Annotated in this window: 51 protein-coding genes and 3 pseudogenes (1 of these 54 running past the window's edge); 35 read left to right on the plus strand and 19 right to left on the minus strand. The window is 53.5% G+C overall.

Features of this window, described 5'->3' with window-relative positions; all coding sequences use genetic code 11:
• Nucleotides 1-330: 330 nt before the first annotated feature.
• Nucleotides 331-768, minus strand: a complete 438-nt coding sequence (locus J4685_RS03430) for an acetyltransferase (protein ID WP_000973248.1) — start codon at nucleotides 766-768, stop codon at nucleotides 331-333.
• A gap of 156 nt (nucleotides 769-924) precedes the next feature.
• Between J4685_RS03430 and metA the strand changes: the two genes are divergently transcribed.
• The 4 genes and pseudogenes from metA (at nucleotide 925) to aceK (ending at nucleotide 6913) form a co-directional block, all read left to right on the plus strand.
• A complete protein-coding gene (metA, locus tag J4685_RS03435; protein WP_001122767.1) occupies nucleotides 925-1854 on the plus strand; it encodes a homoserine O-succinyltransferase in 930 nt (309 codons plus the stop codon).
• A gap of 268 nt (nucleotides 1855-2122) precedes the next feature.
• Nucleotides 2123-3724, plus strand: coding sequence for a malate synthase A (gene aceB / locus J4685_RS03440; protein WP_001069379.1), 1602 nt, complete (start codon nucleotides 2123-2125; stop codon nucleotides 3722-3724).
• 31 nt (nucleotides 3725-3755) lie between these two features.
• Nucleotides 3756-5060, plus strand: a complete 1305-nt coding sequence (gene aceA / locus J4685_RS03445; RefSeq protein WP_000857882.1) for an isocitrate lyase — start codon at nucleotides 3756-3758, stop codon at nucleotides 5058-5060.
• A gap of 101 nt (nucleotides 5061-5161) precedes the next feature.
• A pseudogene (gene aceK / locus J4685_RS03450) lies at nucleotides 5162-6913 on the plus strand (bifunctional isocitrate dehydrogenase kinase/phosphatase).
• Here the strand turns inward: aceK and J4685_RS03455 are convergent.
• Nucleotides 6877-7284, minus strand: coding sequence for an ASCH domain-containing protein (locus tag J4685_RS03455; protein ID WP_010989091.1), 408 nt, complete (start codon nucleotides 7282-7284; stop codon nucleotides 6877-6879). The pseudogene aceK and the gene J4685_RS03455 sit on opposite strands and share 37 nt — an antisense overlap.
• Nucleotides 7285-7294: 10 nt before the next feature.
• Nucleotides 7295-8119, minus strand: a complete 825-nt coding sequence (gene iclR / locus J4685_RS03460) for a glyoxylate bypass operon transcriptional repressor IclR (RefSeq protein ID WP_000226436.1) — start codon at nucleotides 8117-8119, stop codon at nucleotides 7295-7297.
• 304 nt (nucleotides 8120-8423) lie between these two features.
• Between iclR and metH the strand changes: the two genes are divergently transcribed.
• Complete coding sequence (gene metH, locus J4685_RS03465; protein ID WP_000095971.1) at nucleotides 8424-12107, plus strand: methionine synthase; 3684 nt, start codon at nucleotides 8424-8426, stop codon at nucleotides 12105-12107.
• A gap of 266 nt (nucleotides 12108-12373) precedes the next feature.
• Nucleotides 12374-14005 (plus strand): Na/Pi cotransporter family protein, encoded by a 1632-nt coding sequence (locus tag J4685_RS03470; protein WP_000956811.1) that lies wholly within the window; start codon nucleotides 12374-12376, stop codon nucleotides 14003-14005.
• Between the two features lie 75 nt (nucleotides 14006-14080).
• Here the strand turns inward: J4685_RS03470 and pepE are convergent, their stop codons facing one another.
• On the minus strand, nucleotides 14081-14770 hold the full coding sequence (gene pepE / locus J4685_RS03475; protein ID WP_000421773.1) for a dipeptidase PepE: 690 nt from the start codon (nucleotides 14768-14770) through the stop codon (nucleotides 14081-14083).
• Nucleotides 14771-14841: 71 nt separating this feature from the next.
• Between pepE and J4685_RS03480 the strand changes: the two genes are divergently transcribed.
• Genes J4685_RS03480 through rluF form a run of 3 tightly spaced genes read left to right on the plus strand, consistent with a single transcriptional unit; the run spans nucleotide 14842 to nucleotide 16433 of the window.
• Nucleotides 14842-14943 carry a hypothetical protein gene (locus tag J4685_RS03480; RefSeq protein ID WP_001584020.1) on the plus strand — a complete coding sequence of 34 codons (102 nt, stop codon included), beginning with the start codon at nucleotides 14842-14844 and terminating at the stop codon, nucleotides 14941-14943.
• Between the two features lie 34 nt (nucleotides 14944-14977).
• Nucleotides 14978-15517 carry a DUF2058 domain-containing protein gene (locus J4685_RS03485; RefSeq protein ID WP_001096720.1) on the plus strand — a complete coding sequence of 180 codons (540 nt, stop codon included), beginning with the start codon at nucleotides 14978-14980 and terminating at the stop codon, nucleotides 15515-15517.
• A gap of 46 nt (nucleotides 15518-15563) precedes the next feature.
• Nucleotides 15564-16433, plus strand: coding sequence for a 23S rRNA pseudouridine(2604) synthase RluF (gene rluF / locus J4685_RS03490; RefSeq protein ID WP_000954610.1), 870 nt, complete (start codon nucleotides 15564-15566; stop codon nucleotides 16431-16433).
• Here the strand turns inward: rluF and J4685_RS03495 are convergent.
• The 6 genes from J4685_RS03495 to lysC form a co-directional block, all read right to left on the minus strand.
• Nucleotides 16430-16702: a DUF3811 domain-containing protein gene (locus J4685_RS03495; protein WP_001207628.1), complete on the minus strand. Its 273-nt coding sequence runs from the start codon at nucleotides 16700-16702 to the stop codon at nucleotides 16430-16432. The genes rluF and J4685_RS03495 overlap by 4 nt on opposite strands.
• 62 nt (nucleotides 16703-16764) lie before the next feature.
• Complete coding sequence (locus J4685_RS03500) at nucleotides 16765-17523, minus strand: DeoR/GlpR family DNA-binding transcription regulator (protein WP_001068173.1); 759 nt, start codon at nucleotides 17521-17523, stop codon at nucleotides 16765-16767.
• Entirely contained in the window at nucleotides 17510-18373 is an 864-nt protein-coding gene (locus tag J4685_RS03505; RefSeq protein WP_000924657.1) for a Cof-type HAD-IIB family hydrolase, read from the minus strand. Before J4685_RS03505 ends, J4685_RS03500 begins: the two co-directional genes overlap by 14 nt.
• 16 nt (nucleotides 18374-18389) lie before the next feature.
• A complete protein-coding gene (locus J4685_RS03510) occupies nucleotides 18390-19229 on the minus strand; it encodes a hypothetical protein (protein ID WP_000472330.1) in 840 nt (279 codons plus the stop codon).
• Between the two features lie 23 nt (nucleotides 19230-19252).
• Nucleotides 19253-20842: a hypothetical protein gene (locus J4685_RS03515; protein ID WP_000716845.1), complete on the minus strand. Its 1590-nt coding sequence runs from the start codon at nucleotides 20840-20842 to the stop codon at nucleotides 19253-19255.
• A gap of 398 nt (nucleotides 20843-21240) precedes the next feature.
• The gene (gene lysC / locus J4685_RS03520; protein WP_000136396.1) at nucleotides 21241-22590 is read right to left on the minus strand and encodes a lysine-sensitive aspartokinase 3; all 1350 of its coding nucleotides are present in this window, start codon (nucleotides 22588-22590) and stop codon (nucleotides 21241-21243) included.
• A 344-nt stretch (nucleotides 22591-22934) separates the two neighbouring features.
• Here lysC and pgi point away from each other — a divergent pair, with 344 nt between their 5' ends.
• The 6 genes from pgi to psiE all read left to right on the plus strand — a co-directional run bounded on the left by pgi (nucleotide 22935) and on the right by psiE (nucleotide 29355).
• A complete protein-coding gene (gene pgi / locus J4685_RS03525; RefSeq protein WP_000790041.1) occupies nucleotides 22935-24584 on the plus strand; it encodes a glucose-6-phosphate isomerase in 1650 nt (549 codons plus the stop codon).
• 443 nt (nucleotides 24585-25027) lie between these two features.
• Nucleotides 25028-25270, plus strand: coding sequence for an exopolysaccharide production protein YjbE (gene yjbE / locus J4685_RS03530; RefSeq protein WP_001541297.1), 243 nt, complete (start codon nucleotides 25028-25030; stop codon nucleotides 25268-25270).
• A 63-nt stretch (nucleotides 25271-25333) separates the two neighbouring features.
• Nucleotides 25334-25972 (plus strand): YjbF family lipoprotein, encoded by a 639-nt coding sequence (locus J4685_RS03535; RefSeq protein WP_000824807.1) that lies wholly within the window; start codon nucleotides 25334-25336, stop codon nucleotides 25970-25972.
• Nucleotides 25969-26706, plus strand: coding sequence for a capsule biosynthesis GfcC family protein (locus J4685_RS03540; RefSeq protein WP_000977958.1), 738 nt, complete (start codon nucleotides 25969-25971; stop codon nucleotides 26704-26706). The genes J4685_RS03535 and J4685_RS03540 overlap by 4 nt, the downstream gene beginning before the upstream one ends.
• The gene (locus tag J4685_RS03545) at nucleotides 26706-28802 is read left to right on the plus strand and encodes a YjbH domain-containing protein (protein ID WP_000750801.1); all 2097 of its coding nucleotides are present in this window, start codon (nucleotides 26706-26708) and stop codon (nucleotides 28800-28802) included. The genes J4685_RS03540 and J4685_RS03545 overlap by 1 nt, the downstream gene beginning before the upstream one ends.
• Before the next feature lie 142 nt (nucleotides 28803-28944).
• Nucleotides 28945-29355, plus strand: coding sequence for a phosphate-starvation-inducible protein PsiE (psiE, locus tag J4685_RS03550; RefSeq protein ID WP_000982748.1), 411 nt, complete (start codon nucleotides 28945-28947; stop codon nucleotides 29353-29355).
• Nucleotides 29356-29520: 165 nt separating this feature from the next.
• On the opposite strand, the gene malG is transcribed toward psiE, so the two are convergent.
• Both malG and malF read right to left on the minus strand, forming a co-directional pair.
• Complete coding sequence (gene malG, locus J4685_RS03555) at nucleotides 29521-30411, minus strand: maltose ABC transporter permease MalG (protein WP_001252081.1); 891 nt, start codon at nucleotides 30409-30411, stop codon at nucleotides 29521-29523.
• A gap of 14 nt (nucleotides 30412-30425) precedes the next feature.
• Nucleotides 30426-31970, minus strand: a complete 1545-nt coding sequence (gene malF, locus J4685_RS03560) for a maltose ABC transporter permease MalF (RefSeq protein ID WP_000382566.1) — start codon at nucleotides 31968-31970, stop codon at nucleotides 30426-30428.
• Between the two features lie 42 nt (nucleotides 31971-32012).
• Between malF and J4685_RS22735 the strand changes: the two are divergent.
• Nucleotides 32013-32153 (plus strand): annotated as a pseudogene (locus tag J4685_RS22735) (hypothetical protein); the annotation flags it as partial.
• Here J4685_RS22735 and malE read toward each other — a convergent pair.
• Entirely contained in the window at nucleotides 32102-33292 is a 1191-nt protein-coding gene (gene malE / locus J4685_RS03565) for a maltose/maltodextrin ABC transporter substrate-binding protein MalE (RefSeq protein WP_000695415.1), read from the minus strand. The pseudogene J4685_RS22735 and the gene malE sit on opposite strands and share 52 nt — an antisense overlap.
• 361 nt (nucleotides 33293-33653) lie before the next feature.
• On the opposite strand from malE, the gene malK reads away from it, so the two are divergent.
• From malK to ubiA, 5 genes are all read left to right on the plus strand, one after another.
• Complete coding sequence (gene malK / locus J4685_RS03570; protein ID WP_000179180.1) at nucleotides 33654-34763, plus strand: maltose/maltodextrin ABC transporter ATP-binding protein MalK; 1110 nt, start codon at nucleotides 33654-33656, stop codon at nucleotides 34761-34763.
• Between the two features lie 88 nt (nucleotides 34764-34851).
• Nucleotides 34852-36210 carry a maltoporin gene (locus tag J4685_RS03575; RefSeq protein ID WP_000973684.1) on the plus strand — a complete coding sequence of 453 codons (1359 nt, stop codon included), beginning with the start codon at nucleotides 34852-34854 and terminating at the stop codon, nucleotides 36208-36210.
• Nucleotides 36211-36373: 163 nt separating this feature from the next.
• Nucleotides 36374-37291, plus strand: coding sequence for a maltose operon protein MalM (gene malM / locus J4685_RS03580; protein WP_000782497.1), 918 nt, complete (start codon nucleotides 36374-36376; stop codon nucleotides 37289-37291).
• A 180-nt stretch (nucleotides 37292-37471) separates the two neighbouring features.
• Nucleotides 37472-37969, plus strand: coding sequence for a chorismate lyase (gene ubiC / locus J4685_RS03585; protein WP_000019219.1), 498 nt, complete (start codon nucleotides 37472-37474; stop codon nucleotides 37967-37969).
• A gap of 13 nt (nucleotides 37970-37982) precedes the next feature.
• Nucleotides 37983-38855: a 4-hydroxybenzoate octaprenyltransferase gene (gene ubiA, locus J4685_RS03590; RefSeq protein ID WP_000455249.1), complete on the plus strand. Its 873-nt coding sequence runs from the start codon at nucleotides 37983-37985 to the stop codon at nucleotides 38853-38855.
• 98 nt (nucleotides 38856-38953) lie between these two features.
• Here ubiA and plsB read toward each other — a convergent pair whose 3' ends face one another.
• On the minus strand, nucleotides 38954-41374 hold the full coding sequence (gene plsB / locus J4685_RS03595) for a glycerol-3-phosphate 1-O-acyltransferase PlsB (RefSeq protein ID WP_000017366.1): 2421 nt from the start codon (nucleotides 41372-41374) through the stop codon (nucleotides 38954-38956).
• A 170-nt stretch (nucleotides 41375-41544) separates the two neighbouring features.
• Here plsB and J4685_RS03600 point away from each other — a divergent pair, with 170 nt between their 5' ends.
• From J4685_RS03600 to J4685_RS03620, 5 genes are all read left to right on the plus strand, one after another.
• On the plus strand, nucleotides 41545-41913 hold the full coding sequence (locus J4685_RS03600; RefSeq protein ID WP_000002904.1) for a diacylglycerol kinase: 369 nt from the start codon (nucleotides 41545-41547) through the stop codon (nucleotides 41911-41913).
• 108 nt (nucleotides 41914-42021) lie between these two features.
• The gene (gene lexA / locus J4685_RS03605) at nucleotides 42022-42630 is read left to right on the plus strand and encodes a transcriptional repressor LexA (protein WP_000646079.1); all 609 of its coding nucleotides are present in this window, start codon (nucleotides 42022-42024) and stop codon (nucleotides 42628-42630) included.
• Nucleotides 42631-42808: 178 nt separating this feature from the next.
• The gene (gene dinF / locus J4685_RS03610) at nucleotides 42809-44134 is read left to right on the plus strand and encodes an MATE family efflux transporter DinF (protein ID WP_001128116.1); all 1326 of its coding nucleotides are present in this window, start codon (nucleotides 42809-42811) and stop codon (nucleotides 44132-44134) included.
• Entirely contained in the window at nucleotides 44131-44244 is a 114-nt protein-coding gene (locus J4685_RS03615; protein ID WP_077905026.1) for a hypothetical protein, read from the plus strand. Before dinF ends, J4685_RS03615 begins: the two co-directional genes overlap by 4 nt.
• A gap of 21 nt (nucleotides 44245-44265) precedes the next feature.
• The gene (locus tag J4685_RS03620) at nucleotides 44266-44475 is read left to right on the plus strand and encodes a CsbD family protein (protein ID WP_001030592.1); all 210 of its coding nucleotides are present in this window, start codon (nucleotides 44266-44268) and stop codon (nucleotides 44473-44475) included.
• 99 nt (nucleotides 44476-44574) lie between these two features.
• Here J4685_RS03620 and zur read toward each other — a convergent pair whose 3' ends face one another.
• Nucleotides 44575-45090 carry a zinc uptake transcriptional repressor Zur gene (gene zur / locus J4685_RS03625; RefSeq protein WP_000416271.1) on the minus strand — a complete coding sequence of 172 codons (516 nt, stop codon included), beginning with the start codon at nucleotides 45088-45090 and terminating at the stop codon, nucleotides 44575-44577.
• A gap of 246 nt (nucleotides 45091-45336) precedes the next feature.
• Between zur and J4685_RS03630 the strand changes: the two are divergent.
• The 3 genes and pseudogenes from J4685_RS03630 to pspG all read left to right on the plus strand — a co-directional run bounded on the left by J4685_RS03630 (nucleotide 45337) and on the right by pspG (nucleotide 48142).
• Nucleotides 45337-46646, plus strand: a pseudogene (locus J4685_RS03630) (conjugal transfer protein TraF).
• Between the two features lie 87 nt (nucleotides 46647-46733).
• Nucleotides 46734-47732, plus strand: a complete 999-nt coding sequence (gene dusA, locus J4685_RS03635) for a tRNA dihydrouridine(20/20a) synthase DusA (protein ID WP_001182233.1) — start codon at nucleotides 46734-46736, stop codon at nucleotides 47730-47732.
• Nucleotides 47733-47899: 167 nt separating this feature from the next.
• Nucleotides 47900-48142, plus strand: coding sequence for an envelope stress response protein PspG (gene pspG / locus J4685_RS03640; RefSeq protein ID WP_000891414.1), 243 nt, complete (start codon nucleotides 47900-47902; stop codon nucleotides 48140-48142).
• Between the two features lie 174 nt (nucleotides 48143-48316).
• On the opposite strand, the gene J4685_RS03645 is transcribed toward pspG, so the two are convergent.
• Complete coding sequence (locus tag J4685_RS03645; protein WP_000235555.1) at nucleotides 48317-49300, minus strand: quinone oxidoreductase; 984 nt, start codon at nucleotides 49298-49300, stop codon at nucleotides 48317-48319.
• A gap of 64 nt (nucleotides 49301-49364) precedes the next feature.
• On the opposite strand from J4685_RS03645, the gene dnaB reads away from it, so the two are divergent.
• The 6 genes from dnaB to J4685_RS03675 all read left to right on the plus strand — a co-directional run bounded on the left by dnaB (nucleotide 49365) and on the right by J4685_RS03675 (nucleotide 55074).
• Complete coding sequence (gene dnaB / locus J4685_RS03650) at nucleotides 49365-50780, plus strand: replicative DNA helicase (protein ID WP_000918353.1); 1416 nt, start codon at nucleotides 49365-49367, stop codon at nucleotides 50778-50780.
• A 31-nt stretch (nucleotides 50781-50811) separates the two neighbouring features.
• The gene (gene alr, locus J4685_RS03655) at nucleotides 50812-51891 is read left to right on the plus strand and encodes an alanine racemase (RefSeq protein ID WP_001147297.1); all 1080 of its coding nucleotides are present in this window, start codon (nucleotides 50812-50814) and stop codon (nucleotides 51889-51891) included.
• A 185-nt stretch (nucleotides 51892-52076) separates the two neighbouring features.
• A complete protein-coding gene (gene tyrB / locus J4685_RS03660; protein ID WP_000486916.1) occupies nucleotides 52077-53270 on the plus strand; it encodes an aromatic amino acid transaminase in 1194 nt (397 codons plus the stop codon).
• 186 nt (nucleotides 53271-53456) lie between these two features.
• Nucleotides 53457-54170 carry an acid phosphatase AphA gene (gene aphA, locus J4685_RS03665; protein WP_000724436.1) on the plus strand — a complete coding sequence of 238 codons (714 nt, stop codon included), beginning with the start codon at nucleotides 53457-53459 and terminating at the stop codon, nucleotides 54168-54170.
• A gap of 128 nt (nucleotides 54171-54298) precedes the next feature.
• Nucleotides 54299-54715 carry a secondary thiamine-phosphate synthase enzyme YjbQ gene (locus J4685_RS03670; protein WP_000270394.1) on the plus strand — a complete coding sequence of 139 codons (417 nt, stop codon included), beginning with the start codon at nucleotides 54299-54301 and terminating at the stop codon, nucleotides 54713-54715.
• 2 nt (nucleotides 54716-54717) lie between these two features.
• Nucleotides 54718-55074 carry an MmcQ/YjbR family DNA-binding protein gene (locus J4685_RS03675; protein ID WP_000155669.1) on the plus strand — a complete coding sequence of 119 codons (357 nt, stop codon included), beginning with the start codon at nucleotides 54718-54720 and terminating at the stop codon, nucleotides 55072-55074.
• On the opposite strand, the gene J4685_RS03680 is transcribed toward J4685_RS03675, so the two are convergent.
• The 3 genes from J4685_RS03680 to uvrA form a co-directional block, all read right to left on the minus strand.
• Complete coding sequence (locus tag J4685_RS03680) at nucleotides 55075-55413, minus strand: hypothetical protein (RefSeq protein ID WP_000146583.1); 339 nt, start codon at nucleotides 55411-55413, stop codon at nucleotides 55075-55077.
• Nucleotides 55400-55855: a hypothetical protein gene (locus tag J4685_RS03685; protein ID WP_000432202.1), complete on the minus strand. Its 456-nt coding sequence runs from the start codon at nucleotides 55853-55855 to the stop codon at nucleotides 55400-55402. Before J4685_RS03685 ends, J4685_RS03680 begins: the two co-directional genes overlap by 14 nt.
• Nucleotides 55856-55986: 131 nt before the next feature.
• Nucleotides 55987-57671, minus strand: the 3' portion of a protein-coding gene (gene uvrA / locus J4685_RS03690; RefSeq protein ID WP_000357754.1) for an excinuclease ABC subunit UvrA. Its footprint extends 1141 nt past the window's final position; the window shows 1685 of its 2826 coding nt (coding positions 1142-2826); its start codon lies beyond the right edge, outside the window; the stop codon is at nucleotides 55987-55989.

Consider the following 57671-nt stretch of genomic DNA (forward strand, 5'->3'; position numbering starts at 1 on the left):
CAAATAAAACGAAGGGCCCTGTCGGAAGACAGGGCCTTTTGTTTTATCTGTGGTCTGTCGGTGAGCACTCTCCTGAGGAGGAGAAATCCGCCGGGAGCGGATTTGAACGTTGCGCAGCAACGGCCCGTAGGGTGGCGGGCAGGACGCCCGCCATAAACTGCCAGGCATCAGACAAGTGAAGAAGCCCGTTCTGACGGACGGGCTTCTTTGCGTGTGTGGTAACTGTAAAAATGTAGGCCTGATAAGCGCAGCGCCATCAGGCAACCTGCACCGCCGGATGGCAGCTTCGCCTTATCCGGCCTGCATGCACTTATCAGGCAGCACCGCTACTCACGGATAAATTAAATTCAACAATGGATACGGTTTCCCAAGATCGTCAACCTCCGAACGTCCTGTCACCTTAAATCCCATTTTCTTATAAAATCCAACAGCTTGTGTATTTTGCTCGTTAACATTGGTTGTCAACCCCGGCGCCAGTGTTAACGCATGTTCAACTAATCTCTTACCGATACCCTGACCACGCACGTCCGGATCGACAAACAGCGCATCCATATGTTCGCCGGTAAGCAGCATAAATCCTACCGGCTCATCCTGATCGGTCACGGCAACCCATAGTGGCGCTTCTGGCAGAAAATCGCTCACCAGCTCTTCCAGTTCGGCCCGATAAGCGTTTGACAGAAAATCGTGCGTGGCATCGACTGAGCGACGCCAGATCGCAATCAGTTTTTCCCCTTCCTCATGCCTTGAACGGCGAATGTTAATCATCATCTTCACTCCTTTTTTGCTTACTTCTATTCTAATGCAAATGCTGTCGTGAAACTTTCTCACCTTGAACTTGCAGACTCGACATTCGCCTGATTTCTGAGTATCTTCAGCTATCTGGATGTCTAAACGTTTAAACGTATGTCGTGAGGTTATCAGGTTATGCCGATTCGCGTGCTGGACGAGCTACCCGCCGTCAATTTTTTACGTGAGGAGAATGTCTTCGTCATGACGACTTCTCGCGCATCAGGTCAGGAAATTCGCCCGCTAAAGGTACTTATCCTTAACCTGATGCCGAAGAAGATTGAAACGGAAAATCAGTTTCTGCGTTTGCTATCGAACTCGCCATTGCAGGTCGATATTCAACTACTGCGGATAGATGCCCGCGAGTCGAGGAACACGCCAGCCGAGCATCTGAACAACTTTTACTGTAACTTCGACGATATCTGCGATCAGAACTTTGATGGGCTTATCGTGACCGGAGCGCCGCTGGGTCTGGTGGAATTTAATGACGTGGCTTACTGGCCGCAGATTAGGCAGGTGCTGGAATGGGCGAAAGATCACGTTACTTCGACGCTATTTGTCTGTTGGGCCGTTCAGGCCGCACTCAATATTCTGTATGGTATCCCTAAGCAGACCCGTACAGATAAACTTTCCGGCGTCTATGAACATCACATCCTTCATCCACATGCTCTGTTAACGCGTGGTTTTGATGATTCGTTTCTGGCGCCACACTCACGCTATGCCGATTTCCCGGCGGCGCTGATACGGGATTATACGGATCTTGAAATTCTGGCCGAAACAGAAGAAGGGGATGCGTACCTGTTTGCCAGCAAAGATAAACGTATTGCGTTTGTCACCGGTCATCCTGAATATGACGCTCATACGTTAGCGGGTGAATATTTTCGTGACGTTGAGGCCGGGTTAAATCCGGAGGTTCCGTACAACTATTTCCCAAAAAACGATCCGCAAAACATACCGCGCGCAACCTGGCGCAGCCACGGTAATTTACTGTTTACTAACTGGCTCAACTATTATGTCTACCAGATTACGCCATATGATCTGCGTCACATGAATCCAACCCTGGATTAATCTTCTGCTTCTGACGATCCTAAAGCGTTTCAGCATGTTGAATCAGGCACCTTCGGGTGTCTTTTTTATTTCCGAAACGCACCTCATCATGTAATTAAATTTAATTTACATTGTTATCAATAGGTTAATACATAATTAAATTAAAAATGGAAATTGTTTTTGATTTTGAAATTTAATTGAGTAGTCTTAGTTGTGTTGAACGAAAAGCGCACAGTGATCCTTCGTTCGCATTGGGGATGTATCTGGATCAACAACGAGGAGCTGCATGATGAATCCACAGGCAACCACAACTGATGAATTAACCTTTACCAGGCCGCAAGGCGAGCTGGAAAAGCAAGTCCTGACCGCTGAAGCAGTCGAGTTTTTGACGGAGTTAGTCACCCGTTTTACGCCAAAACGCAATAAACTCCTGGCTGCACGTATCCAGCAACAGCAGGATATTGATAACGGTAAGTTGCCTGATTTTATTTCGGAAACCACTTCCATTAGAGAAAGTAATTGGCAGATTCGTGGTATTCCGGCGGATTTACAGGATCGCCGAGTAGAAATTACCGGGCCAGTTGAACGTAAAATGGTGATTAATGCCCTGAACGCAAACGTGAAAGTGTTTATGGCGGATTTTGAAGACTCGCTGGCGCCGGACTGGAATAAAGTTATGGATGGTCAAATCAACCTGCGTGATGCGGTGAACGGCACCATTAGCTATACCAACGAAGCCGGAAAAATCTATCAGCTCAAGCCCGATCCGGCCGTATTGATTTGTCGTGTACGTGGTCTACATCTGCCAGAAAAACATGTTACCTGGCGGGGGGAAGCCATTCCCGGCAGCCTGTTTGATTTTGCTCTGTACTTTTTCCACAACTATAAAGCGCTGCTCGCTAAAGGTAGCGGCCCGTATTTTTACCTGCCGAAAACGCAAGCCTGGCAGGAAGCAGCCTGGTGGAGTGAAGTTTTCAGCTACGCCGAAGACCGCTTTAACCTGCCGCGCGGTACGATCAAAGCGACCCTGTTGATTGAAACGCTGCCGGCTGTTTTCCAGATGGATGAGATTCTTCATGCGCTGCGTGATCATATCGTCAGTCTCAACTGTGGTCGCTGGGATTATATTTTCAGCTATATCAAAACGTTGAAAAATCACCCGGATCGCGTCTTGCCGGACAGGCAGGTGGTAACGATGGACAAACCGTTTCTGAGCGCCTACTCGCGCCTGCTGATCAAAGCCTGTCACAAGCGCGGCGCGTTCGCGATGGGCGGTATGGCGGCGTTTATCCCGAGCAAAGACGTTGAACGCAACAATCAGGTCCTTGCCAAAGTGAAAGCGGATAAAGCGCTGGAAGCTAACAACGGCCATGACGGCACGTGGATTGCGCATCCCGGGTTGGCGGATACCGCAATGGCCGTCTTTAACGAGGTGCTGGGCGAGCACAAAAATCAGTTGTTCATTACCCGTGATGAAGATGCGCCAATTACCGCTGAGCAGTTACTGGAGCCATGTGAAGGCGAACGTACAGAAGCGGGAATGCGCGCCAATATTCGCGTGGCAGTGCAGTACATTGAAGCGTGGATCTCCGGCAATGGCTGTGTACCGATTTACGGTCTGATGGAGGATGCCGCGACGGCGGAAATCTCACGAACCTCTATCTGGCAGTGGATTCACCATGAGAAAACACTGAGCAATGGAAAACCCGTAACGAAAGCGCTTTTCCGCGAAATGTTGGCGGAAGAGATGCGGGTAATCCAGGACGAACTGGGCGAGCACCGCTACAGCAGCGGGCGCTTCGACGATGCCGCACGTCTGATGGAGCAAATCACCACCTCAGATGACTTAATCGACTTCCTCACCCTGCCGGGCTATCGCTTACTGGCTTAATTCACCACATAACAATATGGAGCATCTGCACATGAAAACCCGTACTCAACAAATCGAAGAATTACAGAAAGAGTGGACACAACCGCGCTGGGAAGGCATCACCCGCCCGTACAGCGCGGAGGAGGTGGTGAAATTACGCGGCTCGGTTAACCCGGAATGCACGCTGGCGCAGCTCGGCGCCGCGAAAATGTGGCGGCTGTTGCACGGTGAAGCGAAAAAAGGCTATATCAACAGCCTGGGCGCGCTGACTGGCGGTCAGGCGCTGCAGCAGGCGAAAGCCGGTATTGAGGCGATTTATCTTTCAGGCTGGCAGGTGGCGGCAGATGCCAACCTGGCATCCAGCATGTATCCGGATCAATCGTTGTACCCGGCAAACTCTGTTCCGGCGGTAGTGGATCGGATCAACAACACTTTCCGTCGTGCAGATCAGATCCAGTGGGCATCCGGTATTGAACCCAACGATCCGCGCTATGTGGATTACTTCCTGCCGATCGTTGCTGATGCGGAAGCCGGTTTTGGCGGCGTTCTGAATGCCTTCGAACTGATGAAATCGATGATTGAAGCCGGTGCAGCGGCCGTTCACTTCGAAGATCAGCTGGCGTCGGTGAAGAAATGCGGCCATATGGGCGGCAAGGTGCTGGTCCCCACGCAGGAGGCGATTCAGAAACTGGTTGCTGCGCGTCTGGCCGCTGATGTGATGGGCGTCCCGACGCTGGTGATTGCGCGTACTGATGCGGATGCGGCAGATCTGATCACCTCCGACTGCGATCCCTATGACAGCGGTTTCATTACCGGCGAACGCACCAGCGAAGGTTTCTACCGCACCCATGCGGGCATTGAGCAGGCGATCAGCCGCGGTCTGGCGTATGCCCCGTATGCCGATCTGGTGTGGTGCGAAACCTCTACGCCGGATCTCGAACTGGCGCGTCGTTTTGCCGATGCTATCCACGCGAAGTATCCGGGCAAACTGCTGGCCTATAACTGTTCGCCATCCTTCAACTGGCAGAAGAATCTGGACGACAAGACCATTGCCAGCTTCCAGCAGCAGTTGTCGGACATGGGTTACAAATACCAGTTTATTACCCTTGCGGGCATCCACAGCATGTGGTTCAACATGTTCGACCTGGCGCATGCATACGCTCAGGGCGAGGGCATGAAACACTATGTTGAGAAGGTTCAACAACCCGAGTTCGCCGCGGCGAAAGACGGCTATACCTTTGTTTCCCACCAGCAGGAAGTGGGTACTGGTTACTTCGACAAAGTCACCACCATTATTCAGGGCGGCGCGTCATCCGTTACCGCGTTAACGGGTTCCACCGAAGAATCGCAGTTTTGATTGATGCCCGGTGGCGCTGCGCTTACCGGGCCTACAGATAGCGTAGGCCGGATAAGCGAACGCGCCATCCGGCATGATGTGGTGCCGGATGAGGGAAAAAAATGCCGCGTGGCCTGGAATTACTGATTGCTCAAACCATCCTGCAAGGCTTTGACGCGCAGTATGGTCGATTTCTGGAAGTGACTTCCGGCGCGTAGCAGCGTTTTGAACAGGCCGACTGGCACGCCGTCCAGCAGGCGATGAAAAGCCGTATCCACCTCTATGATCATCATGTGGGTCTGGTGGTGGAACAACTGCGCTGTATTACCGATGGCAAAAGTACCGACGCGGATTTCCTTTTACGCGTTAAAGAGCATTACACCCGGCTGTTGCCGGATTACCCGCGCTTCGAGATTGCGGAGAGCTTTTTCAACTCCGTTTATTGCCGGTTATTTGACCACCGCTCGTTAACACCCGAGCGGTTGTTTATTTTCAGTTCGCAACCGGAGCGTCGCTTTCGTACTATCCCGCGCCCGCTGGCCAAAGATTTCTTTCCCGATCACGGTTGGGAGCCGCTGTTGATGCGCATACTCAGTGATTTACCGCTGCGTCTGCCCTGGCAGAATAAAAGCCGGGATATCCGCTATATTATCGCGCACCTGACTGAAACACTGGGCGAGGACGCGCTACCTCGCTGCCATGTCCAGGTGGCGAACGAGTTGTTTTACCGTAATAAAGCGGCCTGGCTGGTAGGTAAATTAACCACACCTGACGGTACGCTGCCGTTTTTATTGCCGATTCATCGCACTGATGAGGGGGAACTGTTTGTCGATACCTGCCTGACCACCACGGCAGAAGCGAGCATTGTGTTTGGTTTTGCCCGCTCTTATTTTATGGTGTATGCGCCGCTGCCTGCCGCGCTGGTTGAGTGGTTGCGTGAAATCCTGCCGGGTAAAACCACTGCCGAACTGTATATGGCGATTGGCTGCCAGAAACATGCGAAAACCGAAAGCTACCGCGAATATTTATGTTATCTGGCTGAAAGCGATGAGAAATTCATTGAGGCGCCTGGCATCCGCGGCATGGTGATGCTGGTGTTTACCCTGCCAGGTTTCGACCGGGTATTTAAAATCATTAAAGACAAATTCGCCCCGCAGAAAGAGATGTCTGCCGCCCATGTGCGTGCCTGTTATCAACTGGTAAAAGAGCATGATCGCGTCGGTCGTATGGCGGATACCCAGGAGTTTGAGAATTTCGTACTGGATAAACGGCAAATCGATCCGGCGCTGATGGCGCTGTTACGACAAGAAGCGCCAGAGAAGATTACCGATCTTGGGGAACATATCGTCATTCGCCATCTCTATATTGAACGTCGCATGGTGCCGCTCAATATCTGGCTGGAACAGGTAGAAGGCCAGCAGTTGCGCGATGCGATAGAAGAATATGGTAATGCGATTCGCCAGCTTGCCGCCGCTAATATTTTCCCCGGCGATATGTTGTTTAAAAACTTTGGCGTTACCCGTCATGGTCGCGTGGTGTTCTACGACTACGATGAAATTTGCTACATGACGGAAGTGAATTTCCGCGATATTCCGCCAGCGCGTTATCCGGAAGACGAACTGGCCAGCGAACCCTGGTATAGCGTCTCGCCGGGTGATGTTTTCCCGGAGGAGTTTCGCCACTGGCTGTGTGCCGATCCGCGTATCGGGCCATTGTTTGAAGAGATGCATGCCGACCTGTTTCGCGCCGATTACTGGCGCGCGCTACAGACGCGTATTAAAGAAGGGCATGTAGAAGATGTGTATGCCTATCGTCGCCGCCAGCGCTTTAGCGTGCGTTACGGCGCGATCTCAAGTACGGCGAACTCTTCGTAAACCAGTTCCATCTCCGGCGACCAATTACCCTCGCGCTCAAAAAAGGCCCGGTGTGCCGCTTGCCAGTACGCCAGGCTAAGATCGCCTTCGCCTTCCAGTGCGGCGAGATCGGCGCTCATCTCGTTAAAACGGATCAGCCTGAGCGCCAGCGTGCGTATGACGCACACGGCGTCGCCTGTGCCGTTGAGCACAATGTGATATGACCCGGGCGTGACAGGGGGTTGCTCTTTCTGATAGCTAACCAGCGAGCTACAGGTGCCACGCTTTTTACCGGCGACCACTAGCGCCGCCAGCTCGTCGGCCAGCGCCGGCGAATCACCGAAAGACCAACAGAAGGCCTGTGGGTACTTCTCCTGCCAGTATAATTTCAGGCTGCTCATTTCAGCGAGTTCCACCATAGGCCAGCGTCACCTCTTTCGCCGCTTTAATCACCATGGCGCCAAGTTCGGTGACGCGATCGTCGGTAATGCGTGAGCAGGGGCCGGAAATAGAGAGGGCCGCAAACGGTTCGCGGTGTTCGTCATAAATACACGAGGCCACGCAGCGCAGACCGAGCGCATGTTCTTCGTCGTCAAAGGAATAGCCGCGCTTGCGTGTTTGGGCGAGGTCATCTTTCAGATGCAGCGGCGACACCAGCGTCGCATGGGTATAAGCGTGCAACCCCTTGCGGTGCAGCAGACTGGTAACCTGTTCCTCACTGAGCTGTGATAAAAACGCCTTGCCCGCGCCAGAGGCGTGCATGGGCAGCTTGCCGCCGATCGGCGCGGACATACGCATCAGCTGCGTACACTGCACCTGATCGATAATAATGGCCTGATGGTCGCTCTGGTCGAGTACGGCAAGGTTTACCGTTTCGCCGGAGTCCTCCATCAGCTTGCGCAAAATCGGATGGACAATCGCCAGCAGATTACGGCTCTGTAAGAAGCTGCTACCGACGATAAACGCGTGTGCGCCTACGGCCCAGTGGCCCAGCTCACCAACCTGGCGGACAAAACCCTGTTGCTGCATGGTGGTGAGTAGACGGTGAGTCGTGGAATTAGGCAAACCCGCCTGTTGCGCCAGTTCGGTCAGCGCGACGCTGCCGTTGGACTCGGCAATCCACTCCAGTAGCTTCAGACCGCGAGTTAAAGACTGAACCTGCCCGGTTACGGGTGCAGTGGTAGCGGCAGGTTTTCTCCCGCGTTTCGTGGGAACAGGGGCAACCATGGCAGACTCCTTTTTCTGTATCGTGGAAATCATTTTCGTTTTATTCAATTATAATGCAAGAGTTCCTGAACTGATCGGATGAGTGACATCACAGGATGCCCGATGGCGCTTCGCTTATCAGGTCTACGCTTTGGGAGCTGCCAAAGTAATTTGTAGGCTGGATAAGGCGCTTGCGCCGCCATCCGGCAAAGCGACAGAAGTGGGTGGCAAGCTGAACATGTCTCATGTTGCCCGTTGTTCTCTTTTCCGCCAGCACGCTTTGTGCCAGTATGGCTCGTTACGTGGAGCGTTGTCGGGAGCGAGTGTGAGCAGCAAAGTTGAACAACTGCGTGCGCAGTTAAATGAACGTATTCTGGTGCTGGACGGCGGTATGGGCACCATGATCCAGAGCTATCGTCTACATGAAGAAGATTTCCGCGGGGAGCGCTTTGCCGACTGGCCCTGCGACCTGAAAGGCAACAATGACCTGCTGGTACTCAGCAAGCCGGAGGTGATCGCCGCTATCCACAACGCCTACTTTGAGGCTGGCGCGGATATCATCGAAACCAACACCTTTAACTCGACAACCATTGCGATGGCGGATTACCGGATGGAATCCCTGTCGGCGGAAATTAACTATGCGGCGGCCAAACTGGCGCGCGCCTGCGCCGATGAATGGACGGCGCGAACACCAGAAAAACCACGCTTTGTTGCGGGCGTGCTTGGTCCAACTAACCGCACGGCCTCCATTTCGCCGGACGTCAACGACCCGGCGTTTCGTAATATCACCTTCGATCAGCTGGTGGCGGCCTACCGTGAATCCACTAAAGCGCTGGTGGAAGGTGGCGTAGATCTGATTCTGATTGAGACCGTCTTTGACACCCTGAATGCGAAAGCGGCGGTGTTTGCGGTGAAAGAAGAGTTTGAAGCGCTGGGCGTTGATCTGCCGATCATGATTTCCGGCACCATCACCGACGCCTCTGGCCATACGCTTTCCGGCCAGACGACCGAAGCCTTTTATAACTCGCTGCGCCACGCCGAAGCGCTCACTTTTGGCCTTAACTGCGCGCTGGGGCCAGATGAACTGCGCCAGTACGTCCAGGAACTGTCGCGGATTGCCGAATGCTACGTCACCGCGCACCCGAACGCCGGCCTGCCGAACGCTTTCGGCGAGTACGACCTCGACGCCGACACCATGGCGAAACAGATTCGCGAATGGGCGGAAGCGGGCTTCCTGAATATCGTTGGCGGCTGCTGTGGCACTACGCCGGAGCATATCGCCGCCATGAGCCGCGCCGTTGCCGGTTTGCCGCCGCGCCAGCTGCCGGATATCCCGGTCGCCTGCCGCCTTTCCGGCCTGGAGCCGCTGAACATTGGCGACGATAGCCTGTTTGTCAACGTCGGCGAACGTACTAACGTCACCGGCTCGGCCAAATTTAAGCGCCTGATCAAAGAAGAGAAATACAGCGAAGCGCTGGATGTCGCCCGTCAGCAGGTAGAAAGCGGCGCGCAGATTATTGATATCAATATGGATGAGGGGATGCTCGACGCCGAAGCGGCGATGGTGCGTTTCCTCAGCCTGATTGCCGGTGAGCCGGACATTGCCCGTGTACCAATCATGATTGACTCCTCCAAATGGGAGGTTATCGAAAAAGGGCTGAAGTGCATTCAGGGTAAAGGCATCGTCAACTCTATTTCGATGAAAGAGGGCGTGGAAGCCTTTATTCATCATGCGAAGTTGCTACGTCGCTATGGCGCCGCAGTGGTGGTCATGGCTTTTGATGAGCAGGGGCAGGCCGATACCCGCGAGCGTAAAATCAAAATTTGCCGCCGAGCCTACAAAATTTTGACCGAAGAGGTGGGTTTCCCGCCGGAAGATATCATCTTCGACCCGAATATCTTCGCCGTGGCGACCGGTATTGAAGAGCACAACAACTACGCGCAGGACTTTATCGGCGCTTGCGAAGATATTAAACGCGAGTTGCCGCACGCGCTGATCTCCGGCGGTGTGTCTAACGTGTCCTTCTCGTTCCGCGGCAACGACCCGGTACGTGAGGCTATCCACGCGGTATTCCTCTACTACGCCATCCGCAACGGCATGGACATGGGCATCGTCAACGCCGGACAGCTGGCTATCTACGACGACCTGCCTGCCGAACTGCGCGATGCAGTTGAAGATGTCATTCTTAACCGTCGCGATGACGGCACCGAGCGTTTGCTGGAACTGGCCGAGAAATACCGCGGCAGCAAAACCGACGAAGCTGCCAACGCCCAGCAGGCGGAATGGCGTAGCTGGGACGTGAAAAAGCGTCTCGAATACTCGCTGGTGAAAGGCATTACCGAGTTTATCGAACAGGATACCGAAGAAGCCCGCCAGCAGGCCGCCCGCCCGATTGAGGTGATTGAAGGGCCGCTGATGGACGGCATGAACGTGGTCGGCGACCTGTTCGGCGAAGGGAAAATGTTCCTGCCGCAGGTGGTGAAATCCGCCCGCGTGATGAAACAAGCGGTGGCCTACCTGGAGCCGTTTATTGAAGCCAGCAAAGAAAAAGGCTCCAGCAACGGCAAGATGGTCATCGCCACCGTGAAGGGCGATGTGCACGACATTGGCAAGAACATCGTTGGCGTGGTGCTGCAATGCAACAACTACGAAATCGTCGATCTTGGCGTGATGGTGCCTGCGGAGAAAATCCTCAAAACGGCGAAAGAGGTGAACGCGGACCTGATCGGCCTCTCCGGCCTGATTACGCCGTCGCTGGATGAAATGGTCAACGTGGCAAAAGAGATGGAGCGTCAGGGCCTTACCATCCCACTGCTTATTGGCGGCGCGACAACGTCGAAAGCGCACACGGCGGTGAAAATCGAGCAGAACTACAGCGGTCCGACGGTCTACGTGCAGAATGCTTCGCGTACCGTGGGCGTGGTGGCGGCGCTACTCTCCGACAACCAGCGCGATGACTTTGTCGCCCGTACCCGCAAAGAGTACGAAACCGTGCGTATTCAGCACGCCCGCAAAAAACCGCGTACGCCGCCGGTCACGCTGGAAGCGGCGCGCGATAATGATCTGGCGTTCGATTGGGAACGCTACACCCCGCCGGTAGCCCACCGTCTGGGCGTGCAGGAGGTGGAAGCCAGCATCGAAACTCTGCGCAACTACATCGACTGGACGCCGTTCTTTATGACCTGGTCGCTGGCCGGCAAATACCCGCGCATTCTGGAAGATGAGGTGGTGGGCGTTGAGGCGCAGCGTCTGTTTAAAGACGCCAATGATATGCTGGATAAACTGAGCGCCGAGAAACTGTTGAATCCGCGTGGCGTGGTGGGCCTGTTCCCGGCGAACCGTGTGGGTGACGACATCGAAATTTATCGCGACGAAACCCGTACTCATGTTCTGACGGTCAGCCACCACCTGCGCCAGCAGACCGAGAAAGTCGGTTTTGCCAACTACTGTCTGGCGGATTTTGTCGCGCCGAAACTGAGCGGCAAAGCGGATTACATCGGTGCTTTCGCGGTGACCGGCGGTCTGGAGGAGGATGCGCTGGCGGACGCCTTCGAAGCGCAACACGACGACTATAACAAGATCATGGTGAAAGCGATTGCCGACCGTCTGGCGGAAGCGTTTGCCGAGTATCTGCATGAGCGTGTACGTAAGGTTTACTGGGGATATGCGCCGAACGAGAGCCTGAGTAACGACGAATTAATCCGCGAAAACTACCAGGGGATTCGCCCGGCGCCGGGTTATCCTGCCTGCCCGGAACATACCGAAAAAGGCACTATCTGGCAGCTACTGGATGTCGAAAAACACACCGGGATGAAGCTCACCGAATCTTTCGCCATGTGGCCTGGCGCGTCGGTCTCCGGCTGGTACTTCAGCCATCCTGAGAGCAAATACTTCGCGGTAGCGCAGATCCAACGCGATCAGGTGACAGATTATGCTTTCCGTAAAGGAATGAGCGTTGAGGACGTTGAGCGGTGGCTGGCGCCGAACCTGGGTTACGATGCGGACTGATTCATAAAATCGTCACTTTTCCTTACAACATACAAGGCACTCATTGGGTGCCTTGTCTCTTTCTTACAATTAAACCCTTATACTGAAGGAAGGCTCTACGCTGAATTTGTCGGATGGCGGCGTAAACGCCTTATCCAGCATACCGTATTACGTATGGTAAGCCCGGTGGCGTGCAACGCCAGCAGGCCTTAACGCTGTGCGCCATCAGGCAATTTATCGCAAGTGAGCTTCAGGAAAACGTATAACGATAAGGAGAACCTGACGCCGTGTTAACTTTGCTCCATCTACTTTCTGCCGTTGCGCTGTTGGTATGGGGAACACATATCGTTCGTACTGGCGTAATGCGCGTGTTTGGCGCGCGTCTACGCACTGTCCTCAGCCGCAGCGTGGAAAAGAAACCGCTCGCCTTTTGTGCGGGTATCGGTGTTACCGCGCTGGTACAAAGCAGTAACGCCACCACTTTATTGGTAACGTCGTTTGTCGCCCAGGATCTTGTCGCCCTGACGCCAGCTCTGGTGATTGTGCTGGGCGCTGATGTGGGTACTGCGCTAATGGCGCGTATTCTCACCTTTGATTTGTCGTGGCTGTCGCCGCTGCTGATTTTTATCGGCGTGATTTTCTTTTTAGGACGTAAGCAGTCCCGCGCCGGGCAGCTTGGTCGCGTCGGTATCGGGCTTGGCCTGATTCTACTGGCGCTGGAGCTGATTGTGCAGGCAGTGACGCCGATCACTCAGGCTAATGGCGTGCAGGTCATTTTCGCGTCGCTGACGGGCGACATTATGCTGGATGCGCTGATTGGCGCGATGTTCGCTATTATCAGTTATTCCAGCCTGGCGGCGGTGTTGCTGACGGCGACCCTGACGGCGGCGGGGATTATATCGTTCCCGGTGGCGTTGTGCCTGGTCATCGGCGCCAATCTGGGATCGGGGCTGCTGGCGATGCTCAATAACAGCGCCGCCAATGCTGCCGCGCGTCGCGTAGCGCTCGGCAGCCTATTGTTCAAATTGATCGGCAGCCTGGTCATCCTGCCGTTTGTCCATCCGCTGGCGAATCTGATGGATGAGCTATCGCTACCGAAGTCAGAGCTGGTGATCTATTTCCACGTTTTCTATAACCTGGTGCGCTGCCTGGCGATGGTGCCATTTGCCGAGCTGATGGCGCGTTTTTGTAAACGGATTATTCGTGATGAGCCTGAACTGGATACCCATCTGAAGCCGAAACATCTGGATGTCAGCGCGCTGGATACGCCAACGCTGGCGCTGGCTAATGCTGCCCGCGAGGTGTTGCGCATTGGCGATGCGATGGAACAGATGATGGAAGGGCTAAAAAAGGTCATGCACGGCGAGCCGCGTGAAGAGAAAGCGCTGCGCAAGCTGGCGGATGACGTTAACGTGCTCTACACCGCGATTAAGCTTTATCTGGCGCGAATGCCAAAAGACGAGCTGGCAGCGGAGGAGTCCCGCCGGTGGGCGGAGATTATTGAGATGGCCCTGAACCTCGAACAGGCGTCGGATATTATCGAGCGAATGGGCAGCGAGATTGCCGACAAGTCGCTGGCGGCGCGTCGGGCATTTTCAGAAGAAGGATTGAAAGAGCTGGATGCGCTTTACGATCAACTGCTCAGTAATCTGCAACTGGCGATGTCGGTCTTTTTCTCCGGCGATGTCACCAGCGCCCGTCGGTTGCGCCGCAGTAAACATCGCTTCCGTATACTTAATCGCCGATACTCACATGCGCATGTCGACCGCCTGCACCAGCAGAACGTGCAAAGCATTGAAACCAGCTCGCTCCATTTAGGGCTGCTGGGCGATATGAAGCGTCTTAACTCACTGTTCTGTTCGGTCGCCTATAGCGTACTGGAACAGCCGGATCAGGACGAGGAACGGGGCGAGTATTAAGTGAAATGCCGGATGGCGGGGCCTACGGAGAACATGCGTGTAGGCCCGCCATTCGGCATTCAATGTGGCCAGGGATTAAAAGCGATGACCCGCTTCCAGCGCCACGGCCTCTTCGCCCGCTTTAAACACCCAGGTGGTATTCGGGCCGCCGAGAACCGCCTGGCCGTTGCTCACCTGAATCCAGTTACCTTCCGGCAAACCAATCACTGTCAGTTCCGGCGCGACCACCAGCAGTTCGCGAATACGCTGCTCGCGGGTCTCGCCCTTATGACCTTCCGGCAAGGCGTTAGTGAAGTGAGGATTAATTTGCAGCGGGAACAGATCCAGCGCGTCGAAACCGTTTGGATCGACGATCGGCATATCGTTGGTCGTGCGGATAGTCGGGCAGGCAAGGTTGGCGCCCGCGCTCCAGCCGATATACAGCGCGCCGCGTTTTACCCTGTCCGCCACCGGCGCCAGCAGCTCGCGTTCACGCGATTCTTTCAGTAGCTGGAAGGTATTTCCGCCGCCGACAATAATGATTTCCGCTTTCTCAATCGCCGCAAGCGGATCGGCGACACGATGAATCCCTGTGACGTTTATCCCTAATGGCGCAAGCACCTCTGCGGTTTTATCCGTGTACTCGTCCCATGTTTGCGTGACGCCGGCAAACGGAATAAACACGGCTGAGCGTCGACCGTTCAATTGATTCGCTATCAGCGGCAGAGCGTGTTCCAGCCAGGCTTTACCCGGCAGCGTCGAGTTACTTAATAAAAGCAGTTCCATTACTTCTCCACCTCATCAGGAAATGTCAAAACGTAATAATGCTACCATTATCCATTTAATGTCTTACTGATATGGCTCATGATGTTACGCGTGTCACAGGCAAAGCGCGGTTGCTAAAAGTGACGACAGGCCAGATCTGCCATCTGGTATCGCCTGAAAAATTACAGGTATAATCCGCAAAATTATTTAACACGTTTAGAGACGAAAATGGCAAAACTGACCTTACAAGAGCAACTGCTACAAGCGGGATTAGTGACCAGCAAAAAAATGGCCAAAGTCCAACGCACGGCTAAAAAACCACGCGTTCAGGCTCGTGAGGCCAGAGAAGCGGTGGAAGAAAATAAAAAGGCGCAACTTGAGCGTGATAAACAACTCAGTGAACAGCAAAAACAAGCGGTTTTAGCGAAAGAGTTTAAAGCTCAGGTTAAGCAACTTATTGAAATGAATAGAATCAATGTATCTAAAGGCAATATTGGTTTTAACTTCACCGATAATAACGTCATCAAAAAAATAGACGTGGATAAGCTCACTCAGACGCAACTGATTAATGGGCGTCTCGCGATTGCGCGTCTGGTTATCAATAACAGCGGTGAATGTGAATATGCGATTATTCCCGCGAGCGTCGCCGATAAAATCGCACAACGAGATGCGGACAGTATTGTCGTAAACAGTGCGCTGAGTCAGGAAGAGCAGGACGAAGATGATCCGTATGCCGATTTTAAAGTTCCTGACGATTTGATGTGGTAAGTCACATTCCCGACGTTTATGTAGAAAAATTTCTCAGAGAGTAAATATGCTGACCGACACATCTACCCGGCTTAATAAATATATCAGTGAAAGCGGCATCTGTTCGCGTCGCGAGGCGGACCGTTTTATCGAACAGGGCAATGTTTTTATCAACGGCAAACGCGCCGCCATTGGCGATCAGGTAGTCGCAGGGGATATTGTTAAAGTAAATGGTCGGTTGATTGAGCCGCGAGAAGCGGATGATTTAGTGCTGATTGCGCTGAATAAACCGGTTGGCATTGTCAGTACCACTGAAGACGGCGAACGCGACAATATTGTCGATTTTGTGAACCACAGCAAACGTATCTTCCCGATTGGTCGTCTGGATAAAGACTCGCAGGGGCTGATATTTCTGACTAACCACGGCGATCTGGTCAATAAGATTCTGCGTGCCGGTAACGATCACGAAAAAGAGTATCTGGTGACGGTGGATAAACCGATTACCGACGAGTTTATTCGCGGTATGGGCGCTGGCGTGCCGATTCTGGGTACCGTCACCAAAAAATGTAAGGTGAAAAAAGAGGCGCCGTTTGTCTTTCGCATCACCCTGGTGCAGGGATTAAACCGTCAGATCCGTCGTATGTGTGAATACTTTGGTTATGAAGTGACGAAACTGGAGCGTACGCGCATTATGAACGTCAGCCTGAGCGGGATTCCGCTGGGTGAGTGGCGCGATTTGACGGACGATGAGCTGATCGATCTGTTTAAATTGATTGAGCGTTCCTCTTCCGAAGCCAAACCAAAGGCCAAAGCGAAGCCGAAGACCACGGGTATTAAGCGACCGGTCGTTGCGATCGAAAAAAGCAATGAGAAAGCGCGCCCGGCATCAAGCGGTAAGCGCTTTACCTCGCCGGGACGAAAGAAGAAAGGACGTTAACGTCTGCCGCGCGTCGGCGTATTCGCCGACCAAGAGAATGACGCTTCCGTATCGGGTTTATACGCCTGCTTTTTCTTCAACTGGCGGGCTTTTTTCGCTTCAGCCTCACGCAGCGCCATCAGCTTATCGATGTACTCCTTTTTTACGCTGTTGGTCTCAGAATTGGTCAGCGGACGCCCGTGCGCAATACGGGCGCGGTCCAGCAACGTTTTCAGTTCGCGCTGTTCGCGCTCGGTCATCTCTTTTTGGGTAATGCGGGGGAGTGCCATACGGGTGCCCTCAGTTAGCCGATGCATTTAGTCTACGGCAATACGCAACGGGCGGATAGCGCTCAGTCAGCAATCCGCAGCTTTCCGGCGAAATCCTGTGGTGTATAACCCGTTGACGTAAATCCTTTATCCGTGATGATGTTATCGATTTCTTTTACGCTTGCGATGCACATCACACCGTCCTGACCAAATTTGGTATGGTCGGCGAGAATCACTGATTTTTTGCTCATCGCAATCATGGCTTTGGCAACGTAGGCTTCTTCAAAGCTCTTCACCAATACGCCATGCTGGGGAGAAATGCCGCCAGCGCCAATAAAACAGATATTCGCGTGAATCGCGTTAATCTGCTGACACACCGAGACGCCGAGGTTGGCGCGAAAATGGTAATCATATTCGCCGCCTAATACATACACGCGGGCCTGCGGGTTATGCTCTTTAATTTTATCGGCAATCAGTGCTGAATTGGTAATCACGGAAAAAGCGAGAGGCGGTAATTGCTCGGCCAGAATAAGGTTAGTTGTACAGGAGTCAATAAACAATGTATCCCGTTCACTGACCATTTCGGCGGCAAGTTTGCCAATCGCTATTTTCTCTTCGCGATGCGCCTCTATTCTTGCGCTAAACGCATCCTCCTGGACAACTTGCTTTTTGACCGCGCCCCCATGAATCTTAGTGATTTTGCCTTCTGATTCCAGTAAGGAGAGATCGCGACGAATGGTTTCCGAGGTGACGTTGAGCATTTCCGATAATTTAATAACGGTGACTTCACCGAATTTGTTTAATTCATCAAGAATATGTTTTCGTCTTTTAATTGGATTCATTATCTTTCGCCGCCGTCAACCTTTGGCGCATGGTAACTGGATGCGTAAGGCAACGCAACCACTCCAACGCATGGACGATACCCTCCTCATCATTCGTGGCAGTCACATAGCCGGCCTGCCGCTTTACTGCATCCGGCGCGTTGCCCATTGCGATGCTGATTCCGGCGGCGGCAAACATGCTGACATCATTCTGCTGATCGCCAATCACGACCACCTTGTCAGAAGATATATTTAAATAATGAATTAATTGTTCTATTATGCACCCTTTATTTACATCGGTTCTTTGAATATCAATATAATTTTCTCCCGTGACGACCGCATAATATCCATAAGGCAGGTGATTATTCACTTCTGTACACAGTGTATCTATCTCCGAAGATGCGGCAACAAGGGTAATTTTATATGTATCGCGACGATTAAAGATATTTTCTGTAGTTTCAGTTATAAGCGGCAACCCAAATAAGCGGGCTTCATATGTTGTCCAGGGCGCAATCAGTCTATCGTCACGATGGTGAATTGCTTCGGCGCTAAAAAAATGGTGGTGATAGCGGGAAAGAGAAATATGCTGGTCAATATTCCACAGATCTGTGGCGGACAACGGAGCAGCATGAATAATGCGCTGCCCCGCCATCTCCAGCAGGTGTCCGCAGTTAAAACCGGCGCACCAGCTAAACAACGTATCAACCTGTTGCTGGCGTAGCAGGCGTACCATTGAGGAGACCGGTCTGGCGGAACATGCCGCCAGCAGATCACCGTCCTGGCGGAACGCAATCAGTGCCCGGCGCGTGCGCGGGCTGATTGTTTTCTGCGAGGTGAGTAATGTTCCATCCAGATCGGTGATTAACAACATCTCTCGTTCCCTGATATCAATGAACAATAAACGGCGTAACGGCTTCTTTGGCGGCGTTGCACACCATGTTGTCGATAGCCGTACCGACCACCAGAATATTGACCCCGGTATCTTTAAACGCTTTCGCGTTGGCGAGGTTAATCCCGCCTTCCGCCAGCGTCGGAACATCCACCGCGCCGACCAACGCTCGCAGGCGATCTTTAATCATCTGCGGGATATCGCCTGCCGCTACGCCTTCATAGCTCATGCCGGTCATCAGACCAATCATATCCACGCCGATATCCTGCATCCGCTTCGCCACGCTGGCGACCTCTTCCGGCGTGCGCGCAGGAATACCGAAAGTATGCAGATCGTCAGGATGGCCAATGTAGGCATCGACGGTCAGACCATATTGATGGGCGAGATTAACGATGTCCTGCAGATCGTCCCAGTCGGATTTATGCGTATGTAAACCGTCGGCTCCAGCGCGGGCAATCTCCAGAATTTCCTTTTCGCTGAGCGGCACCGGTAAGGTTTCGGTAAAACCGCCGGCGATACCAACGGTGATAAAAATATCGTCCGGGACCACATTACGCACACCGTGTACGGCCTCAGCCATCTGGCTATTGGTGATTTCGTGACGAATCTGCTCCGCCGCGTGCATGTTGCTCACGCCTTTGTGTCCACGCGCCAGCGCCAACGCAGGGTGGTTCGGCTCCAGCAGCTTAACGCCAGCCTCACACACGGCTTTCGCCAGACGCGCATCGTCTCCGGTTATTCCTGTGCTGAGGATAGTTTGCCCACCGTGAAGCGTGATGGCTTCTTTCACTTTCTGTAACGCTTTGGCGCGTTTTTTATTCATATCGCCTTTAAACATGGTGTACCTCTGGTGTTGGTGCATTAATTAACGGCTGTCGTTGTTGATTCGCTCTGTACGACAGGTTTGAAACGGTTAGCAATAATGGTGGTAAGGCAGGTCATCGCCATTGTGGCAATCATTACGATGGCCATCTGGAGCGCATTGCTGGATAAGAACGGTGAGGCGAAAGCCGGAACATAGGCCACGCCTTTGACGTTAAAAAAGCCCAGCATCATGCCGCCCATCCCGGCCCAAAAAATGGCGGAGCCAAAAACAATTTTGTTGGCGAACATGAAGGGATAGGCGGATTCAACAAAGGTGCCAAAACCCAGGTTAATGAGTAGACCCGGCGTAGCAACGGCAGCTTCGCTTTTTTCACGCGGGGCGATCACATTGGCAAGGTTAATACCTGCGGCCACCATCACCAGACCGACCATATCGACCGCGCCGAGGAAGCTGACGCCGGATTTTTCCATCTCCAGTAGCACCAACGGCAGGATCACCGCGTGATAGACGCCGCCGAGAATGGCAGGCCAGATAACCAGACCAGCCAGCAGCCCGGCAAGAATTGGGCTGAATGCCAGCGTGCTTTCGATAGCCAGTTTGATGTAATTACCCGCAGATAGCGCCAGCGGACTCAGCAGATAGTGCATGATTAACCCAGCGGCAAGGCCCGATATTCCACCGGCGACGATGTTGACGGTAGTCATTGGGAAGCGCCAGTTCAGGCACAGCTCGAACAGCCAACGGACGAAAATCCCCGCCATTACACCGCCGATAATGCCGCCGATCAGTCCGCCCTCTACGGAAAGCACGCCAGCGACGACCCCGGCCACAATTGAAACTTCATCCAGTTCGGAAATCTGTTTTGCCGCCAGTACCGCGACTAACACTGGCAGACCTTTTAATAAGATTTCAAAGATATCGTTAAGTTTTTCCAGTCCTGGTATGTGGCTCAGGGCGAGTACAATTGCCATGGCGATAAAGCCTGGTAGCGCAGGGATCATGATGCTACGAATGTTAAAACGTTTGAGCAGGCTTTTTCCGGAACCGCTCTGCGAGGGCGAAGCGCTACCCAACTGTGGTTTGTACTTGATACCCCAATGTTTACATAGTGACGCCACGAAGGAGACGGCGCGGGTACGGCTGGTGGTGCCGGTTGTTCCGGAGGTCGCGACCACATTCGCCCCCTTTGCCGCCACCAGCGCCATGGAGGTTCCCCCGGTGCCGACAATCGGTGTTTTCATCTCAACGGCGGCGGCAAAAACGGCCTGGTTCGCCTTTACCGGATCGGCGCTCATTACCACGATCCCATCGATCTCACCGCGGCGGATCATCTCAGCGATTCGGCGATCGCTTTCTGCTACCGGGGTGTTTACCTCCGAAAGTTTGCCCTGAAATATGCGCTGTGGTTTTTGTTGGTTTTCTGTGGTTAATGCATAAACCGATGCCGGGGTATCCGGTTTGGCGACGTCCATCGAGGCTTCTGCCGCGATAAACTGTACGGCGGCCACATTCACGCCCGCAGCCTCACACTGCTGATAAATCTCCTGGAGTAACTTCTCTGGCTCGGCGCCACCCAGGTTGTAGAGGTTGCCTCCACTGCTTCCAATAATCGCAATTTTTTTCATAGCGGCCTCAAATAGGGTAAGGGGGTTATCTGTGTTGTAGTGCAATCATAATTCCAACTAAAACAAAATAAAGCAACAATGAAAAAGTGCTTTTATACCAAACGATCTCAATTTTTAAAGGTAAGTTATTAAAATATAATGATCAATTTGTGTTTTTGCTTTATGTTGTTTTGTGTGGTTTTGTGACGAGGTTCAAAATGAGGAGGGCATAAATAGGGGAAAGCTGCCCATATTGATGGGACGAGCAGGGTGTTACAGATTCCTGCCTTCTGTAATTGGCTTTCTGGAGCAGTATTCCGCCGGCAGTGCCTGACGTGGGAACCGCCGGATAAGGCGCTTGCGCCGTTATCCGGCAGCGTATTGTCTGATAGCGCTCACCCGCTGTCGTGTCAGGGCGATTATTCAAATAAGTTCTGATGTAGCTTTTGCACCACTTTCTCGGCATCGTCTCCCGGCACGAGGAAGCACAGATTGTGGCTGGAGGCGCCGTAACAAATCATGCGAATGTTGAACGGTTCCAGGACGCCAAACACTTCTTTACCAACACCGCAGGCTTTTGACAGGTTGTTGCCAATCAGCGCGACCAGCGCCAGTCCTTCTTCGACTTCGACCCGACACAGCGCGGAAAGCCCCATCAATAAGGATTGGGTCAGTAACGTATCGCCCGTGGAGGTGGAGCCGGTAGTATCCAGCGTCAGCGCAACGCTCACCTCCGAAGTGGTAATCAGATCTACCGAAATATTATGCCGCGCCAGAATGCCGAACACCTCTGCCAGGAAACCTCGTGAGTGCAGCATATTCAGGCTGTGCAGCGTCAATAGCGTTTGATTGCGGCGCAGCGCCAGCGCGCGGAACAGCGGCGGGTTTTGGGTTTTATTGCACACCAGCGTACCGCCCGCTTGCGGATCTTTACTGGAGCCAACGAAGACCGGGATATCGCTGCGCACGGCCGGGAGTAAGGTGGCTGGATGCAGTACTTTTGCGCCGAAGGTTGCCATCTCCGCCGCTTCTTCAAAGTCGATTTCATCAATTCGCTGCGCGACGGGCACCACGCGCGGGTCGGTGGTGTAAATACCGGGCACATCTGTCCAGATATCAACCCGCGCGGCATGGAGCGCTTCAGCCAGCAACGCTGCCGTATAGTCGCTGCCGCCGCGGCCTAACGTCGTGGTGCGGCCTTTGCTTTCACTGCCGATAAAACCCTGAGTAATGACCAAAGTTTCGCTCAGGCGCGGGAGCAACTGCTGCGCGGCCAGTTCCGCAAGCGCTGCGACGTCCGGTTCCGCACGACCAAAGCGATCGCTGGTACGCATCACTTTGCGCACGTCGAACCAGTGGGCCTGTACGTCGCGTTCACGCAGGATCTCAACAAATAGCAGGGTAGACATTAGCTCGCCGTGGCTGACCAGTTCATCGGTCAGGGCTGCCGATGTCGCCAGCGATGCCGCCTCCGCCAGAATAGTGATGTTTTCCAGCAGGCGTTCAATCTCTTCGCGAATGACATTCGGATGACGCAGACGATCAAGGATATCGAACTGGATTTTACGGATGGCGTCGAGCGTAGCGAAACGTTCGCCGGGCTCCATCCCTTCGGCCAGCGCCACCAGCAGATTAGTGATGCCGGCAGACGCGGAAAGCACGACTAAACGAACATTGGCGTCGGAAAGTACGATATCCGCGCTACGGTTCATGGCGTCAAAATCGGCGACGCTGGTACCGCCAAATTTGGAAACAACGATCTCTGTCATATCAACCTCGTGTCAGGAAATGAAAAACGCGACCATGGCACAAGGGCAGAACAGAAACCGGTGCAGGCGCAAATGCAAGTAACGTATTTATAAATAAAAGTTGTGGCCTGGACTGTCAACGTTGGGATTATGCGGATTTTTTATGCTGAGTTTAGGCTCAGTAACAGCGCTTATAACCCCGATACCCATTTGCCGCCTTTCTGCACCTCGAATTATTTAGGGTATATACTTTTTATCCTCATTCGACAGTGCCTGGGGCAACGGCACTAAAACAATCACACTTTTCTGTGACTGGCGTTACAATCGATCCCAGTCACAATTCTCAAATCAGAAGAGTATTGCTAATGAAAAACATCAATCCAACGCAGACTTCTGCCTGGCAGGCGCTCCAGAAACACTACGATGAAATGAAAGACGTTACGATCGCTGAGCTTTTCGCGAACGATAGCGACCGTTTCGCTAAATTTTCCGCGACGTTTGACGATCTGATGCTGGTGGATTTCTCCAAAAACCGCATCACCGAAGAGACGCTGGCAAAATTACAGGATCTGGCGAAAGAGACCGATCTGGCCGGCGCGATTAAATCCATGTTCTCCGGCGAGAAGATCAACCGCACCGAAGACCGCGCCGTGCTGCACGTGGCGCTGCGTAACCGTAGCAATACGCCGATCATTGTGGACGGCAAAGATGTGATGCCGGAAGTGAACGCCGTGCTTGAGAAAATGAAAACTTTCTCGCAAGCGATTATCTCCGGTCAGTGGAAAGGCTACACCGGTAAGGCCATCACCGACGTGGTGAACATCGGTATCGGCGGTTCCGACCTCGGCCCGTTCATGGTGACCGAAGTGCTGCGTCCGTATAAAAATCATCTGACTATGCACTTCGTCTCTAACGTTGATGGCACGCACATCGCTGAAGTGCTGAAAAAAGTGAACCCGGAAACGACTCTGTTCCTGGTGGCGTCGAAAACCTTCACTACGCAGGAAACCATGACCAACGCCCACAGCGCGCGCGACTGGTTCCTGAAAACTGCAGGCGATGAAAAACACGTGGCGAAACACTTTGCTGCGCTCTCCACCAACGCCAAAGCGGTCGGCGAATTTGGTATCGACACGGCCAATATGTTCGAGTTCTGGGACTGGGTCGGTGGTCGTTACTCGCTGTGGTCTGCCATCGGGCTGTCCATTATTCTGTCCGTCGGTTTCGACAACTTTGTCGAGCTGCTTTCCGGCGCGCACGCGATGGACAAGCATTTCTCCACCACTCCGGCGGAGAAAAACCTACCCATTCTGCTGGCGTTGATTGGCATCTGGTACAACAATTTCTTCGGCGCGGAAACCGAAGCCATTCTGCCGTATGACCAGTATATGCACCGTTTCGCCGCCTACTTCCAGCAGGGTAACATGGAATCCAACGGTAAATACGTTGACCGTAACGGCAACGCCGTGGATTACCAGACAGGCCCAATTATCTGGGGCGAACCAGGCACCAACGGTCAGCACGCGTTTTATCAATTGATTCACCAGGGTACTAAAATGGTGCCGTGTGATTTTATCGCCCCGGCTATCACCCATAACCCGCTATCCGATCATCATCAGAAGCTGCTGTCTAACTTCTTCGCGCAGACCGAAGCGCTGGCGTTTGGCAAATCCCGCGAGGTGGTTGAGCAGGAATATCGCGATCAGGGGAAAGATCCGGCGCAGCTTGAACACGTTGTGCCATTCAAAGTGTTTGAAGGCAACCGCCCGACCAACTCTATCCTGCTGCGCGAAATTACGCCGTTCAGCCTGGGCGCGCTGATTGCGTTGTATGAGCATAAAATCTTTACGCAGGGCGTCATCCTGAACATCTTTACTTTCGACCAGTGGGGCGTTGAGTTGGGTAAACAGTTGGCTAACCGTATTCTGCCGGAGCTGGGCGATGATAAAGCTATTTCGTCCCATGATAGCTCTACTAACGGTCTGATTAACCGTTATAAAGCCTGGCGCGCCTGATGGCGCTGCGCTTATCCGGTCTACGTAATGCATAGCGTCTGTAGGCCGGATAAGGCGTTTCGCCGCCATCCGGCAAAAAGAGAATAAGATAATAAAAAGGCCGATATTCACATCGGCTTTTTTTATAAGATAATTCCGCTTGTCCGTCTTTATCCCCACAATTTTATATTGAGCTTAATCCTAAAATAAGCAATAACCAGAAAATCACTCTGCGTTATTTTCAGATTATACGGATTCCTTTGTGTTTTTATGTAATTCTAACTTATTGATTTGATTTACTTGTTAATTAAATAGAGGATGTGTTTTTTCTTTAAAGTTTAATTATCTTAAAACTTCGCTTTTATTTCTCCCGGACATAATCCGCCTGCTTTGGTTGTGTATACTCGGTAGCGCCCGAAATTCTTTTGGGTAAATCCCCATTTATTCAATGAAGGGAAATTATGATGAAAAAAGTACTGTATGGCATTTTTGCCATAACCGCGCTTGCGGCGACATCTGTCTCGGCAGCCCCCGTTCAGGTGGGTGAAGCGGCAGGGTCGGCAGCGACGTCGGTATCGGCGGGAAGTTCCTCCGCCACCAGCGTTAGCACCGTAAGTTCGGCGGTGGGCGTCGCGTTAGCGGCAACCGGCGGCGGCGATGGTTCTAATACCGGAACCACGACCACCACGACCACCAGTACCCAGTAGTATCGGTACGTTTAACCATAACCACACTCCGGTGTGGTTATTTTGCCCCTCTGGAGAAGCGTCGTGAAGCGACTCGCACTTATCCTGATTTGCCTGCTATTACAGGCGTGTTCGGCCACCACTAAAGGCCTGGGCGATTCACTGTGGGACAGTTTGTTCGGTACGCCAGGCGTACAGCTAACGGATGACGATATTCAAAACATGCCGTATGCCAGCCAGTACATGCAGCTTAACGGCGGTCCTCAACTGTTTGTGGTGCTCGCTTTCTCGGAAAACGGGCAGCAGAAATGGGTGACGCAGGATGGCGCGACGATCGTGACGCAGCATGGCCGTCTGGTCAAAACGCTGCTCAGCGGCGACAACCTGATCGATGTGAATAATCTGGCGGCCGACCCGCTGGCGAAACCAGGACAGATTATCGATGGCGCGACCTGGACTCGCACCCTGGGCTGGACCGAACATCGCCAGGTGCGTTACGCCACCGCCCGTTCCGTTTTTACATGGCGAGGGACCGATAGCGTTAGCGTCGGCAGTGAAGAGACCGCCGTGCGGGTGCTGGATGAAGAAGTGACGACCGATCAAACGCGCTGGCGTAATCGCTACTGGATTGATAGCGAAGGCCAAATTCGCCAGACGGAACAGTATCTGGGCGCGAATTACTTTCCGGTGAAAACCACGCTGATTAAGGCGGCAAAATCATGATGAAAAGGACGATAAGCGCGCTGGCGCTGGCCTTTATCGCGTCATCCGCCTTTGCCAGCGGCACTGTTACCGTTTTTACCCAGGGTAATAGTGAGCCTAAAACGCTGACAGACGCTGAGCGTCTGCTCGATTTAGTCGGACAGCCGCGCCTGGCAACGAGCTGGTGGCCTGCGGCGGTGATAGGCGAAGAACAGGCGACCGTGACGGCGCGTCAACAGCAGCAGGAACTTCTCGGGCGACTGGCGGCGCTCAGCGCTGAGGAAGACGGCGATGCAGCGGCGGCGATAAACACACTGCGCCGACAGATTCAGGCGGTGAAGGTGACGGGCAGACAATTCGTGAATCTTGATCCTGACGTGGTGCGGGTAAGCGAACGAGGTAACCCGCCGCTGCAAGGTCACTACATGCTCTGGGTAGGGCCGCAACCCACGCAGGTGACGCTCTTTGGCTTGATTAGCCAGCCGGGCAGCCAGCCGTTCGTCCCTGGGCGGGACGTCGCCAGTTATCTTGAGGATCAGCGCTTACTCAGCGGCGCGGATCGTAGCTATGCCTGGGTGGTTTACCCTGATGGACGCAGCCAAAAAGCGCCGGTGGCTTACTGGAATAAGCGTCATATTGAGCCGATGCCCGGCAGCATTATTTTTGTCGGTTTTGCCGATTCCCTTTGGCGCGGCACGCCGGAGGCGATAAATGCCGACATTCTTCATACCCTGACGCAGCGGATACCGGAATAATGAAAAAAACACATCTGCTCAGCGTGCTGGCGCTGGGTATTAGCGCGGCCTGCCATGCCGAAACATATCCAGCCCCTGTTGGGCCTTCACAATCTGACTTTGGCGGCGTGGGCCTGCTGCAAACGCCGACAGCGCGTATGGCGCGTGAAGGGGAGATGAGCCTGAACTATCGCGATAACGATCAGTACCGCTACTACTCGGCTTCGGTTCAGCTTTTCCCGTGGCTGGAAACCACTTTGCGCTATACCGATGTCCGTACGAAAAAGTACAGCAGCGTGGAATCATTCTCCGGCGACCAGACTTACAAAGATAAAGCGTTTGATGTGAAACTGCGGTTGTGGGAAGAGAGTTACTGGATGCCGCAGGTGGCGGTTGGCGCGCGCGATATCGGCGGGACGGGGCTGTTTGATGCGGAATATATTGTAGCGAGTAAGGCCTGGGGGCCGTTTGATTTTTCATTAGGTCTCGGCTGGGGCTATCTTGGCACCAGCGGCAATGTGTCTAATCCTTTCTGTTCGTATAGTGATAAATTCTGTTCGCGTGATAACAGCTACAAAGAGGCAGGTTCCGTCGACGGTAGCGATATGTTTCACGGCCCGGCCTCGCTGTTTGGCGGCGTGGAATACCAGACCCCGTGGCAACCGCTACGCCTGAAGCTGGAGTATGAAGGCAATAACTATCAGCAGGATTTTGCGGGGAAACTGGAACAGAAGAGCAAGTTTAACGTCGGCGCCATTTACCGCGTCACCGATTGGGCCGACGTTAACCTCAGCTACGAGCGCGGCAACACCTTTATGTTTGGCGTCACGCTGCGCACCAATTTCAACGATTTACGTCCCGCGTATCATGACAATTCACGCCCGCAATACCGACCACAGCCGCAGGATGCCATCCTGCAACATTCGGTAGTGGCTAATCAATTAACGTTATTGAAATATAATGCTGGTCTGGCGGACCCGAAAATCCAGGTCAAAGGCGATACGCTGTACGTTACCGGCGAACAGGTGAAGTACCGCGACTCCCGTGAGGGGATCGTGCGCGCTAACCGGATCGTCATGAACGATCTGCCGGAGGGGATCCGCACGATCCGCGTGACGGAAAACCGCCTTAATCTGCCGCAGGTCACCACTGAAACCGATGTCGCCAGCCTGAAACGCCATCTGGAAGGCGAACCGCTGGGACATGAAACTCCGCTGGCGCAAAAACGCGTGGAGCCGATCGTGCCAGAGAGTACTGAACAGGGTTGGTATATCGACAAGTCGCGCATTCATTTTCATCTTGATCCCGTGCTGAATCAGTCGGTAGGCGGCCCGGAAAACTTCTATATGTATCAGTTGGGCGTAATGGGAACTGCGGATCTGTGGGTCACGGATCATCTGCTCACCACGGGCAGCGTGTTTGCCAATATCGCCAACAACTACGACAAATTTAACTACACCAATCCGCCGAAGGACTCGCATCTGCCGCGGGTGCGTACGCATGTCCGTGAGTATGTGCAGAATGATGTTTATGTGAATAACCTACAGGCCAACTATTTCCAGTATTTTGGCAATGGTTTCTATGGGCAGGTCTACGGCGGTTATCTGGAGACCATGTTTGGCGGTGCCGGGGCGGAAGTCCTGTATCGCCCGGTAGACAGCAATTGGGCGTTTGGTCTGGATGCCAACTACGTGAAACAGCGTGACTGGCGTAGCGCGCAGGATATGATGAAGTTTACCGATTACAGCGTGAAGACCGGACATTTGACCGCATACTGGACGCCGTCGTTCGCCCAGGATGTGCTGGTGAAAGCCAGCGTTGGTCAGTATCTGGCGGGCGATAAAGGCGGTACGCTGGAGATCGCCAAACGCTTCGATAGCGGCGTCGTTGTCGGCGGTTACGCGACGATTACCGATGCATCGCCGGATGAATATGGGGAAGGGGATTTTACCAAAGGCGTATATGTTTCCGTGCCGCTGGATCTCTTCTCGTCCGGCCCAACCCGAAGTCGTGCGGCAATTGGCTGGACGCCGCTGACGCGTGACGGTGGTCAACAGCTTGGCCGTAAGTTTGGCCTGTATGATATGACCAGTGACAGGAACGTAAATTTCCGTTAATACTCAGGCCGGATAAGGCGTTCACGGCGCTATCCGGCAAATTATCTTATTGAACAAAATATAAACATAAATAAAAAATATAGATGCCCGTCACATTTGTGCGTTATACAGAAACCTCGCCGCAGAGAAAGGGGGGGCTGTTATGATGCCATTATCGCGCTCACGTCTTGAGTTTATCGCCACGATTTTACAAAACGTACTAAATTTGGGGCTGCTTACCCTCGGTCTGATCCTGATTGTTTTTCTCGGTAAAGAGACGGTGCATCTGGCGGACGCATTATTCGTGCCTGAGCAAGCCAGCAAATATGAACTGGTGGAAGGGCTGGTGATCTACTTTCTTTATTTCGAATTTATTGCGCTGATTGTGAAGTACTTTAAGTCTGGCCTTCACTTTCCGCTGCGCTATTTCGTGTACATTGGGATCACGGCGATTGTGCGCCTGATCATTGTCGATCATAAAACGCCAATGGATGTATTACTCTATTCGGCGGCGATCCTCCTGTTGGTTATCACGTTGTGGTTATGTAATTCGAACCGACTACGGCGAGAATAGGCGTCGCCACACCGTAATGGACGTATGGCGTGGCAATAAATTAGTCGCTGTCTATAACGCATAAAAAAAGCGCTCCGAAGAGCGCCAAAATACGACCATAAGTGGGGATAACATAAGTTGAGGGCAGTGGCATTGCCCGTTGCCGGGCAGGTACTTCGATAAAACTTAACCTTTCACACCCCCAGCCGTCAGGCCGTTGACCAGCCAACGTTGCGCCAACAGGAACACCAGGGTGATAGGAATAGCAGAAAGGACGGCGGCGGCGGCAAAGTCGCCCCACAAATAGTTTTGCGGGTTGAGATATTGCTGCATACCCACGGCCAGCGTATAGCTGTCCACATCGCGCAGTAACAACGAGGCGACCGGAACTTCGGTAATCGCCGCGATGAACGACAGAATAAACACCACCGCCAGAATCGGTACGGAAAGCGGCAGCAGCACCAGGCGAAACGCCTGCCACGGGGTTGCGCCATCCAGCGCGGCGGCCTCTTCCAGCGAGCTGTCGATAGTTTCGAAGTAGCCTTTAATCGTCCAGACATGCAGCGCAATGCCGCCAAGATAGGCGAAGATCACGCCGCCATGCGTATTCAGACCGATAAATGGAATGTATTGTCCCAGGCGGTCAAATAACGCATACAGCGCCACCAGAGACAAAACCGCCGGAAACATCTGGAAAATCAGCATCCCTTTGAGCAGTGTCGCTTTACCTGGAAAACGCATTCGTGCGAAAGCGTAGGCGCAGGTGGTGGAGAGCGCCACGATGCCGATGGCGGTAATACCGGCGATTTTCACCGAGTTCCACAGCCACAGCAGGACCGGGAAGGGAGGCGGCGTTACCCGACCATCCGCATGTTCCACGCTGAAACCCAGCGCCAGCCGCCAGTGTTCCCAGGAGATTTTATCCGGGATCAGGCTTCCGGTGGCGAAGTTCCCTTCACGTAGCGAGATAGCGATGACCATCAGCAGCGGGAACATAATCGCCGCGATGAAAATCAGCAGCCCCAGGTGCGTGATGAAGAGACGCAGTTTCTGAGATTTGGGTTGGACCATAGCCATTGTTATTATCTCCCTTAATCAAACTTCATACGCGTGGCTTTCAGGTTCACTATTGCCAGCGCGCCTACCAGCAGGAAGATCAGCGTGGCAATGGCCGCCGCCAGACCGAAGTCCTGACCGCCGCCGCCTTCAAAGGCGATACGGTAGGTGTAGCTGACGAGCAGATCGGTATAACCGGCAGGCGTGGTGGTGCCGAGACGGTCTGGCCCGCCGTTGGTCAATAACTGAATCAGTACAAAGTTATTAAAGTTAAAGGCGAAGCTGGCGATCATCAGCGGCGTTAGCGGCTTAATCAGCAGCGGTAAGGTGATTTTAAAGAAATTCTGAAATGGACCAGCGCCGTCCATTGCGGAGGCTTCGTACAGGTCATCCGGAATCGCTTTCAGCAGTCCCATGCACAGGATCATCATGTAGGGATAGCCCAGCCAGGTATTCACGATAATCACCATTGCCCGCGCGGTGTTGGGGTCGCTGAACCAGGCAGGTTTAATGCCAAACAGCGCGCTCAGCATCATATTGATTTCGCCAAAGCTTTGGTTGAATAACCCTTTGAAAATCAAAATTGAAATAAACGACGGTACGGCGTAGGGCAGAATCAGCAGGACGCGGTAGATAGCTTTACCTTTCAGCGCTTCCCACTGTACGAGGCAGGCTAATACCATCCCAACCGCCACGGTTAACACCACAGTGAGGACCGAAAAGACCACGGTCCAGACGAAGATAGCGAAAAAGGGCTTCTGGATCCCTTCGTCGGTAAAGACGCGCGTAAAGTTTTTTGCGCCGATAGTAACGGTATAACCAGGACTGAGTTTTTCATCACCCCAGCTTCCGTCGGCGTTGATCGACTGATAATAACCGCTATCGTTATTTGGCCGGTATTTTACGCCGCTCTGGTTATTGGTAAGCAGGCCGTCATCAGCCAGTGTGTACAGCGGACGGGTACCGGAAAACTGACGTAGCGAGCTCATAATCACTTTACTTTCATCCGGCAGGACGGCGGTTATCTGGTTCAGCGCCAGACGGTTCTGGGTGATTATCCGCAGATTGGCGCGTTCGCCGCCCGGCAGGGCATCGGTCTCTTTCAGCTGTAATTTTTGTTCGCCGCCGAAGGAAAATGCGCCAGACAGGTAATGTTTGCCCGTTTCTCCGTCGGTGAGGGCCAGTTGCCACTCGTCGCCGGCCGGGTAAAGACCGAAGTTATAGGTTTTTCCCGCCTGATAAGAACGGTCCATCAGCACTTGCTGGGCGCGTTCAAAGGTGAGCTGGTTGGTGCTGCTGTAGTTAGTAAAGGCGATGGCGATGGTGCACACCAGCGGGAATAGCACAAACAGCCCCATGCCGGCGAGGCCAGGGTAAACGTAGCGCCAGGCATAGGTTTTACGATTTGCGAAAATATACAGGCCAGCAGAGCTTAAAATCAGCGTCATGATGGCGAACAGATACTCCCCTTGTACGTACATTAAAACTACAAGGTAACCCACCAGCAGGCCCAGCAGACCAATTACTGACCATTTAAGCTGGTCGCTTTGCCACCAGTGTTTCTTTTTAATGACATCCATGGGGGTTTTCCTCTACAGCGTTGAAACTTCCTGGCCGGAGATGTGCCTGATGGCGCTGCGCTTATCAGGCCTACGGTGTGTTGTAGGCCGGATAAGGCATTTATGCCGCCATCCGGCACAGGCTCGCGGCATTACTTGGTGATACGGCTTTGTGCATCTTTCAGCGCGGCATCCACGGTTTGACGGCCGCTGGCGGCGTTAATCACAGCCGTACGTACCGCATACCAGAAGGCGGACATCTGCGGAATATTCGGCATGATCTCGCCTTTCTGGGCGTTATCCATGGTGGCGGCGATACGGGGGTCTTTCGCTAACTGCTCCTGGAAAGATTTCAGCGCCACGGCGCCCAGCGGTTTGTCTTTGTTCACCGCCTCCAGACCCTGATCGGTCAGCAGGTAGTTTTCGAGGAACTCTTTCGCCAGCTCTTTATTCGGGCTGGCAGCGTTAATCCCCGCGCTCAGCACGCCGACGAACGGTTTCGAGGGTTTACCTTTGAAGGTCGGCAGCAGGGTGACACCGTAGTTGACTTTGCTCTTGTCGATGTTCGACCATGCCCACGGACCGTTGATGGTCATTGCCGTTTCGCCTTTATTGAAGGCTGCTTCGGCGATGGAGTAATCGGTATCGGCGCTCATATTTTTGTTCTTGATCATATCGATCAGGAAAGTCAGACCTGCTTTCGCGCCGGCGTTGTCGACGCCAACGTCTTTCACGTCATACTTGCCGTTTTCAAATTTGAACGCGTAACCGCCGTCAGCGGCGATCAAAGGCCAGGTGAAATACGGCTCTTGCAGGTTGAACATTATCGCCGACTTCCCTTTCGCTTTTAGCTCTTTATCCAGCGCCGGGATCTCTTCCCAGGTTTTCGGCGGGTTCGGGACGAGGTCTTTGTTATAAATCAGGGAGAGGGCTTCAACGGCGATGGGGTAGGCGATCAGCTTGCCGTTATAACGTACCGCATCCCAGGTAAACGGATAGAGTTTGTCCTGAAACGCTTTATCCGGAGTAACCTCCGCCAGCAGACCAGACTGCGCGTAGCCGCCAAAACGGTCGTGCGCCCAGAAGATAATGTCAGGACCGTCGCCGGTGGCAGCCACCTGCGGGAATTTCTCTTCCAGCTTATCCGGGTGCTCAACGGTCACTTTAATGCCGGTGTCTTGCTCAAATTTTTTACCGACCTCGGCCAGACCGTTATAGCCCTTGTCGCCGTTGATCCAGATAACCAGTTTACCTTCTTCAATTTTGGCGAGAGCCGGGGCGGAAATCATCATCGTCGTAAGTGCGGATAATGCGAGGATGCCTACGCCAGTTTTAATCTTCATATCTCCCATCCTTTTTGGTGATGTACACAGAGGTGGTTTAACGGTCTCTAGTTTCTTTATACGACAACCTCTTTCCATCCTCCCTACCCCTACGCCCCACCCCGGCTTTATGTGATCTGTGTTGCATAAATGTGAGTAATGCGTGCTGGCGCACACAAAAACACGCCGATTTTTGCGGGCGGCATCACGAAATTCCTTTTCTGTCCGCGCCCGTGGTCTCAGGCGTTGTGTCCTCATCCTCCCGCCTCCTCCCCCATAAAAAAGCCGGGGGGTGGAGGATTTACCCCAGTCAGGGATCGCGCATAGTCAGGCCATCATGAATGTTGCTGTCAATGACAGGTTGTAACGAAGGGAGAAGGGCATGGCGAGCGTACAGCTACGAAATGTAACGAAAGCCTGGGGTGACGTGGTGGTATCGAAAGATATTAACCTCGATATCCATGACGGGGAGTTCGTGGTGTTTGTCGGACCGTCAGGCTGTGGTAAATCGACCTTGCTGCGTATGATCGCCGGGCTTGAAACTATCACCAGTGGCGACCTGTTTATCGGGGAAACCCGTATGAATGATATTCCGCCTGTCGAGCGCGGCGTGGGCATGGTATTCCAGTCTTATGCGCTCTATCCCCATCTCTCCGTTGCAGAAAACATGTCTTTCGGCCTCAAGCTGGCGGGCGCCAAAAAAGAGGTAATGAATCAACGCGTCAATCAGGTGGCGGAAGTACTGCAACTGGCGCATCTGCTGGAACGTAAGCCAAAAGCGCTTTCCGGCGGTCAGCGTCAGCGCGTAGCGATTGGCCGCACGCTGGTGGCGGAGCCGCGTGTGTTTTTGCTGGATGAACCGCTCTCTAACCTGGATGCCGCGCTACGCGTGCAGATGCGCATTGAAATTTCTCGCCTGCATAAACGTCTGGGCCGCACGATGATTTACGTCACCCACGATCAGGTCGAGGCGATGACGCTGGCCGACAAAATCGTGGTGCTGGACGCTGGTCGCGTCGCGCAGGTCGGTAAGCCGCTGGAGCTGTACCACTATCCGGCGGACCGCTTTGTCGCGGGCTTTATCGGCTCGCCGAAGATGAACTTCCTGCCGGTGAAAGTGACCGCCACCGCAATTGAACAAGTCCAGGTCGAACTGCCGAATCGCCAGCAAATCTGGCTGCCGGTCGAAAGTCGCGGCGTGCAGGTCGGCGCCAATATGTCTTTAGGCATTCGGCCGGAACACCTGCTGCCGAGCGATATCGCCGATGTCACCCTGGAAGGTGAAGTCCAGGTGGTCGAGCAGTTAGGGCACGAAACACAAATTCATATCCAGATCCCCGCCATCCGTCAAAACCTGGTTTATCGCCAGAATGACGTGGTGCTGGTAGAAGAGGGCGCCACATTCGCTATCGGCCTGCCGCCAGAGCGCTGTCATCTGTTCCGCGAGGATGGCAGCGCATGTCGTCGTCTGCATCAAGAGCCGGGTGTTTAAGGCCTCCATAAAAAAACGAAACGCAAAACCATTCGCAGTTTTAGAAGGTGGCAGCGTTTAAAGAAAAGCAATGATCTCAGGAGATAGAATGATGATTACTCTGCGCAAACTCCCTCTGGCGGTTGCTGTCGCAGCGGGCGTAATGTCCGCTCAGGCAATGGCTGTCGATTTCCACGGTTACGCCCGTTCCGGTATTGGCTGGACGGGAAGCGGCGGCGAACAACAATGTTTCCAGGTGACCGGTGCACAAAGTAAATACCGTCTCGGTAACGAATGTGAAACCTATGCGGAACTGAAACTGGGCCAGGAAGTGTGGAAAGAGGGCGATAAGAGCTTCTATTTCGACACCAACGTCGCCTATTCGGTTAACCAGCAGAACGACTGGGAATCGACCGATCCCGCCTTCCGCGAAGCGAACGTGCAGGGTAAAAACCTGATTGAATGGCTGCCGGGCTCTACCATCTGGGCCGGTAAGCGCTTCTATCAGCGTCATGACGTACACATGATCGACTTCTACTACTGGGATATTTCAGGTCCTGGCGCAGGTATCGAAAATATCGATCTGGGCTTCGGTAAGCTTTCGCTGGCGGCGACCCGGTCTACTGAAGCGGGCGGCTCTTACACCTTCAGCAGCCAGAATATTTATGATGAAGTAAAAGATACCGCTAACGACGTCTTTGACGTACGTCTGGCTGGTCTGCAAACGAACCCGGACGGCGTACTGGAGTTGGGCGTTGACTACGGTCGCGCCAATACGACCGATGGTTATAAGCTGGTTGATGGGGCATCGAAAGACGGCTGGATGTTCACCGCCGAACACACGCAAAGCATGTTGAAAGGCTATAACAAGTTTGTCGTGCAATATGCCACCGATGCCATGACCACGCAGGGTAAAGGCCAGGCGCGCGGTTCCGACGGTTCTTCATCTTTCACTGAAGAATTGCCTGATGGAACCAAAATTAATTATGCCAATAAGGTCATCAATAATAATGGCGATATGTGGCGTATTTTGGATCATGGCGCCATCTCGCTTGGTGATAAATGGGGTTTGATGTACGTCGGTATGTACCAGAATATCGATTGGGATAATAACCTGGGTACTGAGTGGTGGACCGTGGGCGTACGTCCAATGTACAAGTGGACGCCAATCATGAGTACCCTGCTGGAAGTCGGCTACGACAACGTGAAATCTCAGCAGACCGGCGATCGTAACAATCAATATAAAATCACCCTGGCGCAACAGTGGCAGGCGGGCGACAGCATCTGGTCGCGTCCGGCTATCCGTATTTTCGCCACCTACGCGAAATGGGATGAGAAATGGGGCTATATCAAAGACGGCGATAACATTTCCCGTTATGCCGCAGCGACTAACTCCGGCATTTCCACCAACAGCCGTGGCGATAGCGATGAGTGGACCTTCGGCGCCCAGATGGAAATCTGGTGGTAATACGATGGTCATCTGACGTAACGAGGGGCGCAAGCCCCTCTGAAACATCAGGTCTGATGATGCTTGTAAGCCGAATAAGGCGCCAGCCGCCATTCGGCGATATGTTTGGGTTGGCGCGCTATTGCCTGGCTACCGCTGAACCCGCCTTATTGAGGTGAGAATAATGAAAATGAAGAAAAGTCTCGTCGCCCTCTGTTTAACCGCAGGGCTGTTCGCCAGCGTGCCGGGTATCAGCCTGGCGGAAGTGAACTATGTACCGCAAAATACCAGCGCCGCGCCCGCTATTCCTGCTGCTGCGCTACAGCAATTAACCTGGACGCCTGTAGATCAGTCAAAAACGCAGTCTACCCAACTGGCGACGGGCGGCCAGCGCCTTGACGTCGCCGGCATTACCGGCCCGGTCGCCGCTTATAGCGTTCCGGCGAATATCGGCGAGCTGACATTAACTCTGACCAGCGAGGTCAATAAGCAAGCCAGCGTTTTTGCGCCAAACGTGTTGATTCTTGACCAAAATATGACGCCTTCGGCGTTCTTCCCCAGCAGTTACTTTACTTATCAGCAGCCGGGCGTCATGAGCGCAGATCGGCTGGAAGGCGTGATGCGCCTGACGCCTGCGTTGGGGCAGCAGAAACTCTATGTTCTGGTGTTTACGACCGAAAAAGATCTTCAGCAAACTACTACGCTGCTCGATCCGGCAAAAGCCTATGCCAAAGGCGTCGGTAACTCTATCCCGGATATTCCCGATCCAGTTGCTCGCCATACCACTGATGGCGTGGTGAAACTGAAGGTGAAAACCAACAGTAGCTCCAGCGTATTAGTCGGGCCGTTGTTTGGCTCGTCCGGTACCGGGCCGGTAACGGTAGGCAATACCGCCGCGCCGGTCGCTGCGCCAGCGCCAGTCGCGCCGAAGAAAAGCGAACCGATGTTGAACGATACGGAAAGCTACTTTAATAAAGCGATTAAGGATGCCGTAGCGAAAGGCGACGTCGATAAAGCGCTGAAACTGCTTGATGAGGCCGAACGTCTGGGATCGACATCTGCCCGTTCCACCTTTATCAGCAGTGTAAAAGGCAAGGGGTAATTGTTTCCCCACAGTGCTGATTTTGCAGCAACTGGTGCGTCTCCTGGCGCACCTTTTTTTGTCATTTCATGCGAATTGTTATTTTTTTGTTGCGCAACAGATCACTTAATTGTGATTGCGCCCCCCGTAATGTCTTTTCTGAGATACAATGACTTTAGGTTATGAATCGGAGAGTAAGGCATGTCACACCCTGCGTTAACGCAACTGCGTGCGCTGCGCTATTTTGATGCGATTCCTGCGCTTGAACCCCATTTGCTGGATTGGCTGTTGCTGGAAGATTCTATGACTAAACGTTTTGAGCAGCAGGGAAAGCGGGTAAGCGTGACGCTGATTCGGGAAGCGTTTGTCGGCCAAAGTGAGGTCGAGGAAGCATCAGGTTTACTGCCATCCGAGTCCCGCTACTGGTTACGTGAGATACTGCTTTGCGCTGACGGCGAGCCCTGGCTTGCCGGACGTACCGTGGTACCGGAATCCACGCTGTGCGGACCTGAACAGGTCTTACAACATCTGGGTAAAACCCCGCTTGGACGTTATCTATTTACATCATCGACACTGACCCGCGATTTTATTGAAATTGGACGCGATGCAACGCTGTGGGGGCGCCGCTCTCGACTGCGGTTGAGCGGAAAACCGCTGTTGCTTACCGAGCTTTTTTTACCTGCATCGCCGCTGTACTGAGAGGAAGATAAAGATGGAGTGGAGTCTGACGCAGAGTAAGCTGCTGGCGTTTCACCGTTTGATGCGTACAGATAAGCCTATTGGCGCGTTGCTGCTGCTCTGGCCGACGCTTTGGGCGCTATGGGTGGCGACGCCGGGTATGCCTCAGCTGTGGATTTTGGCAGTTTTTGTCGCTGGCGTGTGGTTAATGCGCGCGGCGGGCTGCGTGGTGAATGATTATGCCGATCGTAAATTTGACGGACATGTAAAACGTACGGTCAACCGACCTTTACCCAGCGGCGCCGTGACAGAGAAAGAAGCGCGCAACCTGTTTGTGGTGCTGGTGCTGCTGGCGTTTCTGTTGGTGCTGACGCTGAACGCCATGACGATTCTGCTTTCCGTGGCGGCGCTGGCGTTGGCCTGGGTTTATCCCTTTATGAAACGCTACACCCACCTGCCGCAGGTCGTGCTGGGGGCCGCTTTCGGCTGGTCAATCCCCATGGCGTTCGCCGCGGTGAGCGAATCCCTGCCGTTGAGCTGCTGGCTGATGTTCCTCGCCAATATTCTCTGGGCGGTGGCTTACGATACGCAATATGCGATGGTCGACAGAGATGATGATATCAAGATAGGCATTAAATCGACTGCGATCTTGTTTGGTCGTTATGACACATTGATTATCGGGATTCTGCAGCTTGGCGTCATGGCGTTAATGGCGCTGATCGGCTGGTTGAATGGTCTGGGATGGGGATATTACTGGGCTGTGCTGGTGGCGGGCGCGCTGTTTGTCTACCAGCAAAAACTGATTGCGAACCGTGAACGTGAAGCCTGCTTTAAAGCCTTTATGAACAATAACTACGTTGGCCTGGTGCTATTTTTAGGGCTGGCGATGAGTTACTGGCACTTCTGATGTCATGCCGGGCGAACCCGGCCTACAAAGCCAAAATTTTCAATACGTCATATCAGTTGCCCGATGAGCTTGCACTATCGGGCATTTCAGGCACTGGCTTACTCGCCCTGCGTCGCGCTTTCAATCGTCAGACGGACATCAGAGGTAATTAGATCGGCAAGCATCTGATATATCTTCATCGTTTCTGCCGGTTCGGCATCGCCCGTATCACTGATATAACCCTCATCCCGTAGCGTCAACACGAGTGAACTGAACACCGCTTTGTCGAAAAACTCCGGCGCGTTAATACCGTGCAGGACAGACAGACGTTGCGCCACGGTACGGCTTTCTTTCTCCAGCGTACTGCGGTTGATGGACGGATTGGCGCTCAATAGCCAGAACGTAATGGCATAACGCTGTAGCGTTTCACGCGCGCCTGCCGCCAGCAGTTGCAGCGTACGAGAATGCGTCGGGTTGATATGCAGTTCATCATCCTGCAGGGTAATTAGCCCCTGACGCTGCATTTCACTGGCCAGCGCGTCGATGACCGAGGCTAACTCCTCGCGCTCCCAGCGCAGGAACAGCTCCGCTTTTAACATCGGATAGAGCGCTTCAACATGCTGCTGCAACGCATCACGCGAAATGCGACGATGCTGGGTGATAATCGCCGCCATCAGCGAAGGCATAATCAACATATGCGCGATATTGTTACGATAATAGGTCATCAACACCGCCTGCTCGCGCGGCAGGATGATGATATCGCCAATGGTGTCTTTCTCGACCTCAAACTTATTCATCTGCAGCGCGTGAGCGATGAGCTCGCCAGCGCTGGCGGCAGGAACCGTTGAGTCTGTGGAATAAGGGACATTGCGCATCAGATCGAGATAGCAGTCAAGCTGCTCGGTGAGCTGCTCGCGGGTGAGCGAGCGCTGACGCGACGCTAACAGCGCGGTACAACACAGGTTCATCGCGTTTGCCGCGCCAGCGTTGTTAATACGCACCATCAGATCGGCGGCAATACTATTTACCGTCGGCGTCAGCCAGGCTGGGCGTATGGCCTCTATAGGGTCGATAGATTCGCGCCACTCTGGCACATGCTGGTTCAGGTACGTCATGAGCGGCATCGGTTCGCCAAAGTTAACGTAGCCCTGACCCAGATTGCGCAGCTTGCTCAAGCCTTTCAGCATCTGCGGCAGACTCTCTTTCTCTTTTGTCGCGCCGCGCAGCTCTTTCGCATAGGTGCCCACTTCCATGACGTGCTCATAGCCAATGTAGATCGGTACGAGGGTAATTGGGCGGGTACCGCCGCGTAGCATCGCCTGGATAGTCATCGACAGGGTGCCGGTTTTCGGATCTAACAAACGTCCGGTACGCGAACGTCCTCCTTCGACAAAATACTCAACCGAGTAACCGCGGCTGAACAGCTCGCCCAGGTATTCGCGAAAGACGGTGGAATAGAGTTTATTCCCCTTAAAGGTGCGACGAATAAAGAACGCGCCCAGACGACGGAAAATTGGGCCAGCGGGCCAGAAATTAAGGTTAATACCGGCGGCAATGTGCGGCGGAACCAGCCCCTGATGGTACAGCACATAAGAAAGGAGCAAGTAGTCCATATGGCTGCGGTGACAGGGTACATAGACGATTTCATGCCCGTCGTGCGCCAGTTGGCGTACGCGCTCGGCGTTATGCACGTTAATCCCCTGGTAAAGTCGGTTCCAGGTAAACCCCAAAATCCTGTCGGTCAAACGAATCATCTCGTAAGAGAAGTTCGCCGCGATCTCTTCCATCAGCGCAATGGCGTTTTGCTGCGCTTTTTCATGAGAGATTTTCTTACTGCGCGCTTCGTCTTCTACCGCGCGGGCGATCGCTTTCGAGGCCAGCAGTTTGTTAAACAGATCCTGACGGGCGGGCAGGCGTGGGCCAACCGCCGCCAGGCGCTGGCGAGCAAAGTGCATACGCGCCACGCGAGCCAGCTTCTGCGCGATGATTTTATCGGTGCCGTGTTCATCAGCCATGCGACGCAATGAGACGGACGGCGAGAATCGGACAAAGCTATCGCGGCCCAGCCAGGAGATGGCAAAGAATTTCTGTACGCCGTTCAGCATACGTAAAGGCGGGTTCTCTTCTCCTTTTTCACGACCCGGCGCGCGGCCAAACATCACGGAAACGGGCACCATCTGCACGTCCAAAGCTGGATTACTCCGATGCAGATCGAGATAATCGTGAAAAAGTTTCACCGACTCTTCTTTTGGCGTGTAATAGGTAAAGACACGCGGTCCGCCGTGAATAAATACATAGCGTGGCAACAGCGCGCCGTCGATCTCCAGCGGCTCCAGCGGATCCGGGAGATCGTGCGCCAGACATTGCGCCCGCAGCGTCAGTAAGTCCGCTTTTGAGTTGTATGGCAAGACATACATAATGGGGCGAGAAGTATCGAGCCCCAATTCTTGGGCGGGTTCCGCCGGAATAGACTTGCTTTTTACCAGTATGCTTAATGGTAAATTCAGTAATTTGTAGTAAATTCGTGGCCAGCCGGACATAAACGATGTAAAGCCTCTGGTTAATAATGCAAATGCGGTGCAAGGATATCAGAAAGTTTAGCGAATTTCTGTTGTATCCCGTCATACTTCGCGCTGCGTTACGGCAGTCCGAATCGTGCAGGGCAACCGTATAATGTCATTGACGTTAATAATGTAAAAAGGTTCTTTTGATGGCCAATAATACCACTGGATTCACCAGAATTATCAAAGCGGCAGGATATTCCTGGAAAGGATTTCGCGCCGTATGGACTCACGAAGCGGCGTTTCGCCAGGAAAGCCTCGCGGTATTGCTGGGCGTCATCATCGCCTGCTGGCTGGATGTGGATGCGATTACCCGTGTGTTATTGATAGGTTCCGTTTTACTTATCATGATTGTTGAAATCCTCAACAGCGCTATTGAAGCGGTCGTTGACCGCATCGGTTCTGAATACCATGAGCTTTCCGGCCGTGCGAAAGATATGGGATCGGCTGCGGTGCTACTGTCTATTTTCGTTGCCCTGATGACCTGGGGCATCCTGTTATGGTCACATTTTCGATAAAGGTTCCAAATTTTATAAATCTCTTGTTTTTTGCGCCGTTTGTGGTTCCAAAATCACCTTTAACTGTATATACTCACAGCATGACTGTATATACACCCAGGGGGCGGAATGAAAGCGTTAACGGCCAGGCAACAAGAGGTGTTTGATCTCATCCGGGATCACATCAGCCAGACAGGTATGCCACCGACGCGTGCGGAAATCGCGCAGCGTTTGGGGTTCCGTTCCCCAAACGCTGCGGAAGAACACCTTAAGGCGCTGGCGCGCAAAGGGGTGCTTGAAATCGTTTCCGGCGCATCGCGAGGTATCCGTCTGTTACAGGAAGAAGAGGACGGATTACCGCTTGTCGGGCGTGTCGCGGCGGGTGAACCGCTTCTGGCGCAGCAGCATATTGAAGGCCATTACCAGGTCGATCCTTCACTGTTCAAACCCAGCGCCGATTTCCTGCTGCGCGTGAGCGGTATGTCGATGAAAGACATCGGTATTATGGATGGGGATTTGCTGGCGGTACATAAAACGCAGGACGTCCGTAATGGCCAGGTGGTTGTCGCTCGCATTGATGATGAAGTGACAGTAAAACGGCTGAAAAAGCAGGGCAATAAAGTGGAACTGCTGCCGGAAAACAGCGAGTTTACACCGATAGTGGTGGATCTGCGCGAACAAAGCTTTACGATTGAAGGGCTGGCGGTAGGCGTCATTCGCAACGGGGAATGGTTGTAATCTCTTTTTAATCTCCTTGTAAGCCGCCATCCGGCAATCGTGTAGCCTGATGGCGCTGCGCTTATCAGGCCTACGGGAATGCAGTTCCTGAGATGATTAATTTGTAGGCCGGATAAGGCGTTACGTCGCCATCCGGCAATGCGCTCGTTTCGTTTAACTCCTTGTCAGGCTTTTCTCCATGCCGCTTTTTACCTCCTCTGATAAAGCTCTCTGGCGTCTTGCGTTGCCGATGATTTTTTCTAACATCACCGTCCCCTTACTGGGGCTGGTCGATACGGCGGTGATTGGTCATCTGGACAGCCCTGTTTTCCTGGGCGGCGTGGCGGTGGGCGCGACTGCCACCAGCTTTCTTTTCATGCTGCTGCTATTTCTACGTATGAGCACCACCGGCCTAACGGCGCAGGCATTTGGCGCCAAAAATCCGCAGGCGTTAGCCCGGGCGCTCATTCAACCGTTATTGCTGGCGCTGGGCGCAGGCGTGATGATTGTGCTATTTCGCACGCCGCTTATCGAGCTGGCTTTACATATTGTCGGCGGGAACGACGCTGTCCTGGTGCAGGCGAGACGCTTCCTTGAAATTCGTTGGCTAAGCGCTCCCGCGTCACTGGCGAATCTGGTGCTGCTCGGTTGGCTGTTAGGCGTTCAGTATGCGCGGGCGCCGGTTATCTTGTTGGTCGTGGGCAATATCCTCAACATCGCGCTCGACCTGTGGCTGGTGATGGGGCTTCATATGAACGTGCAGGGTGCCGCCCTGGCGACGGTCATCGCAGAATATGTCACGTTACTGATCGGCCTCATGATGGTACGTAAAGTTCTCCATCTCCGCGGTGTGTCGCTGGATATGCTAAAACAGGCCTGGCGCGGCAACGTGCGCCGCCTTTTGGCGCTCAATCGCGATATCATGCTGCGCTCATTGCTCCTTCAGCTTTGTTTTGGCGCAATCACGGTGTCAGGCGCGCGGCTGGGCAGCGATATTATCGCGGTAAATGCAGTCCTGATGACCTTACTCACCTTTACGGCCTATGCGCTGGACGGTTTTGCTTATGCGGTGGAGGCGCACTCCGGTCAGGCTTACGGCGCGCGTGACGGTAGCAAGCTACTGGACGTCTGGCGAGCGGCGTGTCGTCAGTCAGGAATTGTGGCCTTGTTGTTTTCCACGGTCTATGCCCTGGCAGGCGAACATATTGTCGCGTTACTAACCTCATTGCCGCAAATACAGCTACTGGCGGATCGGTATCTTATCTGGCAGGTGGTATTACCGCTGGTGGGCGTATGGTGCTATCTGCTCGACGGTATGTTTATTGGCGCGACGCGCGCTGCCGAAATGCGCAATAGCATGGCTGTCGCCGCGGGAGGATTCGCGCTGACGCTCTTCGCCCTGCCGGTATTAGGAAATCATGGTTTATGGCTGGCATTAACCGTATTTCTGGCGCTACGCGGTCTGTCGTTGAGCCTTATCTGGCGTCGTCACTGGCGCGAGGGTACATGGTTTGCCAGATCGTGATGGTTAAAAATTCTGAATATAAAACCGAAGGCCGAATTCCTGCCTACAATTATTATCACGTCCAGCAGAAATTGCAGTGCATTTGGGCGAATAACACCTGCTATTCCTAACCGAATGATGAGGACAAGATGATGAATAAAGACGAAGCCGGCGGTAACTGGAAACAGTTTAAAGGTAAAATGAAAGAACAATGGGGCAAACTGACCGATGACGATATGACCGTTATCGAAGGTAAACGCGACCAACTGGTAGGTAAAATCCAGGAGCGTTACGGTTACCAGAAAGATCAGGCGGAAAAAGAGGTTGTTGACTGGGAAACCCGTAACAACTATCGCTGGTAATATGTTTTCCCCTATCAGGAGTACATGGATGTGCTTCCCACTGTTTGCTTATGAATGCGGGCGTGCCCCTCTCTACTGCCGCCCGTTTTTCCGTTCAGGCTAACGCGGTTTTTTCTTCACCAGCACCGAGTGATCGTGACCACAGTCGCCCGGATGGCGACACGCTTCCACTTCTACGCACGCAGGGCACAGACCGTGCGCCTCAATAACGTTATGTCGTAGCGCAAAGCCCATTTTAGCCGCCAGCGTATGCATGATGTCTTCCACGCCCTCGGCACACTCTTCCTTCACCACGCCGCAACGATCGCAGATAAACATGGCCGAGCTGTGCGTCGGCTGGTCGAACAGGTGGCAAACCACATAACTATTGGTGGATTCCACTTTATGGACAAAACCCTGTTCGAGCAAAAAATCCAGCGCGCGGTAGATGGTGGGCGGTTTGGCCTGTGGTTCCGTTTCGCGCAGCAAATCGAGCAAATCGTATGCGCTGATGGCACCCTGTTGCAGACTCATCAGGCGCAGCACTTCGAGGCGCTGAGGCGTCAGGCGCACGTTGCGCTGCGCGCAGAGTTTTTCAGCTTGCGCCAGTAACTCTTGCGTTGTGGTCTTTTCCATGTAGCACCTCGAATGGCATGAAAGTCTAATCCGTTACTTTACCACGAGCTGCTTAAAACTCTGAAATTACCCCGCGACAATATATCGCCTGCTAAGCTTTTCCGCGCCAGTATTCTCATCTATACATAATGAGGGTCGATATTATAACAACAGGATTTAACATCACTATTTCACAGCAATAGTTCGCCTCTGTCCGGTAAAGCGTGGCGGAGGGATTACTTCACCTGATAATAAGATGGGCTAACTGTGAACAAAAACGTCAAACTTTCACTGATTGCTATCGCGGTCTCGCTTTTTATGACAAAGCAGGCGGGCGCCGCCAATACCTGGACGGAAGCGCGTAATGACGCAATGGGCGGGACGGGCGTTGCGTCCGCGAATTATGGCAGCGGAGTACTATTAAATCCGGCGTTACTGGCAAAAGCCAAACCGGAAGACAATATCACTGTTGTCCTTCCTGCGGTCGGCGTCCAGATTACGGATAAAGACAATCTCCAGGATGAAATTGACGATATCAGCGATAAAGTGGATTACTACGATGAGGTCGTCGATAACCTTACGCTGGGGCAAATTCTGCTCAATCCGCGAGGCGTGCTGAATCAATTTCAGGGCGCCGCGCGCGACCTGGCCGATGAGCTGGAATATCTCAACGGAAAAACCGCCCGCGCCAATGCCGGCGCCGGGTTGGCGGTAAGTATTCCAGGGCAAACGCTTTCCGTGGCGTTTATCGCCAAAGGTTATGCGCATGGGCGCGTGAGTTCGTCCATTGATCAGAACGATATTCAGTATCTGCGCGATATCCAGCATGATGAACGTGTCGCGCTTCGTGAAGCAGGACGCGCTGCTTTGCTGGGGTCTGACGAAATTACAAAGCATTTAAACTCTACCGCGTCGGGGCGGGTAGCGATTGTATCTGACTACGGTATTGCGCTGGCGAAGCAGTTTGTGGTGGGCGAGGTGCCTGTTTCCATTGGCGTTACGCCAAAACTGCAAAAAACCTGGCTCTATAACAACACCACCTCAATTTATAACTACGACAGTAGCGACTGGAATAGCAGCCGTTATCGCAATGACGATACGGGTTTTAACATTGATGCGGGGCTTGCTGCCGATATCGGTGAAAACTGGACGTTGGGGCTGAGCGGGCAAAATCTGGTATCTCGCGATATCGATACGAAAGATATTTACATCACTAATGGTATGACGGGAGAAACCACCAACTACAAAGAGACATACCAAATCCGCCCCCTGGTTACCGCGGGTATCGCATGGCATAACGATTTGCTGACCGTAAGCGCCGATGGCGATCTGACGGAAACGAAAGGCTTTAAGAGCGAAGACAATTCACAGTACGTTGGCGTCGGCGCTGAAGTTCGACCGTTGTCATGGCTGGCGGTGCGCGCAGGGTATCGTGCGGATGTGAAAAATAACGATAGCAATGTGGTTACCGGCGGTCTTGGCTTTGCGCCCTTTAACCGTGTGCATCTCGATTTAATGGGACTGTACGGCGAAGATGAAACCTGGGGGCAGGCGCGCAGCTTACAATGACATTCTGAGGTGCTTTCACCGGAGGCGCTACGCCTCCGGTTTAGCGTTATGCTATAGTAACGCCCCTTTTTTAACCGGATGCTTATTTATTCGCCATGCAGCCTGAAACCCAGTCCTCCGCTTTACCTGCTTATCGCTTCTCCATCGCGCCTATGCTCGACTGGACGGACAGACATTGCCGCTATTTCCTGCGTTTGCTGTCTCGCCAGACGCTGCTCTACACCGAAATGGTGACCACGGGCGCGATTATTCACGGTAAGGGTGACTATCTGGCTTATAGCGAAGAAGAGCATCCGGTCGCTCTACAGCTTGGTGGAAGCGATCCGGCTCAGCTTGCGCATTGTGCAAAGCTGGCGGAAGCGCGTGGCTACGATGAAATTAACCTCAACGTGGGGTGCCCTTCCGATCGCGTGCAAAATGGTATGTTTGGCGCCTGTTTGATGGGCAATGCGCAACTGGTCGCCGATTGTGTTAAAGCCATGCGTGATGTCGTCTCGATTCCGGTGACGGTAAAAACCCGCATTGGTATTGACGATCAGGACAGTTATGCGTTCCTGTGTGATTTCATTAATACGGTTTCCGGTCAGGGCGAATGCGAGATGTTTATTATCCATGCGCGCAAAGCCTGGCTTTCTGGCTTAAGCCCGAAAGAAAATCGTGAGATCCCGCCGCTGGATTACCCGCGCGTCTATCAGCTAAAGCGGGATTTTCCGCACCTGACCATGTCCATTAACGGCGGCATCAAATCTCTGGAAGAGGCGAAGGAGCACCTGCGCCATATGGATGGCGTCATGGTTGGCCGCGAAGCTTATCAGAATCCGGGTATACTGGCCGCGGTGGATCGGGAGATCTTTGGCGCCGATACCACCGATGCCGACCCGGTTGCGGTGGTTCGCGCGATGTATCCCTATATTGAGCGTGAATTGAGCCAGGGAGCGTATCTGGGGCATATCACTCGCCATATGCTGGGGTTGTTCCAGGGCATCCCCGGCGCGCGGCAGTGGCGTCGCTATCTGAGCGAAAACGCCCATAAAGCTGGCGCGGATGTTGCTGTACTGGAGCAGGCGCTAAAACTGGTGGCAGACAAGCGTTAAAAGTTCGCCAAAAATTAGTCAATCTCACCACGCTCTGTGCAGTCTTGCAGGGCTTTTTCTTTATATATCAAAAACATAAATATTGGCATGTTTTTTGTAAGAGCTTACCTGACCAAACCCGGTAAGCGCCGTGCCGCCGGGCAATGCCATCTTTATGGGGAGCGACTATGCTGGAACTACTTTTTGTGCTTGGCTTTTTTCTGATGTTAATGGTGACGGGCGTCTCCTTGCTGGGCATTCTGGCCGCGCTGGTTGTAGCGACTGCCGTCATGTTCCTGGGCGGAATGTTCGCCCTGATGATCAAGCTGTTACCGTGGCTACTGCTGGCGGTGGCTGTGGTGTGGGTGATCAAAGCAGTAAAAACGCCAAAAATCCCACAGTATCAGCGCAATAACCGTCGGTTTTACTAAGGTATTGAGCGGTTCGTCACAACCTGGAACTTTGCCCTCACAGGCAAATAGGAATCGATTATTAAATCTGTCATGATTGCGCAGGTAACGAATTCATCGCGCTGTACCCTACATACAGCCGAACAAAAAAAGAAAGGGCTTTCCGGGTGGAAGCCCAATTTCTTTGCAGAGCTATTACGGAATCAGCAGGCTTGAGCCCTGTGTGGCCCGGCTTTCCAGCACCTCATGCGCGCGACGGGCATCTTTTAACGCATAGCGTTGATTTTCAGCCACATCAACTTTAATCACGCCGCTGGCGATCAATGAGAACAATTCATTGCTGGCTTCGGTCAGTTCTTCACGTGTCGTAATATACCCCTGTAGTGAAGGTCGCGTGGCATACAGGGAACCTTTCTGATTCAGAATACCTAAATTCACGCCGGTGACGGGGCCGGACGCATTGCCGAAACTGACCATCAGTCCCCGACGTTGCAGGCAGTCCAGTGAGGCTTCCCAGGTATCTTTCCCCACGGAGTCATAGACCACGCGGACTTTTTTGCCGCCGGTGATCTCTTTTACCCGTTCGACAATGCTCTCCTCACGGTAATTAATCACCTGCCAGGCGCCGGCGTCCAGCGCCCGCTGCGCTTTTTGCGCGCTACCGACGGTACCGATAAGCTTCGCGCCCAGCGCTTTCGCCCATTGGCAGGCGATCAGACCGACGCCGCCCGCAGCGGCATGAAACAGGAAGGGTTCGTCGGGTTTCACTTCATAGGTTTTGCGCAACAGGTAAAAAACGGTCAATCCCTTGAGAAAAGAGGCTGCCGCCTGTTCGAAAGAAATGGCGTCAGGCAAAATAGCGGCTTTATCTGCGGGGACGTTATGGACGGAACTGTAAGCGCCGAGCGTTGACTGCGCGTAGACGACGCGATCGCCCACGCGAATGTGCTCCACGCCGTTGCCGACTTTACTGACCACACCCGCAGCTTCGGTTCCCAGGCCCGCAGGCAACGACGGGGGCGGATAGAGTCCGCTACGGATATAGGTGTCGATGAAGTTGATACCAATGGCTTTGTTCTCAACCTGGATTTCGTGTTCCGCCGGTTCCGTTGGCGTAAACTCCACGGTCTGAAGCACTTCCGGACCACCATGCTTGTGAAATTCAATACGCGTTGCCATGCTTCCTCCAAAAGAAATGTGGTAATCTTTCGACCCAATCACTATCTCGGTAACTCCATTCACTATGGCAGGAAATAAACCCTTCAACAAACCACAGACTGATGCCCGCGACCGCGATCCGCAGGTTGCCGGGATAAAAGTGCCGCCGCACTCGATTGAAGCGGAACAGTCGGTGTTGGGCGGTTTAATGCTGGATAACGAGCGCTGGGACGATGTGGCCGAGCGCGTGGTGGCGGAAGATTTCTATACCCGTCCGCATCGCCATATCTTTACGGAGATGGGGCGCTTGCAGGAAAGCGGCAGTCCTATCGACCTGATCACGCTCGCGGAATCGCTGGAGCGGCAGGGCCAACTGGACAGCGTCGGCGGTTTCGCCTATCTGGCGGAACTGTCTAAAAACACGCCAAGCGCGGCGAACATCAGTGCTTATGCGGACATTGTGCGCGAACGCGCCGTGGTCCGCGATATGATCGCGGTGGCGCATGAAATTGCGGACGCCGGTTACGATCCACAGGGGCGCAATAGCGACGAACTGCTGGATCTGGCGGAGTCGCGCGTCTTCCAGATCGCGGAAAACCGGGCCAACAAAGACGAAGGTCCGAAAAGCATCGACCAGATTCTCGACGCTACCGTGGCGCGTATTGAGCAGTTGTTCCAGCAACCGCACGATGGCGTTACAGGCGTGGATACCGGCTATCAGGATCTCAATAAAAAGACGGCAGGGTTACAGCGTTCGGATTTGATTATCGTCGCGGCGCGCCCCTCCATGGGTAAAACCACTTTTGCGATGAACCTCTGCGAAAACGCGGCGATGTTGCAGGATAAACCGGTACTGATCTTTAGTCTGGAGATGCCCGGCGAACAGATCATGATGCGTATGCTGGCCTCGCTGTCCCGCGTCGATCAGACACGTATTCGTACCGGTCAACTTGATGATGAAGACTGGGCGCGAATCTCCGGCACGATGGGCATTCTGCTGGAGAAACGCAATATGTATATTGACGACTCCTCAGGTCTTACGCCGACAGAAGTCCGTTCGCGCGCGCGGCGTATTTTCCGCGAACATGGCGGGTTAAGTCTGATTATGATCGACTACCTGCAATTGATGCGCGTGCCGTCGCTTTCTGATAACCGTACTCTGGAAATCGCCGAAATTTCTCGCTCGTTGAAAGCGCTGGCGAAGGAACTCCAGGTGCCGGTCGTGGCGCTATCGCAGCTTAACCGCTCCCTGGAACAACGCGCGGATAAACGTCCGGTGAACTCCGACCTGCGTGAATCCGGCTCTATTGAACAGGATGCCGACTTAATTATGTTTATCTACCGTGATGAGGTTTATCACGAGAACAGCGACTTAAAAGGCATTGCTGAAATTATTATTGGTAAGCAACGTAACGGTCCTATCGGTACGGTTCGTCTGACGTTCAATGGTCAGTGGTCGCGCTTCGATAACTATGCGGGACCGCAATACGATGATGAGTAACTCTCCGTCATTCTTTTAACAAGGAATTCAAATGCAAGCGGCAACAGTCGTCATTAACCGCCGCGCTCTGCGACACAACCTGCAACGTCTGCGTGAACTGGCGCCTGCCAGTAAGCTGGTTGCGGTGGTGAAAGCGAACGCTTATGGACACGGTCTTCTGGAGACCGCGCGAACGCTCCCTGATGCTGACGCTTTTGGCGTGGCGCGTCTTGAAGAGGCTCTACGTCTGCGAGCGGGTGGGATCACGCAGCCTATCCTGCTGCTGGAGGGTTTTTTCGACGCCGCCGATCTGCCGACCATTTCCGCGCAATGTCTGCATACCGCCGTACATAATCAGGAGCAGCTTGCCGCCCTGGAGGCGGTGGAGCTGGCGGAGCCGGTAACGGTCTGGATGAAACTGGATACCGGTATGCATCGTCTCGGCGTGCGTCCCGAAGAGGCGGAGGCGTTCTACCAGCGTCTGACGCACTGTAAAAATGTACGCCAGCCGGTGAATATCGTCAGCCATTTTGCCCGTGCGGATGAGCCGGAATGCGGCGCTACCGAACATCAGCTCGACATTTTTAATGCCTTCTGTCAGGGTAAACCCGGTCAGCGCTCTATTGCCGCGTCTGGCGGTATTCTGCTGTGGCCGCAGTCTCACTTTGACTGGGCGCGTCCGGGAATCATTTTGTATGGCGTATCGCCGCTGGAACACAAACCCTGGGGGCCGGATTTTGGTTTTCAGCCGGTGATGTCCTTAACTTCCAGTTTGATCGCGGTGCGTGACCACAAAGCGGGCGAACCGGTGGGCTACGGCGGGACATGGGTGAGTGAGCGCGACACGCGCCTGGGCGTGGTGGCGATGGGTTATGGCGATGGCTACCCACGAGCGGCGCCTTCCGGTACGCCAGTACTGGTCAATGGTCGTGAAGTCCCGATTGTCGGGCGGGTGGCGATGGATATGATTTGCGTGGATTTGGGGCCAAACGCGCAGGATAACGCGGGCGATCCGGTGGTTTTATGGGGTGAAGGTCTGCCGGTTGAACGTATCGCTGAAATGACAAAAGTAAGTGCTTACGAACTTATCACGCGCCTGACCTCAAGGGTGGCAATGAAGTATATTGATTAAATGCGCGGCGGGCCGGGTGGCGCTTGCGCTTATCCGGTTTGTATCGCGCATGGGCTGCAGGCCGGATAAGACGTTCACGCCGCCATCCGGCAATATGCGCATCCACCGCAACATCCTCTCGATCTTCTCGTCCTTCCGGTTTATTGTGTTATTTCCTGCCCTCTGTAAACCTGGAGAACCATCGCGTGTTTCAAAAAGTTGACGCCTATGCCGGCGATCCGATTCTTTCACTGATGGAGCGTTTTAAAGACGACTCCCGTCACGACAAAGTAAATCTGAGCATTGGCCTGTATTACAACGAAGACGGGATTATCCCACAGCTCAAAACGGTGGCCGAAGCCGAAGCCCGGCTTAACGCGCAGCCGCATGGCGCCTCGCTGTACCTGCCGATGGAAGGACTCAATACTTATCGTCATACTATCGCGCCTTTGCTCTTTGGCGCCGATCACCCGGTTCTTCAGCAACAGCGCGTGGCCACTATCCAGACATTAGGTGGTTCAGGCGCGCTGAAAGTGGGCGCGGATTTTCTGAAGCGTTATTTCCCCGACGCAGGCGTATGGGTGAGCGACCCTACCTGGGAAAACCATATTGCGATATTTGCCGGGGCAGGATTTGAAGTAAGTACTTATCCCTGGTATGACGACGCGACTAACGGCATCCGTTTTAACGATCTGCTGGCCACGCTGAATACGTTACCTGCGCGCAGTATCGTGCTGCTGCACCCCTGTTGTCACAACCCGACCGGGGCGGATTTAACGCCTTCGCAATGGGATGCGGTGATTGAGATAGTGAAAGCGCGCGATCTGATTCCGTTCCTTGATATTGCCTATCAGGGGTTTGGCGCAGGCATGGACGAGGATGCTTACGCTATTCGCGCCATTGCCAGCGCCGGGTTACCTGCGTTAGTCAGTAATTCTTTTTCGAAGATTTTCTCGCTGTATGGCGAGCGCGTCGGCGGCCTGTCCGTGGTGTGTGAAGATGCTGAAATCGCCGCGCGGGTTCTGGGACAGCTAAAAGCGACGGTGCGCCGAATTTACTCCAGTCCGCCGTGTTTCGGCGCTCAGGTGGTCGCTACGGTCCTGGGCGATGAGGCGTTAAAAGCGAGCTGGCTGGCGGAAGTCGACGCGATGCGTACCCGCATTATATCGATGCGCCAGACGCTGGTGAAAGAGCTGAAGGCGGAGATGCCTGACCGCAACTTTGATTACTTGTTACAGCAGCGCGGTATGTTCAGCTATACCGGGTTAAGCGAGGAGCTGGTCGAGCGGTTGCGAGATGAGTTTGGCGTTTACCTGATTGCCAGTGGCCGCATGTGTGTCGCCGGGCTTAATGCTTCAAATGTACACCGCGTGGCGAAGGCATTTGCCGCTGTCATGTAATATTCAGGCCGGACGGCGATAACAATGCTCTCCGGTCTGACAATAGCTGTTGTGATCATCCTCTTTTTTCGTAACAAAACCGCAGATAATCCTTCCTTTTGACCGTTACTGGCGTTATGGTCAGATAGTTTTTTGAGCAAAGACTCATCTTAATAATTATAATGTTTTGAATTTTAAGGGAAAAGCATGAAAAAAATAACCCTGGCGCTGAGCGCCGTCTGTTTATTGTTTACGCTAAACCATTCCGCGAATGCGTTAGTATCTTCCCCTTCGACGCTCAATCCGGGCACTAATGTTGCAAAACTCGCGGAACAAGCGCCTGTCCATTGGGTCTCTGTCGCCCAGATTGAAAACAGCCTGACCGGACGCCCGCCGATGGCGGTCGGCTTTGATATTGACGACACCGTGTTATTTTCCAGCCCCGGATTCTGGCGCGGAAAGAAAACCTATTCCCCGGACAGCGACGATTATCTGAAAAATCCGGCCTTTTGGGAAAAAATGAACAACGGCTGGGATGAGTTCAGTATTCCAAAAGAAGTGGCCCGACAGCTCATTGATATGCATGTTCGTCGTGGCGACAGTATTTACTTTGTCACTGGTCGTAGTCAGACGAAAACGGAAACCGTGTCGAAAACGCTGGCGGATAACTTCCATATTCCGGCGGCGAATATGAATCCGGTGATTTTCGCCGGCGATAAACCGGGACAAAATACGAAAGTCCAGTGGCTGCAGGAGAAGAACATGCGTATTTTCTACGGCGATTCGGATAACGATATTACCGCAGCTCGTGATTGTGGTATCCGCGGTATTCGTATCCTGCGCGCTGCTAACTCCACCTACAAACCGCTGCCGCAGGCAGGAGCGTTTGGCGAGGAAGTCATTGTCAACTCGGAGTACTAAAAATCAGGAGAGCGACAGGCTCTCCTTTTTTGCATGATTTTTGCACAAACTTGCCCCGCTGGCTTTTACCTTTTCCAGACTTGCTGCACACTATTCAGGAGACGTTTGTTTTTAGGAAGGAGCAGCCTATGTGGTATCAGCGCACCATTACACTGAGCGAGAAGCCGCGCGGGTTTCATCTGATAACAGATGAAATTACCGATAAATTGTCTGGCTTACCGCCTGTCGAAACGGGTTTGCTGCATCTGTTGTTGCTACATACCTCGGCCTCGCTGACGTTAAACGAAAACTGCGATCCCACCGTGCGCGCTGATATGGAGCGCCATTTCCTGAAAACCGTTCCCGATAATGCGGCGTATGAACATGATTACGAAGGGGCGGATGACATGCCTTCGCATATTAAGTCGTCAGTATTGGGCGTCTCGTTGCTGCTGCCTGTACGCCAGGGGCGTTTACAGTTAGGAACATGGCAAGGTATCTGGTTGGGAGAGCGCCGTATTCACGGCGGTCCACGTAAAATCATCGCGACACTACAAGGGGAATGATAATGACCATTTCGGAATTACTGCAATACTGCATGGCAAAACCTGGCGCAGAGCAGAGCGTCCACAGCGACTGGAAAGCGACGCAAATTAAAGTGGAAGATGTACTTTTCGCGATGGTAAAAGAAGTTGAAGGACGCCCGGCAGCCTCTCTCAAAACCAGCCCGGAACTGGCAGAGTTGTTACGCCAGCAGCACAGCGATGTACGATCGAGTCGGCACCTTAATAAAGCGCACTGGAGCACGGTCTATCTGGACGGATCGCTGCCCGATTCACAACTCTATTATCTGGTCGATGCCTCTTATCAACAGGCGGTAAATGCGCTGCCGGAAGATAAACGCAAGCAGTTGCCGCAGTCCTGATTATAGCGCGCCGACCAACAACGCCAGGGCGATATCAATGAGGCGGATGACCGTAGACCGGATACGGCTGCCGAGGGCGATTTGCGCATTATTGGCGCGTAGCCTGGCGAGGTCACGCTGTCCTTCCAGCAGAATAATCATATCGTCGTCGTCCAGCCAGCCGCGAGCATGTTCCTGAAGCGCGCGGGCGATAAACGCGGCGGACTCGCGGATAGCGTCGTCGCTGTCTTCTCTTGCCTGCTTATACGTCTGGATAAACTCGGCAATCGCCGAGGAAGCTATAGGGTGTTCGGCCCGGGCGGTGGTCATCAGGTTATGTATTTCGTTAATAGACGCCATTTTCATCTCCCTGAGTGCAGCGGGCGCCCCAATGCAGACACTCACCCTGTATGGCTAATTTCCAGACCTGATTATTTTGCTGTTGGTATCTCTCAGCCTGGATGTAAGTAAGTGGTTGCTTACGTTGTATAACCCGCGCATAAAGACGCAAATAGTGATTTTTCAGCAGCGCCAGATTATCGAGTCGGTGTTTATCCCCACCTTGACGGGCGACCCGCTCAGCCTGAAAAAATGTCTGGCGGATATCGCGGTCATCCTTGAGCAGTGTCTCTTTTTGCCACGGTATTCGCGCCGCGTCCTGCAAGAAGCGGGTTGAGCGCGCTTGTAATAGCGTCAGTTGTTGAAAAGCCATGGCGCTAAAGCGGTCAGGCAGCGTACAGGCGGATAAAAACAGACACAGCAGTAGTGTGATTGCGTAGGGCAACTTCATGGTGTTTTCCATAACAGACCGTTTGCGCTATCACATGTCAGAGTGAGGCGGCACGCAAATCACAAATGCTCAACACGGATACAATGAGGTGGGATGAGGAAAAATGATGCCGCTTCCCGGCGAATCGGAAAGCGGCGTGAAGGTTATTTGAGCATAGGTTTAAGGAAGCGGGCGGTATGCGACGCCTCGCACTCCGCCACGGTTTCCGGCGTACCGGCGACGAGAATTTCGCCGCCGCCGCTGCCGCCTTCCGGGCCGAGGTCGACAATCCAGTCCGCCGTTTTAATGACGTCCAGGTTGTGTTCGATCACCACGATGGTGTTGCCCTGATCGCGCAACTGATGCAGCACGTCAAGCAACTGCTGAATATCGGCAAAGTGCAGGCCGGTGGTCGGCTCGTCGAGAATATACAGCGTCTGCCCGGTGCCACGTTTCGACAGTTCGCGCGCCAGCTTCACGCGCTGGGCCTCGCCGCCGGAAAGCGTCGTCGCCGACTGACCAAGACGGATATAGGTCAGCCCCACGTCCATCAGCGTCTGCAGCTTACGCGCCAGCGCCGGAACCGCATCAAAGAACTCACGCGCTTCTTCAATGGTCATATCCAGCACTTCGTGGATGGTCTTGCCTTTGTACTTAATCTCCAGCGTTTCCCGGTTATAGCGCTTGCCTTTGCACTGGTCGCACGGCACGTAAATATCCGGCAGAAAGTGCATTTCGACTTTAATGACGCCATCGCCCTGGCACGCTTCGCAGCGACCGCCGCGCACGTTGAAGCTGAATCGCCCTGGCGTGTAGCCGCGCGAGCGAGACTCCGGCACGCCAGCAAAAAGCTCACGAACCGGGGTAAAGACGCCCGTATAGGTCGCCGGGTTGGAACGTGGGGTGCGCCCGATCGGGCTCTGGTCGATATCGATCACTTTATCGAAATGTTCCAGCCCCTGAATATCCCGATACGGCGCCGGTTCGGCGATAGTCGCCCCGTTTAACTGACGCTGGGCGATGGGGAACAGCGTATCGTTAATCAGCGTCGATTTACCGGAACCCGAGACGCCGGTGATACAGGTAAACAGCCCTACCGGTAGCGTAAGGGTCACATCTTTCAGGTTGTTGCCGCGCGCGCCGGTGAGTTTGAGCACTTTTTCTGGATTTGCCGGCACGCGTTGTTTCGGCACTTCAATTTTGCGTTTACCGCTCATGTACTGGCCGGTCAGCGATTCCGGTACCGCCATAATGGCTTCCAGCGGGCCTTCCGCCACCACCTCGCCGCCGTGAACGCCCGCGCCGGGGCCAATATCAATCACATGGTCGGCGGCGCGGATGGCGTCTTCATCGTGTTCCACCACAATCACGGTATTGCCAAGATTGCGCAGATGAATCAGCGTACCCAGCAGCCGTTCGTTATCACGCTGGTGCAGACCGATGGAAGGTTCATCCAGCACATACATCACGCCGACTAACCCGGCGCCTATCTGGCTCGCCAGACGAATACGCTGGGCTTCGCCGCCGGAAAGCGTTTCTGCCGAGCGGGAGAGCGTGAGATAGTTCAGGCCGACGTTCACCAGAAACTTGAGGCGATCGCCGATCTCTTTTAGCACTTTTTCGGCGATTTTCGCTCGTTGCCCGGAAAGCTTGAGATTAGTGAAAAAATCCATCGCATGGCCAATGCTCATATCGGAAATAGCAGGCAGCGGCGTATTTTCCACAAATACATGGCGCGCTTCGCGATTCAGTCGCGTTCCTTCACAGCTGGCGCAGGGGCGATTACTGATGAACTTCGCCAGCTCTTCGCGCACCGCGCTGGATTCCGTCTCTTTATAACGGCGCTCCA

It is taken from the genome of Salmonella sp. 32100201201700099SM, from assembly GCF_017572645.1.
Taxonomy (GTDB): domain Bacteria; phylum Pseudomonadota; class Gammaproteobacteria; order Enterobacterales; family Enterobacteriaceae; genus Salmonella; species Salmonella enterica.

Coding starts and splice junctions, on each gene's coding strand:
- rluF (WP_000954610.1), top strand. CDS start 15,564: ATGCTGACCGACACATCTACCCGGCTTAATAAATATATCAGTGAAAGC.
- zur (WP_000416271.1), bottom strand. CDS start 45,090: ATGGAAAAGACCACAACGCAAGAGTTACTGGCGCAAGCTGAAAAACTC.
- metA (WP_001122767.1), top strand. CDS start 925: ATGCCGATTCGCGTGCTGGACGAGCTACCCGCCGTCAATTTTTTACGT.
- plsB (WP_000017366.1), bottom strand. CDS start 41,374: ATGTCCGGCTGGCCACGAATTTACTACAAATTACTGAATTTACCATTA.
- dinF (WP_001128116.1), top strand. CDS start 42,809: ATGCCGCTTTTTACCTCCTCTGATAAAGCTCTCTGGCGTCTTGCGTTG.
- J4685_RS03515 (WP_000716845.1), bottom strand. CDS start 20,842: ATGAAAAAAATTGCGATTATTGGAAGCAGTGGAGGCAACCTCTACAAC.
- J4685_RS03545 (WP_000750801.1), top strand. CDS start 26,706: ATGAAAAAAACACATCTGCTCAGCGTGCTGGCGCTGGGTATTAGCGCG.
- psiE (WP_000982748.1), top strand. CDS start 28,945: ATGATGCCATTATCGCGCTCACGTCTTGAGTTTATCGCCACGATTTTA.
- malE (WP_000695415.1), bottom strand. CDS start 33,292: ATGAAGATTAAAACTGGCGTAGGCATCCTCGCATTATCCGCACTTACG.
- malG (WP_001252081.1), bottom strand. CDS start 30,411: ATGGCTATGGTCCAACCCAAATCTCAGAAACTGCGTCTCTTCATCACG.
- malF (WP_000382566.1), bottom strand. CDS start 31,970: ATGGATGTCATTAAAAAGAAACACTGGTGGCAAAGCGACCAGCTTAAA.
- J4685_RS03685 (WP_000432202.1), bottom strand. CDS start 55,855: ATGGAAAACACCATGAAGTTGCCCTACGCAATCACACTACTGCTGTGT.
- J4685_RS03430 (WP_000973248.1), bottom strand. CDS start 768: ATGATGATTAACATTCGCCGTTCAAGGCATGAGGAAGGGGAAAAACTG.
- aceA (WP_000857882.1), top strand. CDS start 3,756: ATGAAAACCCGTACTCAACAAATCGAAGAATTACAGAAAGAGTGGACA.
- lexA (WP_000646079.1), top strand. CDS start 42,022: ATGAAAGCGTTAACGGCCAGGCAACAAGAGGTGTTTGATCTCATCCGG.
- alr (WP_001147297.1), top strand. CDS start 50,812: ATGCAAGCGGCAACAGTCGTCATTAACCGCCGCGCTCTGCGACACAAC.
- lysC (WP_000136396.1), bottom strand. CDS start 22,590: ATGACAGAGATCGTTGTTTCCAAATTTGGCGGTACCAGCGTCGCCGAT.
- J4685_RS03505 (WP_000924657.1), bottom strand. CDS start 18,373: ATGTTGTTAATCACCGATCTGGATGGAACATTACTCACCTCGCAGAAA.
- malM (WP_000782497.1), top strand. CDS start 36,374: ATGAAAATGAAGAAAAGTCTCGTCGCCCTCTGTTTAACCGCAGGGCTG.
- J4685_RS03600 (WP_000002904.1), top strand. CDS start 41,545: ATGGCCAATAATACCACTGGATTCACCAGAATTATCAAAGCGGCAGGA.
- aphA (WP_000724436.1), top strand. CDS start 53,457: ATGAAAAAAATAACCCTGGCGCTGAGCGCCGTCTGTTTATTGTTTACG.
- J4685_RS03575 (WP_000973684.1), top strand. CDS start 34,852: ATGATGATTACTCTGCGCAAACTCCCTCTGGCGGTTGCTGTCGCAGCG.
- J4685_RS03495 (WP_001207628.1), bottom strand. CDS start 16,702: ATGGCACTCCCCCGCATTACCCAAAAAGAGATGACCGAGCGCGAACAG.
- pepE (WP_000421773.1), bottom strand. CDS start 14,770: ATGGAACTGCTTTTATTAAGTAACTCGACGCTGCCGGGTAAAGCCTGG.
- J4685_RS03540 (WP_000977958.1), top strand. CDS start 25,969: ATGATGAAAAGGACGATAAGCGCGCTGGCGCTGGCCTTTATCGCGTCA.
- J4685_RS03680 (WP_000146583.1), bottom strand. CDS start 55,413: ATGGCGTCTATTAACGAAATACATAACCTGATGACCACCGCCCGGGCC.
- J4685_RS03675 (WP_000155669.1), top strand. CDS start 54,718: ATGACCATTTCGGAATTACTGCAATACTGCATGGCAAAACCTGGCGCA.
- malK (WP_000179180.1), top strand. CDS start 33,654: ATGGCGAGCGTACAGCTACGAAATGTAACGAAAGCCTGGGGTGACGTG.
- ubiC (WP_000019219.1), top strand. CDS start 37,472: ATGTCACACCCTGCGTTAACGCAACTGCGTGCGCTGCGCTATTTTGAT.
- yjbE (WP_001541297.1), top strand. CDS start 25,028: ATGAAAAAAGTACTGTATGGCATTTTTGCCATAACCGCGCTTGCGGCG.
- J4685_RS03510 (WP_000472330.1), bottom strand. CDS start 19,229: ATGTTTAAAGGCGATATGAATAAAAAACGCGCCAAAGCGTTACAGAAA.
- J4685_RS03670 (WP_000270394.1), top strand. CDS start 54,299: ATGTGGTATCAGCGCACCATTACACTGAGCGAGAAGCCGCGCGGGTTT.
- dnaB (WP_000918353.1), top strand. CDS start 49,365: ATGGCAGGAAATAAACCCTTCAACAAACCACAGACTGATGCCCGCGAC.
- pspG (WP_000891414.1), top strand. CDS start 47,900: ATGCTGGAACTACTTTTTGTGCTTGGCTTTTTTCTGATGTTAATGGTG.
- J4685_RS03480 (WP_001584020.1), top strand. CDS start 14,842: ATGGCTCATGATGTTACGCGTGTCACAGGCAAAGCGCGGTTGCTAAAA.
- aceB (WP_001069379.1), top strand. CDS start 2,123: ATGAATCCACAGGCAACCACAACTGATGAATTAACCTTTACCAGGCCG.
- J4685_RS03645 (WP_000235555.1), bottom strand. CDS start 49,300: ATGGCAACGCGTATTGAATTTCACAAGCATGGTGGTCCGGAAGTGCTT.
- pgi (WP_000790041.1), top strand. CDS start 22,935: ATGAAAAACATCAATCCAACGCAGACTTCTGCCTGGCAGGCGCTCCAG.
- iclR (WP_000226436.1), bottom strand. CDS start 8,119: ATGGTTGCCCCTGTTCCCACGAAACGCGGGAGAAAACCTGCCGCTACC.
- J4685_RS03485 (WP_001096720.1), top strand. CDS start 14,978: ATGGCAAAACTGACCTTACAAGAGCAACTGCTACAAGCGGGATTAGTG.
- J4685_RS03500 (WP_001068173.1), bottom strand. CDS start 17,523: ATGAATCCAATTAAAAGACGAAAACATATTCTTGATGAATTAAACAAA.
- dusA (WP_001182233.1), top strand. CDS start 46,734: ATGCAGCCTGAAACCCAGTCCTCCGCTTTACCTGCTTATCGCTTCTCC.
- ubiA (WP_000455249.1), top strand. CDS start 37,983: ATGGAGTGGAGTCTGACGCAGAGTAAGCTGCTGGCGTTTCACCGTTTG.
- J4685_RS03620 (WP_001030592.1), top strand. CDS start 44,266: ATGAATAAAGACGAAGCCGGCGGTAACTGGAAACAGTTTAAAGGTAAA.